Annotated in this window: 56 protein-coding genes and 1 tRNA gene (2 of these 57 cut by a window edge); 42 read left to right on the top strand and 15 right to left on the bottom strand. The window is 68.1% G+C overall.

What is annotated here, in order from left to right:
* From NV348_RS16430 to NV348_RS16395, 8 genes are all read left to right on the top strand, one after another.
* Positions 1-1,118 carry the 3' portion of an FHA domain-containing protein gene (locus NV348_RS16430; RefSeq protein WP_447147657.1) on the top strand. The gene continues 298 nt to the left of window position 1, outside the view, so the window shows 1,118 of its 1,416 coding nt (coding positions 299-1,416); the start codon falls outside the window, past its left edge; its stop codon occupies positions 1,116-1,118.
* 168 nt (positions 1,119-1,286) lie between these two features.
* A complete protein-coding gene (locus tag NV348_RS16425) occupies positions 1,287-1,763 on the top strand; it encodes an FHA domain-containing protein FhaB/FipA (RefSeq protein ID WP_218716014.1) in 477 nt (158 codons plus the stop codon).
* Entirely contained in the window at positions 1,760-3,208 is a 1,449-nt protein-coding gene (locus NV348_RS16420; protein WP_447147656.1) for a protein phosphatase 2C domain-containing protein, read from the top strand. Before NV348_RS16425 ends, NV348_RS16420 begins: the two co-directional genes overlap by 4 nt.
* Positions 3,208-4,680 carry an FtsW/RodA/SpoVE family cell cycle protein gene (locus NV348_RS16415; protein WP_447147655.1) on the top strand — a complete coding sequence of 491 codons (1,473 nt, stop codon included), beginning with the start codon at positions 3,208-3,210 and terminating at the stop codon, positions 4,678-4,680. Before NV348_RS16420 ends, NV348_RS16415 begins: the two co-directional genes overlap by 1 nt.
* Positions 4,677-6,143, top strand: coding sequence for a peptidoglycan D,D-transpeptidase FtsI family protein (locus NV348_RS16410; RefSeq protein ID WP_447147654.1), 1,467 nt, complete (start codon positions 4,677-4,679; stop codon positions 6,141-6,143). The genes NV348_RS16415 and NV348_RS16410 overlap by 4 nt, the downstream gene beginning before the upstream one ends.
* Positions 6,144-6,180: 37 nt before the next feature.
* Positions 6,181-7,719, top strand: coding sequence for a protein kinase domain-containing protein (locus NV348_RS16405; RefSeq protein WP_447147653.1), 1,539 nt, complete (start codon positions 6,181-6,183; stop codon positions 7,717-7,719).
* Positions 7,716-9,620: a Stk1 family PASTA domain-containing Ser/Thr kinase gene (gene pknB / locus NV348_RS16400; RefSeq protein ID WP_447147652.1), complete on the top strand. Its 1,905-nt coding sequence runs from the start codon at positions 7,716-7,718 to the stop codon at positions 9,618-9,620. Before NV348_RS16405 ends, pknB begins: the two co-directional genes overlap by 4 nt.
* A gap of 106 nt (positions 9,621-9,726) precedes the next feature.
* The gene (locus NV348_RS16395; RefSeq protein ID WP_447147651.1) at positions 9,727-10,146 is read left to right on the top strand and encodes a CBS domain-containing protein; all 420 of its coding nucleotides are present in this window, start codon (positions 9,727-9,729) and stop codon (positions 10,144-10,146) included.
* A gap of 3 nt (positions 10,147-10,149) precedes the next feature.
* On the opposite strand, the gene NV348_RS16390 is transcribed toward NV348_RS16395, so the two are convergent.
* The 3 genes from NV348_RS16390 to NV348_RS16380 all read right to left on the bottom strand — a co-directional run bounded on the left by NV348_RS16390 (position 10,150) and on the right by NV348_RS16380 (position 12,141).
* Positions 10,150-10,617 (bottom strand): deaminase, encoded by a 468-nt coding sequence (locus NV348_RS16390; RefSeq protein ID WP_447147650.1) that lies wholly within the window; start codon positions 10,615-10,617, stop codon positions 10,150-10,152.
* Between the two features lie 144 nt (positions 10,618-10,761).
* The gene (locus NV348_RS16385; protein ID WP_447147649.1) at positions 10,762-11,469 is read right to left on the bottom strand and encodes a RibD family protein; all 708 of its coding nucleotides are present in this window, start codon (positions 11,467-11,469) and stop codon (positions 10,762-10,764) included.
* Between the two features lie 9 nt (positions 11,470-11,478).
* Positions 11,479-12,141, bottom strand: coding sequence for an aminodeoxychorismate/anthranilate synthase component II (locus tag NV348_RS16380; protein ID WP_447147648.1), 663 nt, complete (start codon positions 12,139-12,141; stop codon positions 11,479-11,481).
* A 93-nt stretch (positions 12,142-12,234) separates the two neighbouring features.
* Between NV348_RS16380 and crgA the strand changes: the two genes are divergently transcribed.
* Complete coding sequence (gene crgA, locus NV348_RS16375; protein ID WP_447147647.1) at positions 12,235-12,498, top strand: cell division protein CrgA; 264 nt, start codon at positions 12,235-12,237, stop codon at positions 12,496-12,498.
* Positions 12,499-12,601: 103 nt separating this feature from the next.
* The gene (locus tag NV348_RS16370) at positions 12,602-13,048 is read left to right on the top strand and encodes a PH domain-containing protein (protein WP_447151059.1); all 447 of its coding nucleotides are present in this window, start codon (positions 12,602-12,604) and stop codon (positions 13,046-13,048) included.
* 77 nt (positions 13,049-13,125) lie between these two features.
* Here the strand turns inward: NV348_RS16370 and NV348_RS16365 are convergent, their stop codons facing one another.
* Complete coding sequence (locus tag NV348_RS16365; RefSeq protein WP_447147646.1) at positions 13,126-13,653, bottom strand: peptidylprolyl isomerase; 528 nt, start codon at positions 13,651-13,653, stop codon at positions 13,126-13,128.
* 58 nt (positions 13,654-13,711) lie between these two features.
* Between NV348_RS16365 and NV348_RS16360 the strand changes: the two genes are divergently transcribed.
* Positions 13,712-13,888 carry a hypothetical protein gene (locus tag NV348_RS16360; RefSeq protein WP_447147645.1) on the top strand — a complete coding sequence of 59 codons (177 nt, stop codon included), beginning with the start codon at positions 13,712-13,714 and terminating at the stop codon, positions 13,886-13,888.
* Between the two features lie 4 nt (positions 13,889-13,892).
* Here NV348_RS16360 and NV348_RS16355 read toward each other — a convergent pair whose 3' ends face one another.
* Both NV348_RS16355 and NV348_RS16350 read right to left on the bottom strand, forming a co-directional pair.
* A complete protein-coding gene (locus tag NV348_RS16355; protein WP_447151058.1) occupies positions 13,893-14,687 on the bottom strand; it encodes an ABC transporter permease in 795 nt (264 codons plus the stop codon).
* Between the two features lie 56 nt (positions 14,688-14,743).
* Positions 14,744-15,745 carry an ATP-binding cassette domain-containing protein gene (locus tag NV348_RS16350; protein ID WP_447147644.1) on the bottom strand — a complete coding sequence of 334 codons (1,002 nt, stop codon included), beginning with the start codon at positions 15,743-15,745 and terminating at the stop codon, positions 14,744-14,746.
* Positions 15,746-16,351: 606 nt separating this feature from the next.
* Here NV348_RS16350 and NV348_RS16345 point away from each other — a divergent pair.
* Positions 16,352-17,929: a serine hydrolase gene (locus tag NV348_RS16345; RefSeq protein ID WP_447147643.1), complete on the top strand. Its 1,578-nt coding sequence runs from the start codon at positions 16,352-16,354 to the stop codon at positions 17,927-17,929.
* A 3-nt stretch (positions 17,930-17,932) separates the two neighbouring features.
* On the opposite strand, the gene NV348_RS16340 is transcribed toward NV348_RS16345, so the two are convergent.
* The 3 genes from NV348_RS16340 to NV348_RS16330 all read right to left on the bottom strand — a co-directional run bounded on the left by NV348_RS16340 (position 17,933) and on the right by NV348_RS16330 (position 19,058).
* Positions 17,933-18,838, bottom strand: coding sequence for an acyl-CoA dehydrogenase family protein (locus NV348_RS16340; RefSeq protein ID WP_447147642.1), 906 nt, complete (start codon positions 18,836-18,838; stop codon positions 17,933-17,935).
* Positions 18,839-18,843: 5 nt separating this feature from the next.
* Positions 18,844-18,916: transfer RNA gene (locus NV348_RS16335), tRNA-Ala, on the bottom strand.
* A 34-nt stretch (positions 18,917-18,950) separates the two neighbouring features.
* Positions 18,951-19,058, bottom strand: coding sequence for a DLW-39 family protein (locus NV348_RS16330; RefSeq protein WP_211359241.1), 108 nt, complete (start codon positions 19,056-19,058; stop codon positions 18,951-18,953).
* 783 nt (positions 19,059-19,841) lie between these two features.
* Here NV348_RS16330 and NV348_RS16325 point away from each other — a divergent pair.
* A complete protein-coding gene (locus NV348_RS16325; protein WP_447147641.1) occupies positions 19,842-20,297 on the top strand; it encodes a hypothetical protein in 456 nt (151 codons plus the stop codon).
* 202 nt (positions 20,298-20,499) lie between these two features.
* Here NV348_RS16325 and NV348_RS16320 read toward each other — a convergent pair whose 3' ends face one another.
* Entirely contained in the window at positions 20,500-20,985 is a 486-nt protein-coding gene (locus NV348_RS16320; RefSeq protein ID WP_280366884.1) for a hypothetical protein, read from the bottom strand.
* Between the two features lie 324 nt (positions 20,986-21,309).
* Here NV348_RS16320 and NV348_RS16315 point away from each other — a divergent pair, with 324 nt between their 5' ends.
* From NV348_RS16315 to NV348_RS16295, 5 genes are all read left to right on the top strand, one after another.
* Positions 21,310-22,365: a DUF4192 domain-containing protein gene (locus tag NV348_RS16315; protein WP_280366881.1), complete on the top strand. Its 1,056-nt coding sequence runs from the start codon at positions 21,310-21,312 to the stop codon at positions 22,363-22,365.
* A gap of 200 nt (positions 22,366-22,565) precedes the next feature.
* Positions 22,566-23,675 (top strand): deazapurine DNA modification protein DpdA family protein, encoded by a 1,110-nt coding sequence (locus tag NV348_RS16310; RefSeq protein ID WP_280186191.1) that lies wholly within the window; start codon positions 22,566-22,568, stop codon positions 23,673-23,675.
* A gap of 92 nt (positions 23,676-23,767) precedes the next feature.
* Positions 23,768-24,190, top strand: a complete 423-nt coding sequence (locus NV348_RS16305; RefSeq protein ID WP_280366877.1) for a tRNA lysidine(34) synthetase — start codon at positions 23,768-23,770, stop codon at positions 24,188-24,190.
* Positions 24,191-24,361: 171 nt separating this feature from the next.
* Positions 24,362-25,426 carry a tyrosine-type recombinase/integrase gene (locus NV348_RS16300; protein WP_447147640.1) on the top strand — a complete coding sequence of 355 codons (1,065 nt, stop codon included), beginning with the start codon at positions 24,362-24,364 and terminating at the stop codon, positions 25,424-25,426.
* Complete coding sequence (locus tag NV348_RS16295) at positions 25,419-27,905, top strand: tyrosine-type recombinase/integrase (RefSeq protein WP_280186188.1); 2,487 nt, start codon at positions 25,419-25,421, stop codon at positions 27,903-27,905. Before NV348_RS16300 ends, NV348_RS16295 begins: the two co-directional genes overlap by 8 nt.
* Before the next feature lie 191 nt (positions 27,906-28,096).
* Here NV348_RS16295 and NV348_RS16290 read toward each other — a convergent pair whose 3' ends face one another.
* Positions 28,097-28,948 (bottom strand): hypothetical protein, encoded by an 852-nt coding sequence (locus NV348_RS16290; RefSeq protein WP_447147639.1) that lies wholly within the window; start codon positions 28,946-28,948, stop codon positions 28,097-28,099.
* Between the two features lie 105 nt (positions 28,949-29,053).
* Between NV348_RS16290 and istA the strand changes: the two genes are divergently transcribed.
* Together istA and istB are read left to right on the top strand one after the other, a co-directional pair.
* Positions 29,054-30,295 (top strand): IS21 family transposase, encoded by a 1,242-nt coding sequence (istA, locus tag NV348_RS16285; RefSeq protein ID WP_447147638.1) that lies wholly within the window; start codon positions 29,054-29,056, stop codon positions 30,293-30,295.
* On the top strand, positions 30,295-31,110 hold the full coding sequence (gene istB, locus NV348_RS16280; RefSeq protein WP_447147637.1) for an IS21-like element helper ATPase IstB: 816 nt from the start codon (positions 30,295-30,297) through the stop codon (positions 31,108-31,110). Before istA ends, istB begins: the two co-directional genes overlap by 1 nt.
* A 532-nt stretch (positions 31,111-31,642) precedes the next feature.
* Here istB and NV348_RS16275 read toward each other — a convergent pair.
* On the bottom strand, positions 31,643-31,867 hold the full coding sequence (locus tag NV348_RS16275; RefSeq protein WP_447147636.1) for a hypothetical protein: 225 nt from the start codon (positions 31,865-31,867) through the stop codon (positions 31,643-31,645).
* A gap of 275 nt (positions 31,868-32,142) precedes the next feature.
* On the opposite strand from NV348_RS16275, the gene NV348_RS16270 reads away from it, so the two are divergent.
* The 5 genes from NV348_RS16270 to NV348_RS16250 all read left to right on the top strand — a co-directional run bounded on the left by NV348_RS16270 (position 32,143) and on the right by NV348_RS16250 (position 35,971).
* On the top strand, positions 32,143-32,673 hold the full coding sequence (locus tag NV348_RS16270) for a hypothetical protein (protein WP_447147635.1): 531 nt from the start codon (positions 32,143-32,145) through the stop codon (positions 32,671-32,673).
* 116 nt (positions 32,674-32,789) lie between these two features.
* Positions 32,790-33,332: a hypothetical protein gene (locus NV348_RS16265; protein WP_280186184.1), complete on the top strand. Its 543-nt coding sequence runs from the start codon at positions 32,790-32,792 to the stop codon at positions 33,330-33,332.
* Complete coding sequence (locus NV348_RS16260) at positions 33,329-33,631, top strand: hypothetical protein (RefSeq protein WP_280186183.1); 303 nt, start codon at positions 33,329-33,331, stop codon at positions 33,629-33,631. The genes NV348_RS16265 and NV348_RS16260 overlap by 4 nt, the downstream gene beginning before the upstream one ends.
* Before the next feature lie 157 nt (positions 33,632-33,788).
* Entirely contained in the window at positions 33,789-34,598 is an 810-nt protein-coding gene (locus NV348_RS16255; RefSeq protein ID WP_447147634.1) for a hypothetical protein, read from the top strand.
* A 119-nt stretch (positions 34,599-34,717) separates the two neighbouring features.
* Complete coding sequence (locus tag NV348_RS16250; protein WP_280185096.1) at positions 34,718-35,971, top strand: hypothetical protein; 1,254 nt, start codon at positions 34,718-34,720, stop codon at positions 35,969-35,971.
* 207 nt (positions 35,972-36,178) lie between these two features.
* Here NV348_RS16250 and NV348_RS16245 read toward each other — a convergent pair whose 3' ends face one another.
* Genes NV348_RS16245 through NV348_RS16235 form a run of 3 tightly spaced genes read right to left on the bottom strand, consistent with a single transcriptional unit; the run spans position 36,179 to position 41,016 of the window.
* Positions 36,179-38,245, bottom strand: a complete 2,067-nt coding sequence (locus NV348_RS16245) for a hypothetical protein (protein WP_280185094.1) — start codon at positions 38,243-38,245, stop codon at positions 36,179-36,181.
* An 18-nt stretch (positions 38,246-38,263) separates the two neighbouring features.
* Positions 38,264-40,333 carry an ATP-binding protein gene (locus tag NV348_RS16240; RefSeq protein WP_447147633.1) on the bottom strand — a complete coding sequence of 690 codons (2,070 nt, stop codon included), beginning with the start codon at positions 40,331-40,333 and terminating at the stop codon, positions 38,264-38,266.
* Positions 40,330-41,016, bottom strand: a complete 687-nt coding sequence (locus tag NV348_RS16235; protein ID WP_447147632.1) for a hypothetical protein — start codon at positions 41,014-41,016, stop codon at positions 40,330-40,332. The genes NV348_RS16240 and NV348_RS16235 overlap by 4 nt, the downstream gene beginning before the upstream one ends.
* 506 nt (positions 41,017-41,522) lie before the next feature.
* Here NV348_RS16235 and NV348_RS16230 point away from each other — a divergent pair.
* From NV348_RS16230 to NV348_RS16150, 17 genes are all read left to right on the top strand, one after another.
* Positions 41,523-42,272, top strand: a complete 750-nt coding sequence (locus tag NV348_RS16230; RefSeq protein ID WP_280184983.1) for a hypothetical protein — start codon at positions 41,523-41,525, stop codon at positions 42,270-42,272.
* Positions 42,202-42,948 (top strand): hypothetical protein, encoded by a 747-nt coding sequence (locus NV348_RS16225; RefSeq protein WP_280184985.1) that lies wholly within the window; start codon positions 42,202-42,204, stop codon positions 42,946-42,948. The genes NV348_RS16230 and NV348_RS16225 overlap by 71 nt, the downstream gene beginning before the upstream one ends.
* 61 nt (positions 42,949-43,009) lie before the next feature.
* A complete protein-coding gene (locus NV348_RS16220) occupies positions 43,010-44,461 on the top strand; it encodes a DUF3560 domain-containing protein (RefSeq protein ID WP_447147631.1) in 1,452 nt (483 codons plus the stop codon).
* Between the two features lie 302 nt (positions 44,462-44,763).
* The gene (locus tag NV348_RS16215; protein WP_280184987.1) at positions 44,764-46,275 is read left to right on the top strand and encodes an ATP-binding protein; all 1,512 of its coding nucleotides are present in this window, start codon (positions 44,764-44,766) and stop codon (positions 46,273-46,275) included.
* Positions 46,276-46,438: 163 nt separating this feature from the next.
* Positions 46,439-46,969, top strand: coding sequence for a hypothetical protein (locus NV348_RS16210; protein ID WP_280184988.1), 531 nt, complete (start codon positions 46,439-46,441; stop codon positions 46,967-46,969).
* 368 nt (positions 46,970-47,337) lie between these two features.
* Positions 47,338-48,045 carry a DNA-processing protein DprA gene (locus NV348_RS16205; protein ID WP_280369357.1) on the top strand — a complete coding sequence of 236 codons (708 nt, stop codon included), beginning with the start codon at positions 47,338-47,340 and terminating at the stop codon, positions 48,043-48,045.
* Positions 48,046-48,304: 259 nt separating this feature from the next.
* On the top strand, positions 48,305-48,724 hold the full coding sequence (locus NV348_RS16200; protein ID WP_280186738.1) for a hypothetical protein: 420 nt from the start codon (positions 48,305-48,307) through the stop codon (positions 48,722-48,724).
* A 952-nt stretch (positions 48,725-49,676) separates the two neighbouring features.
* Positions 49,677-50,333, top strand: a complete 657-nt coding sequence (locus tag NV348_RS16195) for a hypothetical protein (RefSeq protein WP_280186172.1) — start codon at positions 49,677-49,679, stop codon at positions 50,331-50,333.
* 153 nt (positions 50,334-50,486) lie between these two features.
* On the top strand, positions 50,487-51,326 hold the full coding sequence (locus NV348_RS16190) for a class I SAM-dependent methyltransferase (protein ID WP_280186171.1): 840 nt from the start codon (positions 50,487-50,489) through the stop codon (positions 51,324-51,326).
* A 47-nt stretch (positions 51,327-51,373) separates the two neighbouring features.
* Positions 51,374-51,946, top strand: coding sequence for a hypothetical protein (locus tag NV348_RS16185; protein WP_280186170.1), 573 nt, complete (start codon positions 51,374-51,376; stop codon positions 51,944-51,946).
* 58 nt (positions 51,947-52,004) lie between these two features.
* Positions 52,005-52,451 (top strand): hypothetical protein, encoded by a 447-nt coding sequence (locus NV348_RS16180; protein ID WP_280186169.1) that lies wholly within the window; start codon positions 52,005-52,007, stop codon positions 52,449-52,451.
* 114 nt (positions 52,452-52,565) lie between these two features.
* A complete protein-coding gene (locus tag NV348_RS16175) occupies positions 52,566-53,804 on the top strand; it encodes a hypothetical protein (protein ID WP_447147630.1) in 1,239 nt (412 codons plus the stop codon).
* A gap of 70 nt (positions 53,805-53,874) precedes the next feature.
* The gene (locus NV348_RS16170) at positions 53,875-54,093 is read left to right on the top strand and encodes a hypothetical protein (RefSeq protein WP_280186830.1); all 219 of its coding nucleotides are present in this window, start codon (positions 53,875-53,877) and stop codon (positions 54,091-54,093) included.
* A gap of 10 nt (positions 54,094-54,103) precedes the next feature.
* Positions 54,104-54,415, top strand: coding sequence for a hypothetical protein (locus NV348_RS16165; RefSeq protein WP_280186829.1), 312 nt, complete (start codon positions 54,104-54,106; stop codon positions 54,413-54,415).
* A gap of 106 nt (positions 54,416-54,521) precedes the next feature.
* A complete protein-coding gene (locus tag NV348_RS16160) occupies positions 54,522-56,426 on the top strand; it encodes a ParB/RepB/Spo0J family partition protein (protein ID WP_280186828.1) in 1,905 nt (634 codons plus the stop codon).
* Positions 56,427-56,528: 102 nt separating this feature from the next.
* The gene (locus tag NV348_RS16155) at positions 56,529-56,861 is read left to right on the top strand and encodes a hypothetical protein (RefSeq protein WP_447147629.1); all 333 of its coding nucleotides are present in this window, start codon (positions 56,529-56,531) and stop codon (positions 56,859-56,861) included.
* Positions 56,858-57,504: the 5' portion of a bifunctional DNA primase/polymerase gene (locus NV348_RS16150; RefSeq protein WP_280184641.1), read on the top strand. Its footprint extends 211 nt past the window's final position; 647 of the gene's 858 nt are visible here — the first part of the coding sequence; the start codon lies at positions 56,858-56,860; the stop codon falls past the right edge of the window. The genes NV348_RS16155 and NV348_RS16150 overlap by 4 nt, the downstream gene beginning before the upstream one ends.

Here is a 57,504-nt window from a genome sequence, read left to right as displayed (position 1 = left end):
TACACGTGGCGTTCGAGGCATCACCTACGCTGCACACCGGAATGTTCAGAGCGAGCGGCCGCGTCGACCCCGACGCCGGTCGCGGGACCGCCCCACCTCGCCCCGAACCGCCACAACGACCCGCACACCCGCAACCAGGAGCTGGCCCCATGACGCACAACTCAGGCTACGAGCCGAGCCGAGAGCCCGCGGAGTCCGATCCACGCAATCGCGGGTACGCGCCGCCGCCCGCCGCCCGCGGTGCGGCTCCTGGCGGTGCCTACCCCGACGAGTACGGCCAGCAGGGCGGCTACGGCGCCCAGCCCGGCTACGGCGATGCCGCGTACGGCCAGCAGGGTGGCGAGTACCAGAACGGATACGACAACGCGGGCGGCCAGGCAGGCTACGGCCAGCAGGGCGGCTACGGCGCCCAGCCCGGTTACGGTGAGCCCGGTTACGACCAGCAGGGCGGTTACGGCCAGCAGGCCTACAGCCAGCAGGGTGGTTACGGCCAGCAGGGCTACGCCGAACCCGGTTACGACCAGCAGGGCGGCTACGGCCAGCAGGGTTACGCCGAACCGCAGCAGGGCTACGGCCAGCAGGCCGGTTACGGCCAGCAGGGCTACGCCGAGCCCGGCTACGACCAGCAGGGCGGCTACGGCCAGAACGGCTACGCCGACCAGGGTTACGGCCAGCAGGGCTATGCCGAACCGCAGCAGGGCTACGGCCAGCAGGCCGGCTACGGCCAGGAGGAGCAGGCGGGCTACGGCCAGCAGGCCGGCTACGCCGCCCAGCCGCAGGGCTACGGCCAGGCGCCCGCCGCCGGTGCCGGTTACGGCGCCGCCCAGTCCAGCTACTCGGCCACCCTCCAGCTCGACGACGGCAGCGGCCGCACGTACCAGCTCCGCGAGGGCAGCAACATCATCGGCCGCGGCCAGGACGCGCACTTCCGCCTGCCCGACACCGGTGTGTCGCGCCGCCACATCGAGGTGCGCTGGGACGGCCAGACCGCGATGCTCTCGGACCTGGGTTCCACCAACGGAACCCTGGTCAACGGCTCGCCCGTACAGGATTGGCAGCTCGCCGACGGCGACGTCATCCGGGCCGGACATTCGGAGATCCTGATCCGGATCGTCTGATCCCGTAAGCTGCGCGGTGCAGGTCACGAGTCGACGCCGTCGGCCCTATGATGCTGCCATCACACGCACGGCCCCGACCTCGGGGCCCGCAAGCCAGCACGCTGGTGGGGGTGGTTCGCCCCGCACCTGCCGTACCGACGTACCCGGGCGAACAGGAGGTGGAACGCCGTGCAGGGATTGATCCTGCAATTGACCCGCGCGGGGTTCCTGCTGCTGCTCTGGTTGTTCGTCTGGGCCGTATTGCGGACCTTGCGCAGCGATATCTACGCGGCATCCGGCATCCGGATTCAGCCGAGGGCCGCACGCGGTGCGCGCGGGTCCATCGGGCTGCCTTCCTTCAGCCGAGGCCAGAAGGGCGCCAAGTATCTAGTGGTGACTCATGGTTCACTGGCCGGCACTCGAATCACGCTCGGCACGCAGCCGGTTCTCATCGGCCGTGCCGACGATTCGACGCTGGTACTCACCGACGACTACGCCTCGACCAGGCACGCGCGACTGTCTCAGCGTGGTGACGACTGGTACGTGGAAGACCTCGGCTCCACCAACGGCACTTATCTCGACCGCGCGAAAGTCACCACCGCTGTCCGTGTTCCGCTCGGCACTCCGGTCCGGGTCGGCAAAACTGTGATCGAGCTGCGATCGTGACACTTGTTCTGCGCTACACCGCGCGAAGCGACCGCGGACTCGTCCGGGGCAACAACGAGGATTCGGTCTACGCGGGCGCACGCCTGCTGGCCCTCGCCGACGGCATGGGTGGCCACGCCGCCGGTGAAGTCGCCTCCCAGCTGATGATCGCCGCGCTGGCGCATCTGGACGACGACGAGCCAGGCCAGGACATCCTCGGCAAGCTCGACCGCGCAACGCGTTCCGGCAACGCGGCCATCGCCGACCACGTCGAGGCCGAACCCGAACTCGACGGCATGGGCACCACGCTCACCGCCATCCTGTTCGCGGGCGGCAAGCTCGGCATGGTCCATATCGGCGACTCGCGCGCGTACCTGTTGCGCGAGGGCGAACTCGCCCAGATCACCCGTGACGACACGTTCGTGCAATCGCTGGTCGACGAGGGCCGGATCACCGCCGAGCAGGCGCACACCCACCCGCAGCGTTCGCTGATCATGCGCGCCCTCACCGGCAACGAGATCGAGCCGACGCTGATCATGCGCGAAGCCCGCGCCGGTGACCGGTATCTGCTGTGCTCCGACGGACTTTCCGACGTGGTGAGCGACGAGACCATCGGCAACACCATGCGCGAGGGCAATACCGACGAGTGCGCCGACCGGCTCATCGAATTGGCTTTGCGCAGTGGTGGTCCCGACAACGTCACCGTCGTCGTGGCCGACGTGATCGATCTCGATTACGGCCAGAGCCATCCGATCGTCGCCGGCGCCGCCTCCACCGAGGAGGAGGAAGACACGCCGCCGCCGAACACCGCAGCGGGTCGTGCCGCCGCGATGCGCCCGCCGCGCGCCCAGCCCCGTCGGGCCGCCGCCGCGCCCCCGCCGCCGGAGCCGAAGTCGCACAAGTTGCGCTGGCTGCTCCTCTCGGTGGCGCTGATCGCCGCGGTCGCCGTCGGACTCGTGGTCGGCTACAAGATGATTCGCAGCAACTACTACGTGGGCGCCGACAACGATCAGGTGGTCGTGATGCGCGGACTGCCCGGCTCGATCCTCGGCTACTCGATCCACGATGTGGAGCTCACCGGCTGCGTCAACAGCAAGGGCGAGCTGACCCTCGTCGAGGCCGGTAAATCCGCACCGACCGGCTGCAAGAAGCTGACGGTCGGCGATCTCAAGCAGACCGGCCGCGATCAGGTCGAGAAGGGCCTGCCGCCGGACTCGCTGGACAAGGCGCGCGACAGCATGAAGGTGCTGGCGCAGAAGGAACTGCTGCCGCCCTGCCCGAAGAAGGAATCGGTGCCCCAGCCCGGCGTGCTGCCCACCGAGCAGCCGCCGGTGGTGCCCGGTGGCGCACCGACTCCCGGCCCCGATCAGCCCGCGACGCCGACCACCACGCCCGCCCCGGCCACGACGACCGTCCCCCCGACAACTCCGCAGATCTCAGGGGAGAACTGCCGGGTGACGGACTGATGTCCGCTCCGGCACCGCCGTCGGCTGGGGCTTTCCCCAGTCCCCCTGGCGGATTCGCGCCAGCACCACCCCCGTCGACGCGACGCAACCAGGAGTTGCTGCTGCTGGCGGGGGCGGCGGGGATCACGACGGTGTCGTTGTTCATCGTCGAGGCGAGCCAGGAACAGTCGATCACCTGGGATATCGCCAAGTACGGACTGGCTTTCCTCGCGCTGTTCGGGATCGCGCATCTGGCCGTGCGGCGGTTCGCGCCGTTCGCCGACCCACTGCTGCTACCGATCGTGGCGCTGCTCAACGGATTGGGGCTGGTGCTGATTCACCGGCTCGACCTCGCGGACGCGCAGAAGGCCGCGTACGACTCGAGTCCCATTCCCTCCCCCGACGCCAACCAGCAGATCATGTGGACCGGCCTGGGCATCGTGGTGTTCATCACCCTGCTCATCGTCTTGCGGGACTACCGCACGCTCGCGCGCTACACCTACACCCTAGGCCTGGTCGGGCTGCTCGCGCTGGCGATTCCCGCACTGCTGCCCAGCCGGTTCTCCGAAGTCAACGGCGCCAAGATCTGGATCCGGCTGCCCGGATTCAGCGTGCAGCCGGGCGAATTCGCGAAGATCCTGCTGATCGTGTTCTTCGCCGGCGTGCTCGTGGCCAAGCGCGATCTGTTCACCGCGGCGGGCAAGCACTTCCTCGGCATGGACTTCCCGCGCCCGCGCGATATGGGCCCGGTGCTGATCGTCTGGGTCGTCTGCATCGGCGTGCTCGTGCTGGAGAAGGACCTCGGCACCTCGCTGCTGATCTTCGGCACGGTGCTGGTGATGATCTACATCGCCACCGAGCGGGTGGGCTGGCTGATCATCGGCGGCGGCCTGCTCGTGCTCGGCTTCGTCTTCGCCTACCAGCTCTTCGGGCACGTGCGGGTGCGCGTGGACACCTGGCTGAACCCGTTCGACGACTACCACAACACCGGCTACCAGATCTCGCAGTCGCTGTTCGGTTTCGCGACCGGCGGGCTGGCGGGCACCGGACTCGGCAGCGGCCGGCCCAACCAGGTGCCGTTCGCCAAGACCGACTTCATCGTCACCACGATCGGTGAGGAGCTCGGCCTGGTCGGGCTCACCGCGGTGCTGATGCTGTTCCTGATCTTCATCGTGCGCGGGCTGCGCACCGCGCTGGCCGTGCGCGACAGCTTCGGCAAGCTGCTCGCGGCCGGGCTCTCGTTCACGATCGCGATCCAGATCTTCGTCGTCGTCGGCGGTGTCACCAAGCTGATCCCGCTGACCGGTCTGACCACGCCGTTCATCTCCTACGGCGGTTCGTCCCTGCTGGCGAACTACGCGCTACTCGGGCTGCTGATCAAGATCTCCGATGCCGCCCGCGCGCCCGCACCGGCGCGCAAGCGCGGCCCGGCGCCGATCGCCGAGGCGCCGACCGAGATGTTCCGCAGGTCGGAAGGCAGGGCGAGCGAATGAACACTCCACTACGTCGCGTCGCCGTCGCCGTGATGGTGATGGTGGTCGCGCTGCTGGTGAACGCCACCTACCTGCAGGTGGTCAAGGCCGACGATCTGCGCAGCGATCCGCGCAACTCGCGCGTGCTGCTCGACGAGTACTCGCGCCAGCGCGGGCAGATCTCCGCGGGCGGCACGGTGCTCGCGAGTTCGGTCGCCACCGACGACCGGTACAAGTACCTGCGCCAGTACCCGAGCACCCCGCCCGCGTACGCGCCGGTCACCGGCTTCTACTCGATGCAGTACGGCAAGACCGGGCTGGAGCTGGCCGAGGACCCGTTGCTGTCGGGCAACGACTCGAGCCTGTTCGGTCGCAGGCTCATCGACATGTTCTCCGGGCGTGACCCGCGCGGCGCCAACGTGCTCACCACGCTCAACCCGATGATGCAGCAGGTCGCCTACGACCAGATGATCTCGAAGGGCTACACCGGCGCCGTGGTCGCGATCGAGCCGAGCACCGGCAAGATCCTGACGATGGTGTCGACCCCCAGCTACGACCCCAACGAGCTGTCGGGCCACGACGGCGCGGCGGGTCGGGCGGCCTGGGAGCGGCTCAGCACCGACCCGAGCCAGCCGATGCTCAATCGCGCCGTCTCGCAGACCTACCCGCCGGGCTCGACCTTCAAGACCATCGTGACCGCGGCCGCGCTGTCCAACGGCGTCGCCGGTCCCGACGACCAGTTCACCGCGGCGCCCAACATCACCCTGCCCGGCACCAGCACCACGCTGGAGAACTACGGCGGCAGCACCTGTGGTGACGGGCCGACCGCGAGCCTCTACGACGCGTTCCGGCGCTCCTGCAACACCGCGTTCGTCGAGCTCGGCGTGAAGGTCGGCGCGACCGCGCTCAAGGACGAGGCCGCCGCGTTCGGCATCGGCCCGCATCGCGGGGTGCCGATCCCGGTGGCGGAGTCGACCGTCGGCCCGATCCCGGACAACGCCGCCCTCGGGCAGTCCAGCATCGGTCAGCGCGATGTCGCGGTCACCCCGCTCGACATCGCGGTGGTCGCCGCGACGATCGCCAACGGCGGGACCAGGATGCAGCCGTACCTGGTCGACCAGACCCAGGCGCCGGACCTGTCCGAGCTCAGCAAGACCAAGGCCGTCTCGGTCGGACAAGCCGTGAGTCCCCAGGTAGCGTCGACCCTGACGAATCTGATGGTCGCCTCGGAGGCCAACACCATGGGCGGCGGCCGGTCGCCGTACCAGATCGCCTCCAAGACCGGAACAGCCGAACATGGCAGCAATCCCCGTAACACCCCGCCCCACGCGTGGTATATGGCCTTCGCGCCTGCACAGAACCCGAAGATCGCCATCGCGGTGATCGTCGAGAACGGCGGCGACCGCGCGCTGTCGGCCACCGGTGGTTCGGTCGCCGCGCCGATCGCCCGGTCGGTGCTGGACGCGGGCCTGGCAGGGGGCTGAACGAAATGAGTGTGCGAGTGACAACACGGGGGCCCCGATGCTGAACAACGGCGCCATGATCGCCGACCGCTACCGCCTGCAACGGCTCATCGCCACGGGCGGCATGGGTCAGGTGTGGGAAGCGATGGACACCCGGCTCGACCGCCGGGTGGCGGTCAAGGTCCTCAAGACCGAGTTCTCCGCCGACCCGACCTTCCGTCAGCGGTTCCGGACCGAGGCGCGCACCACCGCGCAGCTCAACCACCCCGGTATCGCCGGCATCTACGACTACGGCGAGACCACCGACCCGTCGGGTGGCGAAACCGCCTACCTGGTCATGGAACTGGTGCAGGGCGAACCGCTCAACGCGGTGCTGAACCGGATGGGCAGGCTCTCGGTCGTCCAGGGTCTGGACATGCTCGAGCAGACCGGTCGCGCACTCGAGGTGGCGCACGCCGCCGGCGTGGTGCACCGCGACGTGAAGCCGGGCAACATCCTGGTGACGCCCACCGGCCAGGTGAAGATCACCGACTTCGGCATCGCCAAGGCGGTCGACGCCTCGCCGGTCACCAAGACCGGCATGGTGATGGGCACCGCCCAGTACATCGCGCCCGAGCAGGCCGTCGGCGAGGACGCCACCGCGGCCAGCGACGTCTACTCGCTCGGCATCGTCGGCTACGAGGCGCTGGCCGGCGCGCGCCCGTTCACCGGTGATGGCGCCATCACCGTCGCGATGAAGCATGTGCGCGACGCGCCGCCGCCGATGCCCGCCGATCTGCCCGCGAACGTGCACGAGCTGATCGCGATCACGATGGCCAAGGACCCGACCCAGCGCTACAGCAGCGGCGGCGAGTTCGCCGATGCCGTCGCCGCGGTGCGCGCGGGGCACATGCCGCCGCCGCCCGCCGGTGCCGCGCACCCGATGACCGGCGCGACCAGGGTGCTGCCGCCCGGCCCGACCATGGTGATCCCGGCGGCCGCCGGCGCCGAGTACGACGGCGCGACCATGCGTTTCGGCAGCCAGGCGCCGCAGCCGATCACCCCCGGTGGCGGCTACACCGGCCCGGCGACGCAGGCCGCCGCGCCCGCGGCCGTCGCGGCGACCAGCAATGCCAAGAACAACCAGAAGTGGCTGATCGCCCTGGGCGTCGGCGCGCTGTTGCTGGGCGGTGTCGTGCTCTGGGTGCTGTTCGGCGGTGAACCGAATCGCGGCTCCGGCATCACGACCACCACGACGCAGACCACCCAACCGCTGCCCCCGCCCGTGACCACGAAGTCGTTCCCGCCGCCGATCGTGCCGCCCAGCGAGGCGCCGACGACAACGACGGAACCGCCGCGCCCGACGACAACCACCGAGGCGCCGACGACAACGACGGAACCGCCCACCACGACGACGCAGCCGCCGACGACGACGACCAAGCCGACGACGACCACCAAGACCACCAAGCCGACGGCCACCACCACCCCGGCCGCCGGGACGACGACGGTCAACGGCAGGCCGCGACTGCCCACGCTGGACCTGCCGTTCCCGGACGCCCCGAACGCGCTCGGCCCGAACATCACCGTCGACAACACCGCGCCACAAGGACAACCATGACGACCCCGAAGAATCTCTCCTCGCGGTACGAGCTGGGCGAGATCATCGGGTTCGGGGGCATGTCGGAGGTGCACAGGGCTCGCGACGTGCGCCTCTCGCGCGATGTCGCGATCAAGGTGCTGCGGGCCGATCTGGCCCGCGATCCCACGTTCTACCTGCGGTTCAAGCGGGAGGCGCAGAACGCGGCCGCGCTGAATCATCCGGCCATCGTCGCGGTGTACGACACCGGCGAGGCCACCGTCGACGGCGGCCCGCTGCCCTACATCGTCATGGAGTACGTCGAGGGCGACACCCTGCGTGACATCGTCCGCGGCAAGGGCCCGCTGGCCCCGCGCAAGGCGATGGAAGTCGTGGCCGACGTGTGCGCCGCGCTCGATTTCAGCCACAAGGCCGGCATCGTGCACCGCGACATGAAGCCCGCCAACATCATGATCAACCGCGCGGGCGCGGTGAAGGTGATGGACTTCGGCATCGCGCGCGCGATCGCCGACAGCTCCAACCCGATGACCCAGACCGCCGCGGTGATCGGCACCGCGCAGTACCTCTCGCCGGAGCAGGCGCGCGGCGAGACCGTCGACGCCCGCTCCGATGTGTACTCGGTCGGCTGCGTACTGTTCGAGATCCTCACCGGCCAGCCGCCGTTCACCGGCGATTCCCCGGTCGCGGTCGCCTACCAGCACGTCAAGGAGGATCCGCCGCTGCCGTCGTCGGTGAATCCCGGCGTGCCGCGCGAACTCGACTCGGTGATCCTCAAGGCGATGGCCAAGAACCCGGCCAACCGGTACCAGACGGCCGCGGAGATGCGCGCCGACCTGATCCGGGTGCTCGGCGGGCAGAAGCCGAGCGCGCCGATGGTGATGAACGAGGAAGACCGCACCACCATCCTCGACTACGACGACGAGCCTGCCCCGCGTTCGTTCCGTGATCGCCGCGACGACACCTCCGAGCAGGCCGCGATCGCGCCGCCCGCCGAGGACCGCAATCGCACCGGACTGATCGCGCTCGGCGTCGCCGCCGCGCTGGCGGTGGCGTTCGGGCTGTTCTGGGTGCTGGTCGGACCGGGCAGCAAGGCCGACCAGATAGCCGTGCCCGATGTGTCGGGTCAGCCGTCCCAGCAGGCGCAGACCGCGTTGCAGCAGGCCGGATTCCACGTCGCCACGCAGCAGAAGGCGGACGGCAAGGTGGCCGTCGGCAATGTCATCGCGACCCAGCCGCTCGGCGGTTCGCGGATCGACGAGGGCAGCACGGTCACCATGCAGGTGTCGACCGGACCGACCCAGGTGCAGGTGCCGCGGCTGTCCGGGCTGACGCAGGCCGAGGCCGAGCAGAAGCTGAATTCGATCGGGCTGCAACTGAGTCCGAACCCGCCGCGCAAAGCGTCGAGCACCGCCGAGACCGACAAGGTGATCGCGCAGGAACCGAGCGCGGGCGTCCGGGTGGACATCGATCAGCCGATCGTGATCACCATCGGTTCGGGTCCGGAGCAGGTCAGGGTGCCGACCGTGGTCGGTCAGGACATCTCGATCGCCCAGCCGAACCTGGTCGACAGCGCCGGCTTCAAGGTCGACATCCAGGAAGTGAAGTCGTCCGCGCCGAAGGGGCAGGTGCTCTCCACCAACCCGACCGGCGGCAGCAACGCCGAGAAGGGGTCGACCATCACCGTGCAGGTCTCGGCCGGTGACCGGATCACCGTCCCCGACCTGACCGGACTCACCCCGACGCAGGCACAGGAACAGTTGCGCGCGCTCGGCTGGACGGGTCAGCTCAGCCAGACCACCGTGATCACGCTAGACGGCAGCGCCTCCGGCAAGATCGTCGGTCAGAGTCCGGCGGCGGGGTCCTCGGTGACCATCACCGGCAACGTCGTGCTGCAGGTGGGTGCTTCGCCGCTACCGCGCTGAGATCGCGAGGTCTCGATTGCGTGGAGAACCCACCTGCCGCGACGCGGCGGGCGCAGAATGATGCTGCTTCATCCCACCCAGCTCCGCTGAACGAGGAGGTAGCCCTATGACCACGGCCAAGGACATCATGAAGCCCGGCGCGCAGTGGATCACCCGCGGTGACACCGTGGCGACTGCGGCGACGGCGATGGCCGATCTCGGTGTCGGATCGCTCGTCGTCGCCGACGACGACGAGCGCATGTGCGGCATCATCACCGACCGCGACATCGTCGTGAAGTGCATCGCGCTCGGCCTGTCCCCCGAAACCACGACCGCGGCCGAGTTGTGCGAGTCGACCCCGCGATGGGTCAGCGCCGACGCCGACGTGGAGGACGTGCTCGACCAGATGGAAGCCCATCGGGTCAAGCGGATGCCGGTGATCGAGAACAAACGGCTCGTCGGCATGATCAGCGAGGCCGATCTGGCCCGCCACCTCGACGACAATCAGCTCGGCGAGTTCGTGACCGCCATCTACGGGCGGCCCTGAGCCTCAACTCAGATCGAGATGGGAGTTCATCGACATGGCCTCGCCGGCCAGGTCGGTCAGCTCCACCACCCGCACGCCGTGCCTGCGGAGTTTGTCCACACCCTCGCACGCGGCGACGAACAGGCTCGGCTCACGCCAGGCGATGACGACGGTCGGGATGCCGGCGGCCAGGATCCGGTCGGTGCACGGCAGCCGGCTCGTGGTGGCGCGGGTCGAGCACGGTTCGAGCGTGCTGTAGATCGTCGCCCTGGTCAGCCGCGGGTCGTCCGGGTCGAGCTTGTTCAGCGCCGACTCCTCGGCGTGCACCTTCTCGTCGGTCTCCCTGGAGTAGCCGGTCGAGATCTCCACACCGTCGGCGACGATCACCGCGCCCACCGAGTAGGCCGTCGGGCTGGGTGGGCAGTTCCTCGCGAGTTCGATCGCCCTGTGCATGAATCGGTGGTCGGTGCTCTCGGCGCTACCTGCGGTCATCGGATTCCCCTGCTGGTCGGGAGTTATCCACAACTGTCGCATGATGTGGATTCGGTCATGTTCAGGTGTGCAGCGATTCGCCGAACAAGCTGTGGACAGAGATATTTTCCCAGGTCGAGAACATGATTTCGAACACAGGGCCGGTTAGCGAAGCGGCTCGTCGCGGCGGCCGACCAGGTACTTCAGCACAGCGACATCCCCAAGTTGTTCCACACCCGCCAGCTGGAGCCGTCGTTGTGCACCGCCGGGGAACTGGGCCGGGCCGACGAACCGCGGGGCGGCCGGGTCGCCGACCAGGATCGGCGCGATCGCGAGCCGGATCTCGTCGACCAGATCGGCCGCGAGGAAGCCGGTGTGCATCCCGGTGCCGCCCTCGACCATCAAACGGCCGATCCCACGCGTGCCCAGATCGTCGAGCAGGGCGGCCGGCGACAGTTCCGGGCCGAGCGCGACCACCTCGGCCAGTCCGGTGAGCCGGTCGCCGAGCCGGGCCGCGCCGCTGTCGGTGGTGTAGACGAGTTTGTCGCCGCCGGTGTGCCAGAACCGCAGCGCGGGATCGAGGTCGCCGGACGCGGTGACGGTGATCTTCACCGGATACTCCGGCTTGCCCGCGGTCACCCGGTCGGCCCGGCGCACGGCGCTGTTGACCAGCAGCCGGGGGTTGTCGGTCCGCAGCGTCCGCGCGCCGATCAGGATCGCGTCGGATTCGGCGCGGACCTGGTCGACCCGGTCGAAGTCGGCGCTGTTGGACAGCAGTAGCCGCTGCGCGCTCGCGTCGTCGATGTAGCCGTCCAGGCTCGCGGCCACCGACAGCAGCACGAACGGCCGCACGGTGTCACTCCCCGGTGCCATCGCGGGCCGCTAGGACGTCACCAGCGCGGCGACTTCCGCTTCGAGCGCCGATACCAGGGCCTCGGCGGGGCGCTGCCCACACACCTCGAGCCAGTTGGCCAGCATCCGGTGCCCGCCCTGGGTGAGTACCGACTCGGGGTGGAACTGCACGCCGTGGATGGGCAGGGTGCGGTGGCGCATGGCCATCACGATCCCGCTCTCGGTATGACCGACGACTTCCAGTTCTTCCGGCATGGTCTCCGGGAGGACGGTCAGCGAGTGGTACCTGGTGGCGGTGAACGGGTCGGGCAGACCGGCCAGCACGCCTGCGCCGATGTGGAATACCTCGCTGATCTTGCCGTGCAGCAGTTCGGGCGCGCGGTCGACAGTTCCGCCGAAGGCCTCGCCGATCGCCTGGTGCCCGAGGCAGACGCCGAGCAGCGGCATGCGGTGCTTCGCGGCCGCGTGGACCAGCGGGATGCTCGCGCCCGCGCGGTCGGGGCTGCCGGGGCCGGGGCTGACGAGCACACCGTCGAAGGTCCCACCTTCGTCGCCGCGGGTGAGCAGGGTGTCCAGGTCGGCCAGGCGCTGGTCGTCGTTGCGCCAGACCACGGCCTCGGCACCAAGCTGGCCGAGGTACTGCACCAGGTTGAACACGAAGCTGTCGTAGTTGTCGACGACCAATACACGCATGCGTCGAGGGTACGTGGCGACCCCGTAGGTCGTCGCATCCATTACCTGGTGGGATAGCCTAGGAGTTACCTGTATCCCGAATTCGAGGACGTCATGCCCAAGTCCAAGGTCCGTAAGAAGGCCGACTACACCCCGAGCCCTGCCAGCCGCACCCCGGTGAAGGTCAAGGCGGGCCCGTCGCCGGCTTGGTACGTCGCGATCATGCTTGGCTTCATGCTGGCCGGTCTCGTGTGGCTGCTGGTGTACTACCTGGCCGCCGAGCACATCAGCTGGATGAACGATCTCAACGCCTGGAACTTCCTGATCGGATTCGGCCTGATGGTCGTCGGCCTGATCATGACCATGCGATGGCGCTGACCGATCGCCGCGCACCGGATTACACCGGTGTTATTCATGCACACCTGTGGATGAAGCTGTGGACAACTCGAGGAGCAACGGGGGACGAAGCCGCGTGAACGCTGTGGATTCCGCAGACAGCACGTCGTGGACAACTCCCACCGCCGGCCTCCTCGCGGTCGCCGGCGGCGGCCTGATCCTGGTCGCCGCCGCGGCGCTCGCCCAGGATGGGCCGAGCAGGCTGCTCGTCGGCCTGGCCGCACTCGCGGTCCTGGCCATGACGGTGCTCGGTTTCCGGCAGCGCCCCCGGCTGACCATGGTCTCCGGCCCGGCGCCGCGCCTGGTGGTCGGCACGCTGACCGGCCCCAAGACCTACCCGCTGGACCGGATCGACCGGATCCGGATGGTCTCCTACCGGCGCCTCGGCCGGAAGTCGGCGATGCTCGAGATCGATGTCCAGCACGAGGGCTCGGAGCGGCTGCTGATCTTCGGCCGCTGGGATCTCGGCACCAATCCCCACGATGTCTACGACGCCCTGGTCGTCAACGGCTTCGCCTCGGTGGCCGACTGACGCAACGTTTCACGTGAAGCAACGAACTCCCCGTCGCGCTCCAGCGCGGCGGGGAGTTCTGTTGGGTACAGCCGACGTCAGCCGATACTCACCGAGGAGATGACGACCGGCTCGGCCGGGCGATCGTTGCGATCGGTCTTCACCGAGGCGATCGCGTCGACGACCTTGCGCGAATCCGGATCGACCACCTCGCCGAAGATCGTGTGCTTGCGGTTGAGATGCGGCTGCGCGCCGACCGTGATGAAGAACTGCGAACCGTTGGTCGCGGGCCCGCCGTTGGCCATCGCCAGCAGATAGCCGCGATCGAAACGCAGTTCGGGATGGAACTCGTCACCGAATTCGTAGCCGGGCCCGCCGCGCCCGGTGCCGGTCGGGTCGCCGCCCTGGATCATGAACCCCGGGATCACCCGGTGGAAGACGGCGCCGTCGTAGAACGGGCCAGCGTCCGTCCCACCGGCGTTCGCGGTGGTGTAGGGCGCGCTGCCGTCGGCGAGACCGACGAAGTTGCGCACCGTCTTGGGCGCGTGGTTGCCGAAGAGCGCGATCTTGATATCGCCGTGGTTGGTGTGCAGAGTCGCCACGGCCGTCTGGTTGGGTGAGGTCACGGCAGTTATGGTGCCACGGGGGCGGCGGGAAGCCGGGAAGCTGTGCCACAGTGGTCGCATGAAGCTTCGTAACCCGATCATCGCCGCCATCGGGATCGCCGGGGCCGCGGCCCTGGCCCTCCTCGCTCGCAGCAAGCGACCCCAACTTCCCGAGCCCGCCGCCGAGCCGCCGCGCCTTGGCTACTCCCGCAACGGTGCCGCGCCGGTCTCCGGTGTGGAGACCGGCGCGCACTGAACCGTCAGCGGCTCACGGACTTCTTGTACTGCACCTGAGCCAGCGGCACGAAGACGACCAGGATCACCACGATCCACGCCAGCGTGGTGATCACCGGGTGCTGCATCGGCCAGGCATCGGAGGGCGGAGCCGCGGGATTGGTGTTGCCGAACAGTTCGCGCACGGCCTGCGTCAGCGCCGACACCGGGTTCCACTCGGCGAATACCTGCAGCGGACCCGGCATACCTTCCAGCGGCACGAACGCGTTCGACAGGAACGTCAGCGGGAAGATCACCATGAAGCTGGCGTTGTTGAACACCTCCGGTGTGCGCACCAGCAGTCCGACGACCGCCATCATCCAGGACAGCGCGTAGGCGAACAGCAGCATCAGCGCGTAGGCCATGACCGCGTCCAGGAACGACCCGCGAATCCGCCAGCCGACGACCAGGCCGGTCAGCGACATGACGACCAAGCTCACGACATTGATCACCACATCGCTGATCGTCCGGCCGACCAACACCGCCGACGGTGCCATCGGCAGCGAGCGGAACCGGTCGATGATGCCCTTCTGCATATCCTCGGCCAGGCCGGCACCGGTGAACGTGGCACCGAAGACCACGGTCTGGGCGAAGATGCCCGCGATCAGGAATTCGCGGTAGCCGCCCTCCACGCCCTCGACCGTGATCGCCGAGCCGAAGACGTAGGCGAACAGCAGCACGAACATGATCGGCGACAGCGTGGTGAAGATCAGCACGTCGGGTACGCGCTTGATCTTGATGACATTGCGCTTGGCGATGGTCAGGCTGTCGCTGACCACCATCGAGAGTCGGTCCCCGAGGGCGGGGCCCTGCACGTCCACCTTGTCGAGCGTGGTGCTCATCGGTTGTGTCCTTCCTCGGCGCCGACGGCCTGTTTCTCGGCATCGACATTGACGAGCTCCTCGGCCTCGTGCCCGGTGAGGGTGAGGAAGACGTCGTCGAGCGAGGGCCGTCGCAGCGCGACATCGTTGATCTGCACCCTGTGCTCGGTGAGCCTGCCGATCGCGGTGACCAGGTCCTGGGAGCCGTCGGCCACCGGGACGATGATCCGGCGCAGACCGGGTTCGAGATGGATCTCGCCGTCGGCCAGCCCGGCGAGCACCTGCTGCGCGGGCGCCAGCTGGTCGGGAGTGGCGACGGTGAGCTCGATCCGGTCGCCGCCGACGAGCGCCTTGAGTTCGTCGGCGGTGCCGCGTGCGATCACCTTGCCCTGATCGATGACGGCGATCGAGTCGGCCAGCCGGTCGGCCTCCTCCATGTACTGGGTGGTGAGCAGCAGGGTGGTGCCGCCCGCGACGAGTTCCTCGATGACGTCCCACAGGTCGAGCCGGGCGCGCGGATCGAGGCCGGTGGTCGGTTCGTCCAGGAACAGCACCGGCGGGTTGGCGACCAGCGCGCCGGCGAGGTCGAGCCGCCTGCGCATACCGCCGGAGTACCCCTTCACCGGACGATCCGCCGCGTCGGTGAGCCGGAAGCGCTCGAGCAGTTCCCGCGCGCGTTCCTTACTGCGCTGCACCCCGAGGTGGTACAGCCTGCCGACCATTTCGAGGTTCTCGAAGCCGGTGAGGTATTCGTCGACCGCCGCGTACTGCCCGGAGGTGCCGATCCGGGAGCGCAGGGCCTGTGGATTGTTGAGCACGTCGATCCCCGCGACCGTGGCACGGCCCTCGTCGGGGATCAGCAAGGTGGTGAGAACGCGGACAGTCGTGGTCTTTCCCGCGCCGTTGGGGCCGAGAAGTGCGGTGACGGTACCTTCGGGAACGGACAGATCGAGCCCGTCCAGGGCGGTGAGCTGCCCGTACCGTTTGACCAGACCCTCGGCGACGATTGCGTCGGGCATGATTCTCCTGAAGTCGAAGTTCAACGCTGTTGCCCCAGTATTGCGGGACCCACCGACAAGTCGCACCCTCTTTTTCGGGGTGCCTCCGTTCCCGATGTACAGATTTGTTCGACATGCCGATTTACGGCGACACGCGGCGAATCGGACCGATTTTCCGGCGGGCTCCCGGATCGCAAGCCCCTGGTCTTCGGGGCATCGATGGCGGCCCGACAAGAACATGTTCAGTGAATTTTTCGCGTAATTCGTTGTGCACCAGCATATTCCGGCCGAAGTAAGGCAACCGTCAGGTGATCTGCCGACCGATTCGCCGTTCACTACACCGGCCGCCAGCCACGGCCCAGGCCCAGAACGCCGAAAAATCTCGGAAACTGGTTCGTTGCGCGTACACGATTTCCGCTCGCATCGCGTAGGATCGTTCACGTCGGCCCCTCCCCCCCGGGCCGACCCTACGCGGGCCTCGGCTAACTCCCCCCCTTCGCCGAGGCCCGCTCCCCATTTTCCGGCAAGGTGCAGCTCCGGCTACCGGTGAGTACGCCCGGTCCGCGAGACCGTCACAGTCCAGCCACGTTCCCGCGATCACCGCGCAACCGGGTCTATCGTCAGCGCATGGTGCCCGGCAAAGGTGCGATCGCCGCGCTGGTCGTGTCGATGGCTGTCGTGGTCGGCTGTAGCGGTTCCGCCGACGACGAACAGGCCACCGCGACCAGCACCGAACAACTGCCACCGAACCAGGTCGCCGCGGTCGCGCTCCCCACCGACGCGGTCGACAAAGCCGTCGCGAAACTCGACGACCTGGCCACCTCGCTGATGGACAGCAGCCGTATCCCGGGCATGGCCGTCGCCGTCGTGCACGGCGGGAAGACCGTCTACGCCAAGGGCTTCGGCGTCAAGCAGGCGGGCGGCCAGGACGAGGTCGACGCCGACACCGTCTTCCAGCTGGCCTCGGTGTCGAAGTCGGTATCGGCGTCCGTGGTCGCGCACCAGGTCGGCGCGGGCACGGTCGAATGGACGACGCCGGTGGTCTCGAAGCTGCCCTCGTTCGCGCTCGCCGATCCGGCCACCACCGCCGAGCTCACCATCGGCGACCTGTTCGCGCATCGCAGCGGCCTGCCCGACCACGCGGGCGACCGGCTGGAGGACCTCGGGTACGACCAGGCCGCGATCCTGGACAAGCTCCGGCTCGAGCCCCTCGACCCGTTCCGGATCACCTACCAGTACACCAACTTCGGGCTGACCGCGGGCGCCGAGGCGGTCGCCGCCGCGGCCGGCGTCCCGTGGGACCGGCTCTGCGCCGACACCGTGTACGGCCCACTCGGCATGTCGTCCACCAGTTCCCGCTTCGCCGACTTCGAGGCCAGGCCGAACCGCGCGGTCGGGCACGTCGACGTCGACGGTGAATGGGTCGCGAAGTTCGTCCGCGATCCCGACCCGCAGTCCCCCGCGGGCGGGGTCAGCTCCTCGGTGAACGACATGGGGCGCTGGCTGGCGATGATGCTCGGCCACGGCACGGCGAACGGGACGACCGTCGCCCCGGCAGAGGCGCTGCTGCCCGCGATCACCCCGCAGGTGATCTCCTCGCCCGCCTCCTCCCCCGAGTCGCGGGCCGGGTTCTACGGCTACGGGTTCAACGCGTCGACCAGCTCGACGGGCCGCACCGCCTACAGCCACTCCGGGGCGTTCGCGCTCGGCGCCGCGACGAACTTCCTGGCGATCCCGTCCGCCGACGTCGCGATCGTGGCGCTCACCAACGCCGCGCCGATCGGCGTGCCGGAGGCGCTGACCGCCGAGTTCGGCGATCTCGTCCAGTTCGGCGAGATCCGCGAGGACTGGCGGGGCATCTACCAGGCCGCGCTCGCCCCCCTCGACGATCCCGAGGGCGACCTGTCCGGCAAGGCGGCGCCGACGACGCCCGCACCCGCCCAGCCACTGCCGACCTATGTCGGCACCTACGCCAACGAGTACTGGGGCCCGGCGACGATCTCCGAGGCCGAGAGCGGCCTGGTCCTGACGATGGGCCCGGCGCAACGCCGATACCCGCTGCGGCACTGGGACGGCGACATCTTCGCCTTCGAGCCGAGCGGCGAGAACGCACCGCCCGGCAGCGTCTCGTCGGCGATCTTCGACAACGGGACGCTCACCCTCGACTACTTCGACGAGAACGGTCTCGGGAAGTTCACCCGCTGACCCTCACGCCTCGGTCACGGCCCGCCAGGCCGCCGCCAGCCGCAGCGTCCTGACCTTGCCCGCCACCCCGAGCAGCGGCTCGTCGCGGTCCCAGCGGCTCCGGATCGCGGGGTCGACCCGGTCCCACAGCGGCGCGAGTTCGGCCCGCAGGCGGGTCAGCCGCTCGAAGACCCCGCCCAGCGCGATGTGCACGCCCACCGAACCCGGGTCCTCGGTGCTCACCCCACGCACGGCCGCAAACAGGGCCAGCAGCTGCTCTACGGCCTCGGCGGGCCATTCCGCTTGCCGGGACACCCGAACGAGCTGTCCGAGCACAGCGGCGACCACATGCAGATCTTCGACGGTGCGGAACGGCTTGAGGAAGTCGGCGTAGCCGTCGCCGGGCAGCAGTTCACCGGGCGCGGCGTCGAAAGTGACGGTGGCGTGCGGGATCTCCGGGGCGAACGGCAACGCGGGCAGCGGCGTCACCACGACGCCGGGACCGGCGGGCACCAGCACCGCTCGCAACGCGGCGCGACCGTCGGCCTGTTCGCCCGCCCGCGCGATCACGAGGAAGCGGGTGGCGAACTCGCCGAGCGTGGCGAAGGACTTGGTCCCGGTGACGACGCCCTCGGCGGTCACCGTGGTCGTCATCGACGACGGCTTGGCCCCGTTCGCCTCGGTCGCGCACATGGAGGTCAACCCGGGAGAATCGAGCGCGGGCACCAGCGCGCCCAGCGCTTCCTGATATCCGCCGAGAAACGCCGTACCTGTTCCGGCACTGTCGAATCCGGCGACAACAGCGCGGTCGATCGAACTGGCGAAGGGGGCGCTACGCGCGCGATGCTGTGCCGCGATCGCGGCGATATCGGTCGAGGAAGACTCGGCCGGAGCCGCGCTGAGCAGAAAATCGAAAACCGAGGAATTCACAGAAGTGGAGCCTAGGGGAATCGAACCCCTAACCCCTGCCTTGCAAAGGCAGTGCTCTGCCAATTGAGCTAAGGCCCCTGGCTGGCTTGGTCAAACCAGTTGGCAACCCGAATCAGCGGGTGGTGACCTCGCGCCAGAGGTCTGCGTCATCGCGCTTGCGGAATTTGGTGATACCGATGAGAACCGCGATCACAACACCGACCGTGAGGACAATCTTCATGATTCCCACCCTACTGTGATGTTCGGGAGTGGGCCTAGGAGGACTTGAACCTCCGAAGCCTTTCCTCTGTTTTGCCTGGTCAACGTCCCGATCTCAGCAGCTCACGCCCCGTTTCATGACCGTTCGTGCCCTTTCATGACCCAAACTAGCGGTTTTGTGGCGACCGCGTCAACGCCGCAGGTCACCACTGCGTGGCGACCGCAGGTGGCGACTCGGTCGCCACCCCTTCGACGACGTCTTCCAGGCCATGCGACCGAGCCGGTTGAACGGCCCCGAATGGGCTTGGGGGATGCACCTATCAGAGCAGCGATGGTGTGAGTTGCCACACAGATCCCCTCCGAGGACGGCTCTGGATCGACATGGCAGCGGTTGTGGTCCGCCAGATCCCCCGGCGGAGAACCCACCGGTATTTACCAGCTATTTGCTGGTACGCGCCCGATGCCGGAATAACCGACAGGAGCCCCTCCCTCACGCGACCATGAGAGGAAACAGACCATGCGTTACGTAGATTCGGATTATCGACACACCGGTTCCGGCGGTGTTCAATACGATTTGCCAGAGGTTTCATCGCAGGCAGCACCACCGCGCCGCCGTGACGACACGGCGGCCCGACCGGGAGATCGGCGGATGGATATCGACATCACCTGCCCGAGCTGTGGGCGGCTCGATTGGGTGCAGAGTGTGCCCGCGTTGTGCTCGGACGGGACGTCGGTCTCGATGGGGAGCGGATCGTATTCGGGTTTCGGAGTGTCGAGTAGTGGGCTCGTGCCGGTGTTCGGCACGATGACCGTCGATCGAACCCATATCACCGCGCTGGCCAACAGCTTCGCCCGCGAGCCCGACTGGAAGCCGACGCGGCGTTTGACCCGGGTGGGCTGGATGTTGCTGGTTCCCGCGTTCTTGATGTTCATCGTTCTGGCCATCGGCACTGTCGGCGAAGAACCGGGACGCGCCCAGATGTCGATGGCTGTGTCCGGGGTGTTCATGGTCGGGGTCTACGCCTCGCCGGGCCTGTTGACGCTCGCGGCTGCGCGGGGCCGACGCCGTCACAACAACCGGATCCTGCGCGGACGCCCGCACGCGCACGCGCTGTGGGGCGCCGGGTTCTATTGCCATCGCTGCGGGACCGCGTTCTGGCCGTACTCACCCGTGGCGGGTATACCGGTGCGACAGTCGTTGTCGCCGCAGCAGTTCCGATGGCATGTCTGGAAGGTCGGCCGCTACAACGACACCCGATAGTCGCCGAGCGATAGCGACCACCGCGCCACCGGTCGACTCCCGCTCCGGGCCCGGCACGGTCGTCGTCGAGTCGGCAGGTTGTCGAACCGGTCGGCAAATCATTCTGCGTGTTGCAGCGCTGGCTGGTGCTTGTCGACAGTTGGACGCCGCCGATCAGGTTCTCGTGCGCAGCCGACCTCGGTGGTCGGCGGCGATGCCGGTGTCATCTCGATTGTTCGGTCTGCGCTGGGACACCGGTGGCACCCGGTGATTCCGTGCCGTCGGTGTAGGTCTGTTTCTCCTGCGTCCGCTGCGTCTGCTCGCGCGTGAGGTCGGCCGTTTCGGCGTCCTCCGGCGGGGCGGGCGGGTCGCTGGCCTGTGTTCGGGCGAGTGTGATGAGTTGGCGGACTTGCTTCGGGGTGATCTCCAGCAAATCGGCGACGTCATCGTCGGTGTGGCCGGGCTGGTCTCGAATGGTCATCGCCGCGCTGCCCTGGTCGGCGCGCAGACTCGCGATCTGGGCGGCGGCTTCGTCTTCGACGACGCTGATCTGTCGGCGCAGTTCGGCGATCTCGGCGTCGCGTTTGGTCTCGCACGCGGTGATCGCCTGCCAGTCGGACAGATAGCGGCGCACCGCCGCGGCGATCGCGCGGTCGCGTTCGCGGGCGAGTTCTCGGCGACGGCGCACACGCTCGCGTGAACGTTGCACCCGTTGCGTCATTTCCGGTGACCGAGCCGTTCGCGGTGAGCGCGGCGGTCGACGTGCAGCCATGAGCTGACCTCCAACAATATCGGCCAGCCTGCTGATCCTCCGGCAACGATCCTACTCCCCGCCCACCCATCGTGATCATCCGCTCGTCGTTCACGTTCGTGGAAGACCAATGCCACGCCGATTCCGCCCGTCCGGTGCTGCGGTGCCCGACTAGCCCCACTGCGGTCTGCGCCAGGCCTCCTCATTCCCATTCCGATGTCATACCGGCACCAGCAATGAGGTGTTCGGAGGTTGTTCTATTCCCTACCAAGGAGATTAGTGATGTCCATACCTCAGCCACTGCCGTCTCCGGGCCGGTTGATCGCCTCGATCCCCGGCATGATCGGTTTCATCCCGCAGCGGTCGCTGATCCTGGTCCTGATCCCGGCAGGATCGACAGATCCCGAGCCGGCGGCGCTGCCTCGCTTCGACCTCACCGACAGTGCCGCTTCGATCATCGACCGCCTGCGGCCCTTGCTCGCGAAAATGGGCTCTGCCACGGGTTTCGTGATCGTCGTCGATGACCGGCTGTCCGCGCCAGGCGTCGACGGACGGGCCACATCCGGGCGAGACCATCGTCTTGTCGAGCAGGTGGTCCGCGGCCTCGCCGACAGTCCCGCCCGCGTGTCCGGTACCTTCGCGACGGCCGCGATCGTGGCCGGTGGGTCGTGGTGGTCGCTGTCGGGCACCACCGAATCCGGGACACTACCCGATCCCGCTCGCACACCCGCCGCGCGGCAGCGCGCAGCGCTGGGAATGCCTGTCCTGGAGTCGCGGGCAGCGTTGGCCGACTCGCTGAGGACCGATCCCGCGCTCGCCGTCCCGGTGTCAGCGGCGCTGGGCGGGGCTGTCGCCGAGGTCCGTGGCCGCCGCCAGGCCGTCGAGCACGAGCTGGAGATGACCGTCCGCGACCGCCACGACCTCGAGCAGGTGCTGTACGCGATCGCCGATCTCGCCGACGGCCTCACCCTCACCCCGAGCGACCTCGCACGCTTGGGGGCCGTGCTGAGCATCGCGACGGTGTCGCAGTGCCTGCCCGCGATCGCCATCGGCGAGCACGCCGTCGCCGCGGAGAGGTTGTGGATCTTGTTGACCCGCAGCCTTACCGGCCGCTACCGCGCCGAGGCCGCGGTCCTGCTCGCCTACAGCGCACACCTGCGCGGCGACGGCACCCTGGCCAGGCTCGCGATCACGATCGCACTGGAGGCCGATCCCTCGCACATCTTCGCCCGGCTGCTCAACGCCGCGCTCGAACGTGCCCTCCCACCAGGCGTAGTGCACCGGTTCGCGCGGTTCGCCATCGCAGCCGCCGCCGACCTCGGCATCACCATCCCGTAGCGACACCCAACCCGGGCCGGGCCGAACACGGCGCGGCACAGCGCGACAGCACCGTTCGCTGGGCTGCCGCCTCATCGGTGTGTGCCGCCCGAATCGAATCGGAGGGTCATCGGCCCCCCGAATGCGGCGAATACGCCTGCGGTGTCCGAGGACGGTCGGGGCCGCCGTTGCTTCGTCGTCCCGGTGTGGAAGGAGTTCGCATGATGGCCTCACCATTCGATGACCCGGCACCCGAGCGCGTGTCCAAGGACAGTGGCGATCGGCGGTGGGACACGCCGTGGGGACCGATCACGCCGTGGACCGTCACCGCTGACCATCCTGATCCGGCGCGGCGGATGCAGTTCTATCTGGGTGTCGGTCAACCCAGCCTGCTCAACACCACACCGGTGCCGGTGTTCCTGTCCGCGCCGCGGCTGGCGCGCTACCGAACCAGGGGGGAGCGGTTCCCGGTCCGGATCAACCACGCCCCTTACAGCGGCGACTCGGGGGCTTACTCGGCTCTCGTGCTCACCGCCGATCCACATCATCACCCCTGGTGGGCCGTGCCGGACGAGTACGGGGCGTTGTGGTCGCGGCTCATCGACGACATCGGGCCACCCGGGTTCGTCGGCATCCAGGACCTGCCGTGCGAACCCGGATGCCTGCGACGCACCGGCCTGAGCGTCGCCGATCATCAGCAACTCACCCTCGACAACTACCGGTACCTGGCACAGAATTTCGATCACGTCCCGTGGCTGCCGACCCTTCAAGGGTGGCATCCCAGCCAATATGTCGAGCATTTCCGGTTGTATCGCTCGGCGGGGATCGATCTGGCCGGCCGCTGGGTCGGGATCGGCAGTATCTGCCGACGTAGCGGCGCCGACCACGATGTCGCCCGCGTCCTGACCGCGCTCGCGGGATTCGGGATGAGGATGCACGGCTACGGAGTCTCGCTGCGCACCCTGGTCCTGGCCGGGCATCTTCTGCACAGCGCTGACAGCCAATCCTGGTCACTGGCAGCGCGGCGCGCCCGGACACCGATGCCCGGCTGCGTGCACCTCTCACGCCCGAATGGCGACAGCGGGCGCCGGCGGTTGACCGATTGCCGCAATTGCCTGCGCTACGCGGTGGCCTTCCGCGAAAAGGCCATGAACGCCCTGCGCCTCAACCACCACCTGCGCGTCACCACCGACCCGCAACTGTGGGAGCAACCGGCACCCACTCAACCCGCACCACGCCCGCGGCCCCGCGTCGCGCCCCGCACCGAAGTCACTGGCAGCGAACAGATCCCGCTGTTCGACGCCGGATTACGAACGGTGTCGGCGGCCTGACCGGATCCGACACCACGCACGCGCCCCACCGGTGCGCGCCCCTTGCCTCCCGCTGCCCGCGGCGGCACCGACACAGAAAGGCGGTCCTGGCCGTGACCACGCCCATTGCCACGACGCGAAGGCCCGCTCGGCGTGGCCCCGCCCAGCGGTTACTGCGGCGCGGGCGCGGTGGGATCGATTTCTCGGTGGCTGCGGGGCCTGACCTGGGTGGATACGACCACTACCTTCTGAGCCTGAGTGGCGGCAAGGACAGCCAGGCGATGGTGGATGTTCTGGTCGAGGAGTTCCACCACCTCGGCGTGCTGGACCGGGTCACCACCGTCCATGCCGCCATGGGCCGCTCCGACTGGCCGGAAACCTCGGCTCTCGCACGAGAACACGCCTACCATTACGGGCTGCGCCACGAGGTGGTGTCGCGCACCGGCGGCGACCTCCTCGACCGTGTCACCGAACGCGGAAAATGGCCATCTCATCGAAATCGTTGGTGCTCAGTTATCTGCACCAGCATTTACTGAGTGATCATGGCGCTTCACGCCGTAACCAAGGAGAAGGCAATGGATCTTCGTCGTCAGCTCATGGAAGGGCGTGCGTCCGTGCCCCGAGTCGGATCCGTCGTCAAGGTTGAGCGAGTCCATCCGCCGTTCGTGGTGCTCGATCCGTCGGGCGCCGAAACCTGCGCTATCACAGTGTATTTGCGTGATCTGGCCGTGGGAGACGGCAGCCCTCTGACCATCCGCAGCTACGCGTATGGGCTTCTGCGCTGGTTCCGGCTGTTGTGGCTGCTGGGCGTGGTGTGGGAGAAAGCGACCGAGGCCGAGGTCGTCGTTCTGGTCGGGTGGCTGCGCACCGCACCGAACCCGCAGCGTCGAAGACGCACATCAGAAGCCAGCAAGCCGGGTGCGATCAATCCGCGAACCGGCAAGGCGATGCCGGCGGCAGGCTACGCCCGCACCACGATCAACCATGCCCTGTCGTCGGTGAGCGGGTTTTACGAGTACCACGGTCACCACTCCCGCGGACCGGTGATCAACCCGGTGCCGTCCTCGCCGCAGCGCCGCCGCGCACTGGCCCACCTGAGCCCACTGGAGCCCAAACCTGTAGTCGGCCGAGCCCGGCTGCGGCAACGAGTGCCCCAGCGGCCACCACGCGCGATTCCGGACCGTCTGTGGGATGAGCTGTTCGACGCCATGGTCTGCGAACGCGACCGCGCCCTGATGGAGTTCTTCGTCTCCAGCGGCGCCCGCGCGGCCGAACTGCTCGGCGTGACGCCGGAAGACCTGGACTGGGCCGGCCGCCGGATCTACGTCGTGTCGAAGGGCACCCGCGACCGGCAGGCGATCCCCGCGTCCCCGCAGGCGTTCGTCCGTTTGGCGCTCTACTTCGACCAGATCGGCACACCGGCGCCGGGTGAGTCGATCTGGCGAACTCGCCGTGGTAAGGACCGGCCACTCACCTACTGGGCACTGCGGCGAATATTGCAGCGCGCCAACACGGTTCTGGGAACGAACTGGACCTGGCACGACGCCCGCCACACCGCCGCGACTCGAATGGCCAACAGCGGCAAGCTGACCTTGCCCGAAGTTCAGGCGATCCTGCGGCACGCCAACATCCAGACCACCAGCCGATACCTGTCGGTCGGTGTCGAGGAGCTGTTCGACAAGCTCACCGAGCACTACGCCCGCCCGAAACCGCAGGCCCATTTCCCGACCGGCTACGCCGCTGACGACATCGCGGCGGTGTTCGGTGCCTGAGTCCTCCACCGGCACAACCACCGGTCACATCCGCCGTCACCGCCACGGCCCGGTGCTGGACGAACTGGGCTTCGCCAGCCGGTTCGTCTCCGGTCGAATCGAACCGCGACCGGCGACCACCACGACCCCTCCCCGCCCGGTCGGGGAGCTGAGTACCGCGCCGATCGACCGCATCGCCGAGCTGGTGACGATCACCTGGGACGGCGCGAAGCCGACCCGGCAGCAGCGCGGCCAGGCCACCAAGATCGTCCTGAGCTACCTGTCGGAGTTCGGAGGCGATACCTGGCAAACCCGATGGGATGCGAGCCCGCTGGGCCGTGGAGAGACCACGGTCAGCGAGGTATTGGGCTCGCGGCGCGGGACTGGCCTGGCGATCGGGCAGGGCGTGCGGTCGCTGTTCTGCCTGCGCGTGATCCAGCCGTCCCTGCTGGCATTCCGAGCGAACTCGTTTCACGAGTACTGGCAGTTCTTCGTCGCGGCCCAAGGTGACCCGCTGCTGGAGAAGTTCGCAGAACAGACCACCGCATCCGACTTATCGTGGCCGCACCGGCGTGACGCCCTGTTCGACGTGTGCTGCCTGCTCACCGTCCAGGGCGTCAGCCTCTCCGATCTCACCCCGGCCGCGCTGCTGCACTACGGGCACGAGACTCGCCGAGTCCGCACGATCCTGCAACCCGAGACCAAGATGGGCAACCGGTTCGCTGGCCCGTCGGCATGGAACGTCCTGCACCAGGTGGGCCACTTTCCACCCGGAACACCATCGACCATGCGGGAGGCGCTCAGCCGCGGTCAGCTCACCATCGAACAGCTCGTCGACCGCTATCCGATCCGCAACCGGTCGGTCCGGCAGCTGCTCATCGACTACTTCACCCGCCGGGCCGCCGACTCCGACTACGCCTCCATTAGCCACATGGTTCTCGAAGTCGCGCACCACTTCTGGGAGAAGATCGAGCGAATCAACCCCGACCAGGCCGACCTGCGGGTCTCGCCGGAGGTCTATGCGACCTGGCGACACATGATCAGCACCCGCGAGGACGGCAAGAACGCCGGCAAACCCCGCGCCGGTGTCGACGGCATCGTGATCTGCGTCCGCAGCTTCTACTTCGACCTGCACACCTGGGCTACCGACGAACCCGAACGCTGGGCCCAATGGGTCGCCCCCTGCCCGGTCCCACCCAGCGAAATCCGCGGCCTCGGCAAACGCCGACGCCGCATCAACGAACGATCCGCCGACCGAACCCGCCTCCGGCAACCACTGCTGCCTCTACTGGTCCAACACGTCGAAAGCCGCTACGACACAGCACGAACCCTGCTCGAGCACGCCCGTCGAGCCCAGCCCGGTGAGAGATTCCGGCTGGACGGGCGCTCCTATCAGCGAGTGCTCACCAACAGCGACGTCCATACGCGGGTTCGGTCGGGCGGCAAGAGCCCTGTCCGAATCCTCGACGAGGACACCGCCGCGATCGTGCACATCGAAAACGACGAGGAAGCCGCCTTCTGGGACTGGGCCTGCGTCGAGACGTTGCGCCACTCCGGCGTCCGCATCGAAGAACTCTGCGAGCTGACCCACCTCAGCATCCGGCAATACCAGCGATCCAACAGTGAGGTGATCGCCCTGCTGGTGATCGCACCCTCGAAAACCGACCGCGAACGCGTCATCCCGATGAGCGCGGAACTGTTCCACGTCATCGCCTCGGTCATCCGCCGCCACACCCAGGACGGGCGCAGCATCCCGTTGGCCAGTCGGTTCGACCACCACGACAAGGTCTGGAGCGCCCAGTTGCCGTTCCTGTTCCAGCGCCGAATAGGGTCCACCGACCGGGTCATCGCCAGCGGCACAGTCCTGAACATGCTCAAACGACGATGCGTCGAGCTGGCCGAGCAGCATCCCGGCTTCCGCACGACGCGGTTCACACCCCACGACTTCCGTCGCATCTTCGCCACCGACCTGGTCAACAGTGGACTTCCCATCCACATCGGCGCGGCCCTGCTCGGGCACCTCGACATCCAGACCACCCGCGGCTACGTCGCGGTCTTCGACGAGGACATCGTTCGCCACTACGTCGCCTTTCTCGATCATCGCCGCGAGCTGCGGCCGGTCGAGGAGTATCGCGACGCCACCACCGAGGAATGGGCTGAATTCGACGAGCACTTCGACAAACGCAAGGTCGAACTCGGCTCCTGTGGACGCCCCTACGGCACCCCCTGCCAGCACGAACACGCCTGTATCCGCTGTCCGGTGCTGCACATCAACCCCCAGATGCTCGCCCGGCTCGACGAACTTGAAACTGATCTACTTGCCCGCCGCGCTCGCGCTGAAACCGAGAACTGGGCCGGCGAAGTCGAGGGAATCGACATGACCTTGACCTTCCTGCGCGCCAAGCGGGACGACACCCAACGCCGACTCCGACGACCAACCGTCGCTCTCGGCCTTCCCACCCCCGCACGGAGCCGCGAACAGCCGGGAAACACGACATGACGACCGCTTGGAGCACCGCGACCGCACGAGACTAACCCCTCCGGCACCGGCTGCGCCGCTCGCGGCTTCGCGACGCATGGAGCGCGGCCCGGAGGGACGGAGATCGTTTGTTCTCGCCCGCCCGCGGGCGGGCGGGCGATGGTGTTCAGTCGGCGACGGGCAATAGTTCGGCGAGTGACAGCTTGCCCAATCTAAAGGCTTCTGTATTCCTCCATCACGCACATCACTCGTTGAGTGAGGGTTTGCTCCAAGTCCCACGCCCGCCACGACTCCTTTTCCCAGAGATGGTCGCGAGCGTACTGATCTGGCCGATGGTCTAGCAGTACCGGCCGGCCATCCTCGAAAACGCCGAGTTGTACGCCTACTGGACAATCGACGGGGCGGATCGTCGGATCCTGGGATGTAAAGACGTAGAAGCAGGCACTCGTACGCTCGCGTTCACGCTGACTTTGGCGCACCTTCTCACTGAAGCACGCAAAAGAATCCTCGCCTTGCGTCTCTAATTCCTGACGCACTTCCCACCCCTCATACGTGAGCGGAACAATCTGTTTCGGATCGGACGCATACAGCCATTTCGAATCCCATCCGACGTGAAAATATCGCTCACCTACGTCCAGCCCGGTCCTGCTAAATTCCTGCCAAGAAAGCTGTCTCTTCTTGAATTCGGTAGCGAGTCGGTCATTATCGCTTCTGTTTCGCGCCCGCGTCATGCCCTTCACATTACGTACCGACCAATAGCTGGTCGGACGAAAAGGGTCGGGCGGTTCACGATGTGTACACAAGGCCGCCTTTGTCAGGGTGCCGTCCTCAACGACCACAAGGCGAGTAAATGATCGTGCACCTCCGAGACACCACGCTCGCCCGAGATTTTCTGCCCTTATGCGAGCACTACCATCGGTCCATTCGAGCACACGGATTGCCGGCACATTCCAATGCGCAGCCCCCTTTTCGGTCGAATCGTGCCAGCTGTACTGCTTCAGCACTCCAAGCGTCTCGTCGATCAGAGCCGCAGCCTTGGCTGCCGCTGCGGACGCGGCCCTCATGGCCGCCGTGTCGACGGCACGTGAATACTGACCCTTGCGTGGCAACCGAAATCTGACCCCCTTGGTCGGGACCCTGGCTCTATCCGAGTCAGGGAGGACGAAGGGATGCTTGCCGTGGAGGATTGGGCTGAGATTCGTCGTTTGCACCGGTCAGAGGGTGTTCCGATCAAGGCGATCGCCCGGCTGATGGGTGTGTCCCGCAATACCGTGCGGGCGGCGCTGGCCTCGGACAGACCGCCGAAATACGAGCGGCCGGCGAAGGGGTCGATCGTGGATGCGGTGGAACCGCAGATCCGCGAGTTGTTGAAGGTGTATCCGACGATGCCCTCGACGGTGATCGCCGAGCGGATCGGCTGGACTCACTCGGTCCGGACGTTGTCGGGGCGGGTCGCGGAGCTGCGGCCGGCGTATCTGCCGCCGGATCCGGCGTCGCGGACGGCGTATGTCGCTGGTGAGGTCGCCCAGTGTGATTTCTGGTTCCCGCCGATCAATCTGCCGGTGGGGTTCGGGCAGGTCCGTGGGCCGAAACAATTACCGGTCCTGACCATGGTGTCGGGGTATTCACGCTGGTTGATGGCGGTGTTGATCCCGACTCGGCATGCCGAAGACCTGTTCGCCGGTTGGTGGACCCATATTCACCGGCTCGGGTCGGTGCCGAAGGTTCTGGTTTGGGACGGCGAAGGCGCGATCGGTCGTTGGCGCGGCGGTCGCAGCGAACTCACGACCGAATGCCAGGCGTTCCGAGGGACTCTCGGCGCGAAAGTGATCGTCTGCAAACCCGCCGATCCGGAGGCCAAGGGCATGATCGAACGGGCCCATGACTATCTGGAACGGTCTTTCCTGCCCGGACGGTCGTTCAGCGGCCCCGCCGATTTCAACACCCAGCTCGAGGACTGGCTGGATCGGGTGAACCGCCGGCCACGGCGGGTGCTGGGTTGCGCGCCGACCGATCGGATCACCGCCGACAGGCAGGCGATGCTGGCGTTGCCGCCGATCGCGCCGGAAACCGGGTGGCGGCGATCGGCCCGGTTGCCGCGTGATCACTACATTCGCTTCGATTCCAACGACTACTCGGTGCATCCAGCGGTGATCGGTCGCCGGATCGAGATCGTCGCCGATCTGGACAGGGTCCGGGTTCATTGCGGCGGCCGGGTCGTCGCCGATCACGAACGGATCTGGGCGGTGCATCAAACCATCTCCGATCCCGATCACGTCGAGGCAGCGAAAGTGTTGCGGCGCGGCCGGATCGGTGTCCTGCGCCCGGCTCCCGAACCCGAGGTCGAGCAACGCGATCTGACCGATTACGACACCGCCCTGGGCATCGACACCGAAGGCGGGGTGGCCTGATGCCTGCCAGGACACGAACCCCGGCGAAGACATCCACCACGGTCCGGGACTTCGCCGCCGAACTGGCCTTCCTCACCCGGGTGTTGAAGGCGCCGTCGCTGCGCGAAGCCGCCCAACGCCTGCCCGAACGCGCCCGCGCAGAGAACTGGACCCACGAAGAATTCCTGGTCGCCTGCCTGCAACGTGAGGTCTCCGCCCGCGAGTCCCACGGCGGTGAAGGACGGATCCGCTCGGCCCGCTTTCCTCACCGCAAATCCTTGGAGGAGTTCGACTTCGGTCATGCCCGCGGCCTGAAGCGAGACACGATTGCGCATCTGGGCACCCTGGATTTCGTCACTGCGAAAGAGAACGTGGTGTTCCTGGGGCCACCCGGAACCGGCAAAACCCATCTCGCTATCGGGCTGGCCATCCGCGCCTGCCAAGCCGGACACCGGGTCGCGTTCGCGACCGCCGCCGAATGGGTTTCCCGCCTGGCCGAAGCCCACCACACCGGCCGCTTGCAGGCCGAGCTGACCAAGCTCGGCCGCTACCCGCTGCTCGTCATCGACGAGGTCGGCTACATCCCCTTCGAGAATGAAGCCGCGAACCTGTTCTTCCAGCTCGTCTCGTCCCGCTATGAACGCGCCTCGCTGATCGTGACCAGCAACAAAGTCTTCGGCCGCTGGGGCGAGGTCTTCGGCGACGACGTCGTCGCCGCGGCCATGATCGACCGCCTCGTTCACCACGCCGAGGTCATCGCGTTGAAAGGCGACAGCTACCGGCTCAAAGACCGCGACCTCGGCCGCGTCCCCACCGCCGGCACAACTGAAGACTGAAACCACCCACCAACCCGCCCAGAGGGGTCAGAATTCGGATGCCGAAAAGTGGTCAGGATTCGCCTGCCGTTGACACGCTGCGAGGCGTTCAGCTATCTCTTCTCCGCGAGCATCGAGTGAGCGTTCATACTCCCCGAGGTTGTCCTTGATCCCCAATTCATGTCCTTAAATTGCGGCGTGAAGTCCAGAAACGTCGCCAAGAGTACCCCAAATCCGTTTGATCTGTGCATATTTCGGTCCGATCGGACCCGTCGGCGCAGTTGCCGCGCAATCGCGCGGTCGGATGAGAGATCATCGTCGCTGTTCGAACGAATGCTGCCGCTGTGCCCTGTTGTGCCGCACGATGTCGGAGCGTCGACATCGGTCAGCCAGCTCAAGTAGTTCGCTCCTCCGCGCGAGCGCGATGAACGGTGGCTCCTGCTCGGTCGTGGTCGGTGGGTCGGGTTTCCGCTTGTGCAGGAAGGGACGAGGCTGTCTACGCTTTCAGCGTCGCGGATGGGGCCGCCGACCGCGCGGATGGCCCACCACGGTGTCAGGTCGCGGTCGAGTTCTGCGTGAAGGCGGCGACGGTGACCCGTCCGCCCAGGATCGTGGTGTCGGTGATTTGCTCCCCGGGCCGCAACTCGCCGACCTCGATTTCACGCCCCCGGACCATCACCGGGTGGCCCAGGACGGAGCCAACGTGGTGAGGTCGAGAGTGAGTGTTCCGGTGCCGGGATCTGGTGAATCCGGCACCGACGGGGTCGCCGATGAGCATGGCCCGCAGGGACAGGTGCTGCCAGGTTCTGGGTGCCGATCTGGACGAAGAGAGCGGTGTCTACCCCCATCGGTGGTAGTTCGGTCCCGCTCCGGGGCGCGCATGACCGGTTGAGGACGAGACGGCCGATCCAGGCCAGCGCGATCGCTGTCAGGGAGACGAGGCCGGTGCGGAGAAGCATGGGCAGGGGGCCGCCGCGGTACACCCCTAGATTTGCCAACCAGCAAGTAGTGCAGATAAGCACCAGCGATTTCAAGCGATCTCCGGCGCGGCGGGTGATCACGATGCTGGTCGCGGAATCCCGCGCCGCCGGGATCGTCGATCGCCCGATCAGGGTGCTGAACATCATGGGCCATCGCGGTCAAGAGTCCGCGGAGAGAGCGAACCGGCACGCCTTCGTGCATGAGCCCGGCAGGACGTGTCTGTGCCCGCGATGCGCTGCCGCCCGCAGCGCCGGGAATCCTCCGAAGGCCAGTGTCTCGAATTCGCGGCGGATCGTGGATACGTGGCTGCCGATTCACGGCTGGGACCTCGAGACGGTGTGGGCGCGGATCGCGTCGGCGGGTACCCGGCCTCATTTTTCTTACAGTGCAGGATTTCCGCGCGCGTCGTGTGTGTTCTGCATCTATTCATCGAAATCAGGTCTGGTGCAGGCCGCGCGCCTGCACCCCGAGCTGGCTGCGCAGTACGCAGCGGTTGAGGCCGATATCGGGCACCGCTTCCGTGTGGACGTGTCCATGGCCGAGGTCGTCGCCGAAGCCGCCACCGACACCGGGACCGGGCCGGTCGCCGACTGGATCGACTGAACCCGCCCCCTTCCCGGTACGTCCGGCTCTCCCCGTCTTCGGTTGGTGTCCCGGCACGGCCGGTCCCGATCCGAGATCCGCACGTCCGCATCCGAACTCGCAGAAAGGGATACATCGTGAGTGACAACGAGATCGACGCCTATCACCCCGATTTCGATCTGTACATGCCCGATGAGCATCGGATCGAGGACGCGGTGAAGGTGTACATGGTGTTCGAGGACGGCCGATGGTGTCTGGACGGGTTGATCCAGCAGAGCGATCCGCTCGACGAGCTGACCGGGACCCGGTGCAGCTACGAGCAGCCGCGCGAGGATTGCGTGGTCTGCTCGACCCCGCACGGCTTGGCCGTGGTGGAGGCCGCCGACCGGGCCAGCATGCCTAACGGGCGGGAACTGCTGGCCATGCTGGCCGAGGAGTTCGGTTACGTGCTCGTCCCGGCCGCGATGGCAGGACCCGGACCACAGATCACCCGGCTCAGCGAGCAGGTCCAGCAACTGCTGGACAAGCGCAGCGAGGTCGACGAACTCGGCGACAAGCTCGCCGACGCCTTCGTCGGCGCGGTCGAACTGTCGACCTATCTCAACACGGCGACCCGCCGCGGACGGCTGCGCGCCATGCGGACCCTGATCGCCCACCTCACCGGCAAACCCGCCACATGACCGGCCACGGCGACCACGCGCAGGATGCGCACCCGACCCCGGCCGACGGCCACGACACCACGGCCGCGGACCCGTGCGGGTGCCCCGCGTCCGCGCGTTCGGTCCCCGGTGGTGTGCAGGTCCGCCATCACCCACGGTGCCTGCACGGTGAACCCCGCCGCTACCTCTGGTGCTACGCCGGTGCCCTGCCTACCGGCAGTCTCGCCGACTGCAGCGAGCACTTCGGATCCCTGGACCCCGACGCCCGGCGCCGGCTCGCCGCCGCCGGGGACGAACTGCGCACCTGGACCGACCATTAGCGGCTCCACATCACCACCACCAGACCCGAGTCCGCCCGCGTCCACTTCCACCTGACCGTCGCCGACGAATGGGTGGACCTGGTCCTCGACCCGTCCTGGTAACCGGTTCCACACCGGCGCGACGCCGGTATCCGTTCTCTGTGAAAGGTGATCATCGATGGCTGTCAGAACCTCGGTGCCGGTGCCCGAGTTCGCTCGCGAGATCCTGGCCGAGTCCCGAATCGAGGGCCACAACCTTGTGCTGCCCCAGCAGTTGAGCCAAGCCGACTACCGGAAAATCAACAGGGTCATCGAATCCATGGGCGGACGATGGAACCGCCGCGCACGCGCCCACGTCTTCCCCGACGACCCCACCGAGACTATCGCCGCGGCCGTAGCCCGCGGCACGACCCCCAACACCGATCGGAAGATACTCACCGCCTACTTCGCGACCCCCGAGCCGCTGGCCCGCCACCTCGTCGCCGGACCCCACTCCGGGATCGCGGCACTCGCGCCCGGCGCGCACGTGCTCGAGCCCTCCGCCGGTGACGGCGCGCTCGTACGAGCGATCCTGGCCACCAACCCGGGCGTGGAAGTCACCGCCGTCGAGCCCGACCGCGCGCGTGCCGCCGCGATCGACTACGACCCGCGGGTCACCATCGTGATCGCCGGTTTCGAGGAATTCGCCGCGACCCTGACCTCCCGGTACGCGGCCGTGGTGATGAACCCGCCCTTCGCGCTGCCCGGTCAGCCGACGGTGTGGATGGACCACCTCTACACCGCCTGGGACCTGCTCGAGGGCGGCGGGCAGTTGCTGGCGCTCGCGCCCAACGGCTACACCTACCGCGCCGACCGCGACCACGCGGCGATGCGCGACTTCATCACCGCCCACGGCGGGCACGAACCACTGCCCGCCGCGGCGTTCACCACCTCCGGTACCGACACCGACACCGTGCTCCTGCACGCACGCCGCCCCCTCCATCGCTGACACGGGCGCTCACCCGAACCACCGGTCTTCACCGACGCCGGGTCTCAGCTCTCGATTCCGGCTCCGGTCACGGTCCCCGCGCGCCGGACCGCGTCATCTTGCTGAAAGGAACGGCTCCCATGGGCGAGGACATCGAGGGACTATTCCCGCTCACAACACTTTTCGACGACGCGGCGATGCCGGTATGCTGGTCGTTCGGATTAGGTGTCGACAGTGCCGCGGGCATTACCCGCACTTTGCTCGATCCCGGATTCCGGCCCCCGCAGTTGCTCGATGATCTGTCGAACCTGCTGGTATTGGTGGCACAGACAGGTGATAAGTGGCGGTCGACCAATAATCTTGTCGCGCAACATATCCTGCCGTTGATCGCCGCTCGCCGGGTGCGTTTCGTCGAGGTCGCGCGTGCCGGTCCCAGTGTCGCCGACGGGATCGTCGTCCTGCAAGATACCCGGTCCCCGACCCGGCTGCATCCCGATCCCGACGAGCACGGCTTCTGCCCGCTCTCGGCCGAGCATCGCGGCAACGGGGTCATGCCCACCCTGAACGGACGTGCTTGCTCAGCCAAGGCAAAAGGCCAGCCTTTAGATGCTTGGCGCGCAACATATTTGGGGCCGCGCCCCTACATCCACGCCATCGGCTATTCGGCGGAGGAGTCCGGGAGAATCTCCCGCGACACCTCGGTCACGATGGGCGGGCGCCGCCACCCGATCTACCCGCTGCACGCGGCCGGGATGACCCGCGCGATGAGCCAGGGCTACCTGTACGGGCTGTTCGGGGTGTGGTGGCCGAAAAGTTGCTGTCGTCAATGTGGTTTCGTCAGCGTGCCCAGTTGGCCCGACCAGCTCGCCCGCTACCGCGCTTTTCCCGAGGAGGCGTTCAAACATCTCGTCGACGAGTACTGCGCGCTCGCGCTCAACCACCGCAGCGGCCTGTTCGGGCCGGGTAAATCGTTACGCGACAGGCTCCGCGCCGACGGCGCGTCCGAGGTCCATGCCCTGGCCGACGCTGCGATGGATGCGTGCGAGTGGGCGGTGTATCGGGTGCGGCGCTGCTACAGCGCCCGCGCCCAAGCATGGCGCGCGGTCGAGATCATCCACCGCGGCGACCGCGGCGAGGCCGCGCGGTTCGTCGGCGACCTCGCCGATAGCCTCCAGATAGCTGTCCGGATCGACGGTGAGCACACCCGGCTCTGGCTGACCGTCGAGACCGAGGACTATCCACGCCTGGAAGAGTTCTTCGTCGCGGCCCCGAACACGATAAACCCGAAAAAACGTGCAGGTTTCGAAACCCGGTGGGGCGGACACGCCGACGAACGGCTGCTGGCACTCGAACACATGTGCCTTGCAGGGGTAATTGACCACTCTCATCGATAGCTGGCCAGTACACGTGTTTCACCGTTCAACTGGGGCTCTCGGTGGCCGTTTTCCGGATTTGTCTGCGGCGCCGGTGATGTCGAGTGTCGTACGTTCCATGCGGAGCGCCGACTCGTGTGGTTCGCACCACCTCTCGATGAGTTGGCGTGGATAGGGGCTAGAGCGGCGCGGAACTCGTTGGCCTCGGGCTTGCGGCCTCATGAGCCATCACTTTGAGTAATCCGAGGGTGGCAATCGATTGCCAGGCAAAATACCTACGACGACCTTCCGATCAACTGTGGCTCCTGCCGGACGGTGGGTCGCGACCCAGATGAGCTCATCGAGTCTGAGGGTGCCGCTGCTGGAGGTCTTCGGCGTCAGGTCGAGTACGAGGAGCAGGCCGAAAGGGACGTTGGTATTGCTGTATTCCGTCGTTTGCGCCAGGTAAGTGGATTCGATGTGCTGGCGGCTATTGTCGCCATCGTCCTTCTTGATCTCGGCCAAGTAGTGCAGCGCGCCGAAGCGCACGATGATGTCGCCGCGTCCCAGAGCCAGGTCGATTGGTTCGGCGCTCACCGCGTGGTGGAGGGCACCCGAGTCCAGCCAGCCGCGGAAATCGAGTTGTAGGTCCTCCTCAACTGGTTGGCGTTGGTCCTTTTCTGGGCGCAGGCGGTAGTCGTAGATCGGTTCGCCGTTACGGCGCCGCTTCCCCAGAAGGCTGGACTTATTGAGGTTTAAGCGTGATTTGAGGAATAGGACGGTCTGGTGCACCAATGCGGAGAAAGTTGGGGGTACTCGCCCGGCGTAGTCGGGGTGTCCGGCCAGCTGGTCGAGGATGTGATGCGCGATCGGAAGTACCACTGGGTCGCTGGCGTCGAAGCGGTTCTGGTCTGCCTGCTCGGCCATTCCACCGAGAAGGGCCACCATATCGTCGGCCAAGTCTGCCGTGAAGTCTATTGCCGCCTTCTCACCCAGGGTGCGGACCAGAAATGGTGCTAGGCGGTAAAGCCGTTGCGTAGCTTGCGGGTCTTCGTCTTCGGGGTTGCCCGCGCCGTCGGGCACGCTGGATCTGCGGGTGCGGGGTTGTCGGGCGCGGATCCTGCCCAGGAGGATTTCGGCTGTTGGGTGGTCGAACTGGGGGTGGCCGGTGTGCTGTTCGGGTTGCTCGACAGCGCGTTCGAGGATTTGCAGGAAGTTCTGTTCGCGTAGGAAGGTGTCTTCGATTGCGGGTTTGACGAGTAGGGCGACGCCCGTGTCGGTGTCGGAGCCCAACGGTTGGACGGTGCGGATGGAGTTGTAGGCGGAGAGGACGGCGTCGAGAGCGTTCCACGGGGTCATCCAGACCGTGTCGGCGAGAGTGTTCGAGGCTGTGTCGAGTAGCAGTAGGAGTTGGTGCCATCCGAGAAGGGCCGAGTGGCGGGGGCGGGTCCAGGTGGGCTGGTGGGTACGCAACTGCCACGCGGTGAGTTGTTCGAGTGACTGGGTGAGGCGTGCGGCGGCGTTGGCGACGGCAACGGTGTCGTGGCGGCTGAAAGCGAGAACCGCGTCGCAGGCCGCGATCAAGCAGTCAGCGTCGGTTCGTGCCTCGTCGGTGGTGCTGGCGGCGAGATCTCGCCGGGCATCGATCAGGTGTTGGGTGACCTGGGTCAGGTCGGTGCTCGATAATGCGTTGCGGAGTCGGTCGCAGCCTAGTTCGTAGACCGCGTCCGAGTCGGAAGCTTCCAGTTGGGCCAGCTCACCGAGTAGGCGGCGCAGCGTGGTGGCTGCTTCCGTCTCCTCCGCCCAGCTGTCGAGTGCCGCGCCGAGGGTGCGCGGCAGCAGTTCGACGAAGTCTTCCGGGGCGTCCTGCACAGAGAGCCGTTCGAGGAAATCCCACACCCGAAAGGGCTTCACCGCCTTGCCGACGGCCAACCGCACTGCGGCGTCCAGTCGGGTACCGGCGAGGACTGGGGCGTCCTGGACCGTCTGTGCGAGTTGGTCGAGAAGTGCGTCGAGCAGCGCTGGTCCGTGAGAACCGAGCACCGCTGGACGGGCCAAAAGTACTTCCAAGGCGCTGGACAGGGCCAGCACGCTTCTCTGCGCCGCCAGACCGTCGACGAACAGTCCGGTGACATCCGCCCATCGCTCGTCGGCGTCGTCCGCGGTAATGGCCTCGGCCAACAATGGTGCCAATGGACCTGCGGCGATCTCGCGGGCTTTGTCGAGGATCTCCGCCACGGGAATCGCGATCGTTGTGAAGGACGCCCGCTGCCCGGCTGCGGCAAGGTCGTTCAAGCGATCGGCCAAGTCAGCCACGTCGTGTTCCTGGCCTGGTCACCACAGCGGCTCGTTCTCGTCAGCTTCGATGGTGTGCTTGGCGTCGAGGACAGTGTGGACAAGATCGTAGTCGCGGGTTGTGATCACGACCTGAATGCCCTGTTCTTCGGCTACCGCCGCGAGTTCGCGGAACAGGACAGTTGCGTCGAGGTCTTGAACCTCCTCGGCTTTTGGGCTGTCGATCATGACCAGTCCCGGGTGGGTCGAGACGCCATAGGCAGCCCCGACGCGCAGCAGAGCGATTACCAACGCGATGCGCAGGCGCAGGCGCGCACCGGAATCGCAATCGCTGAACCAGTCCTCGCCGCCCCCGTCCTTGGTGACCTTCATCCGAGCACCGCGGTCGATGCGCACGTTCTCGAGCGAGAGCATGCCGAACCGACGGGACAGGTCGACGACCTCTCGCCCCAAGTCGTTGAACAGCGCGACCGCGGCGTTCTTGTTGTCGGCGTCGAGGATCTTCACCGCCGTGTCCAGCACCCGCAGAGTCACCGTCTCGTTGTCGGCTTCGTCCCCGCCCGGCGGGGACGAAGCCGGCAGGACTTCCAAAGCGCCTTCGAGGCGCCAGACTGCCTGCTGGGCATGCATCACCTCGGGCAGCGCGGTGGCCGACCGCGCAGCTCGGAGAAGTTCGTCTGCGGTAGCCAACTCCGCGGTGAGGGCCCTGAGCCGAGTACGCGTGGACTCCGCGTGGGCTCTCACCTGGTCTTCGGCTTCCACAGCCGCGTTCAAGCGGACCTCTGCCTCTGCGATGATCTCCATCGCCTCGGCATCGTCGGTGGCGACCGGGCGGTCGCACACGGCGCAGGCGTGGGAGTGGTGCTCCCTGTGCCTGCGGTCGGTCGTAATGGCCTGATCGCACCGCGGGCAGGCGTCGGGGTCCAGTCCCTGGAACAGCGCTCTGGCGACCTTGCTCTCGCGGACGTCGGCCAGGCGCTTGGCTGCCCGCTGACGGTCGGTTTTCGTGCTCTGCTCGGCGCGCCGGGCGTCGTCGTCGACCGCTCGGGCGTCGGCGACCTGCCCGGCCAGGTGCGCGGCTTTTCGGGCGAGTTCGGTGAGGGATCCGCTGTGCCCGGCGGCGGCGGTGAGCTCGGCCAGTCGCGCGCGTGCGGTCACCAGTTCGGCCTCGATGCGCGTGCGCTCTTCTAGGCGCTGGGCCGCTTCGCGTTCCCACTCGGCTTGGCGGGCTTGTACCTCGTTACGGCGAACATCGCGAGCGGTCCTGACCCGGGTGAGCGCTGCGGCTGCGGGGAGGTCCAAGAAGACCTGAAGCAGCCTGCCCGCCAAGCCCGACATCGGATGGTCTCCCAGCAGGATCTTCGTGCTGGCTGAGCCCAGGTACATCGCGGCAAAATAGGCTGGCCATCCGTGGGTCTGCGTGCCGGTCTCGTTTAGCGTGCTGACAATCTGAGACAGATCGAGCCGGTCCAACATCAGGTTAGCCACCTGCTCGGCATAGCTCTGTTCGCCGGTCGCCTGCAGCAGGACAGTCACTTTCTGTGCAGGATCCGATTCCCGGGCATGAGCAAGGAAGGACGCGCTGGGTGCGGTGAGGACGGTCGCGGACAAGATCGCCCCGTCGGTGATGTCCAAGCGGAAACCCATCGACTGTCCGGCGACGGTGATGTCCAGGTCGAGGTGATTCAGCCAGCCCCGGACGCCGCTCTGCAATTCCCGCCGCGGTGTCCCGCGCAGGCACCATGTGATCAGCTCCAGCACACTGGTCTTACCCCGGAAGTTGGACGCGACCAGAGCCGTCAAGCCCGTGGTGAAATCAAATGTCGTGTCGAAGGCACCGGGTGCGACCTTGCCCGCGCGGACTCCCGCCATCCGCAGGCGTACCAGGCGCAGGGCCCGCGGGCGTGCCGGGGTGAACACCAGAGGCCACCCGTAGGTGGCGAATACATCCCGTACCTGTTCCGCGGTGACCTTGGCCCGGTCTGCGATTCGCGTATCCAGCAACGCTTCACCGGACACCGGCGGCTCCTGCGCGCCCCCATCTGCCACGGTGCTCGCATCTTTACCGGTGAACAGGGCGTGCTGGTCGTCGCCCACAAGCCCGGTCATCGTCGTTCTCCTTGCGTAGTGTCCACAGCCTCACGCGAATCGGCCAAGTCGGCTTGCAGCGCCGCCAAGCGGGCACGTGCACGCGGTGCCACCGTCGAGATGTGCTCGTGCAGCGGCGTATCGGCGTACTCGCGCTGCAAGTACTGGCGGTTCTTCAACTGCGTTCCGCCGAGACCGTCCGCGAGTCTCACCACCAAGTCGACCCGGTCGACGTAGTACTGGAAGACCGGCTCGTCGGCGACGATCTCGCGGGCCACCCGCCTGCCTTCGTCGAGGAGGTAGAAATCGCTCTGACGCACCCGCTCGATCGTGCCGCTGCGTTTGCGGGCGGCAAGGCCCGCACCGCGTAGAACCGCCATCGCGTTGTCGATGTTCTCCCACGCGCCGAACTTGTTGCGCAGCATGGGGTATCGACGCACCTCGGGTTCCTCGGAGTCCAAGATCGACGCGGCCATGGCGAGCAGCGGCTCTTCGCGACTGCTCTCGTAGTCGTTGAGCAGCTCGTCCGCAAGGTAGTCGGGGTTGCGCACCCAGAAGTCGAGCTTCAGCAACCGCACCGTCGTGCGGACGACACACACCGCGGTGCTCAGACCAGGAACCCTCCGCTCGGTGTCGTCCACCGGTTCGCCCGCACTGTCGAGCAACAACAGGATCCGAACAGCATCCTGCTCCCGGCTGGTCACCGGATCCTCTGCGCTCAGTGGATCGGCCCTTTGGTCCACGCGCTCAACGTATCAGCCGATCTGACTGCTGCGTCGAGAACTCGACGAAGGAAACTCCTGAACCGCAGTCGCGCGACAACGGCGTCGGATGTCCGCGACCCGCTGGCCCACAAACCAATCGATAACCGGGCCAGCCCGCAGCCCACGTCCCTGGATGGCCAACTATCACTGCGCGGCCCGGCCAAGAATGGTTGTCCGCAACGCGCCTGCCAGCGTCACCAAGCGCGGGCATGGCCATGCATGGATGCGAGTCACAACACACCGCCCTCCACAGCGCGGACTCTCCGGTCGCCGCCTGAGCGCCAGTTCCCGGTTCCCCACGCCGACTGCCAGTTTCGCACTCCCCGCCTCCGTGCCGCATCCGGTGCACCACGCCGAGATCTGTTCACTTCCAGCTCCCGATGTTGTCCTGGCCTCTCACGGCCTGGCGCGAGCTGCCCTGCCTCCCTACAGAAAGGACGACGATCGTGTCCCCGATTCAGCACGAGTTCACCGCCTCGGAGGCCGAAACCCTGATCTGCACGGCCGCGGAGCTGTGGGCCAGTACCGGTGACCCCCACGACATCCTCGGCAAGCGCCAGAAGCAGCTGCTGGCCCGCGCACACGAGCTGCTCACCGAAGACGACCCCGACGACGGCGAAGACCCCGTCGCCGGTCCGGCCAGCGAGAAACCGGCGACCGCCTTCGTCATCGCCCACCACGATCCGGTCCCGTTCGCCATCGACGAAGCCGCCTTCGAACTCTGGCTGGTGGTGCACGCCGACCGGGTCGAGGGCCTGCTCCCGGGCCGCCACGACCGTATGCCCGCCAGTGACCTGGTGGCGTTCTTCAACGCCGCACGCGAAGCCGATGTCCTCACCGAGGACCCGCGCCTGGAATTGTGCCTCGATCACGACAACACCGCCGGACTGCCCGGGTTCACCCTCGTGCTGCGCAACCAGCACGGCAACCAGGACGGACTCGGGTTGACCACCGGGTTCACCGAACTGCTGTTCCCCGACACCGACACCTCCACCGCCCAGGCGGCGCGGTTTCACCTCGAACACATCATCGAGGTCGCCAACGGCGTCTTACACCTGATCACCGGCCTCGGACCGGGGCTCAGCGCGAACGTTCCTCTCCGACAACAGCGAAAGCAGGACAGCCATGATCACCGTCCGGGAACTACGCACGTGGGCCTCCGGCCTGGACCTGTCCCACCACGTCGGGATCGATGAGGGCGGGCTGACCCTGGTAGAGATCCCCGAACACGACCGCCTGGCCGGCGCCTACCTCGAGGTCGGCGGCTGCGACGAAGATCCCGACCCGACCGACCCGACGCCGAACTCGCCGGTGACCGACCCGACGACGGTCAGCGCTGCGCCGGGTGAGGTGGTGGTGTCGGTGGCCGATCTGCTGGCCCTGGTCGGCGGCAGCCTCACCCGCGCCGAATTGCCCCGCGTGCGTGCGGCGCTCCGGAAGTCGAGCGTCGGTGACACCTTCAGCGAGGTCGTGTTCGCGGTCATCACCGCACGCAGACACGAACTCATCACCGGGTTGCGGACGTTCTTCAATCCCGGCGCGTTCACCGGCCGACTCGGCAGCGGACCACTGGCGCAGTTGCCCGGTGATCACATCGGTCGGCTTTTCGGTCAGATCGAGATCGCGTCCGGGCTGTCGCTGATGCGGGTGTGCTGCGGTGACGCGGCCCGGATCTGTGTTCTCGACCGCGAGACGGACAGGTTGTTCGACCTCGGCGAGATCTTCGAGGCGTGGCTGCACGGCGACGCGCCCCTGCCCGGGGCCCTCACGCGGTGGATTGGTGACCCCGTCGACGACTTCACCTACGACGAGCTCACCCGCCTCGGCCCCCACGACTACCGGCTGCCCGAACCCGCCCCCGGCAGCGACTGACCCGTCCCGGACCACGAACACCGTAACCGCACAGACCTGCCAAAACCATGCGTTCATGCGCATGTCGACAACTATCAGAGAGGAGGTGGTGCTCGTGTCGGCGCCGCTCACGATCTCCCACACCGCCGAGGAAGGCACCCTGCTAGAAGGGACCGTCCGCGACGATGGCACCTACGAGGTGATGCTCGGAGTGCGCAAGGCGATCGGGCATTGGCGGTGGGCCAGAAGCCTTCAGTGCTGGATCGTGGTGTCCTCGCGTGACCGCCAGCCCAAGCAGTACCACATCGACTACGCCGCCGAAAAGCTGCGCGAGGCCGGGTACACCGTCGAGGTCGACATCGACCATACCGCGCGCGCGACCGAGGACGCCGAGGCCGACCGCGCCGACCGTCAGGCTGATAGGGTCGATGCCTTGCGGGACAAGGCATCCCGCAAGGACGCGAAAGCCGCCACAGCGGAAGCGGCGCATCAGCGAGCCCACGACCAGTTGCCTCCGTTCGGAGAACCGATCAAGATCGGGCACCATTCCGAACGCCGGCACCGCAACGCGATCGACAAGGCGTGGACAGCATTCGGGCGTTCGGTCGAGGCCGGGCGCGACGCCACCCGCGCGCACAATCGTGCCGAGTCCGCCGCTCACACCACCGAGCAGCGGTATTCCCCGCGCACGGTCGCCAACCGGATCGAGGGCCTCGAGGCCGAGCAGCGCGGTGACCAGCGTGTCCTGGACGGTCACACCCGCCGGTTCCTCGACGGCCGCGGCGAGGTCTACCAGACCGAAACCACGACCCCGGCGACCGGAGACTACCGGGAGCGGGTGCTGGCCCGGATGACCCAGCGCGAGAAGGACATCGCCTACTGGAAACAAGTCCGGCAAACCCAGATCGACCAAGGGCAGACTCCCGGCTGGGGCCGCGACGATTTCACGGTCGGGGACTTCGTGCGCGCTCACGGCTCGACGTGGCGTCAGATCACGCGAGTGAACGCGAAATCGGTGTCGATGGTGAACTTTTCACTCTCGCCACTGCTGCTGCACACGATCGTGGCGAAGATGACCGGGCACCGGTGGATCACCACCGATGACACGGTGCGCTTCCACGACGTCACCGCCGTCATGAGCGAGGCCCAGGCCCGCGAACGGTTCCCCGACATCTTCGCCGACCTCGACGCCAGCGATCTCCCGCCGCGCCCGAAACGCAAGACCGGGACAACGAAACTCGACTACCGCCAGGGCCTTCAGGCCGAGTACTGGTCCTGGACGGTCGAGGGCATCGACTACGACGCGGTGTGGCCGCACCCGCCGTATTGGTACGCCAGCCCGCCCGAGCCCATCACCGAGCCGGGTGTGCTGCGTCTGCGCGCGCGGCGCCGCCCGGACAGCCGCGTGCTCGGTGACCCGGTCGAGCTCCCGGTGACCGAGTTCGCGATCACCGGGCCGGTGCGCTGGCCCGAAGAGGTCCACAACCAGGTCCGTGCCCTGGTCGAGGCCCGCACCTACCTGCCCGCAGCCTGACCCTGGCGACACCCTAGCGGGCGGCAGCGAGCAGACGGCCGCCGCGTAGTCGCGTCCGGCGTCCTTCTGAATCCGCTGTCACACAACAGCATCCGAAGTTCTTCGGCAGCGCCAGCGCGCCCCGTTCGGCCGCCATTCGACCGATTCTCGCCTCAGCGTGCCCTGCTGCGGCTTCCCGTCCATGTTCCGCACCGAGATCGAGATCGGAGCCCCGTCATGTCCTCCAGTCCTGTCCGTCACACCGCGGGTTCGCCCCGTGGCCTGCCCCTGTCCGTCGGCCGCTTCCTTCGAGGTGGCCGGTGATGGGCGCGGTGGCCTGTTCGGTGATCGTGCGCGGGCTGACCGGGCACCTGCGCGAGGTCGCCGCCGAGATCACCCCCGGACTGCCCTCGCTCACCGTGACCGGCCGGTCCGAGGACCCGCCACACGACGCCATCGACCGAGTCCGCGCCGCGGTCGCCGCGTGCGGCTGGGACTGGCCGCAGGCCCGGGTGAGCCTGGCGATCGCACCGCCGATCGACGCGGGCATCGACGGCCTCCACGACCTCGCCCTGGCGGTGGCGATACTGACCGCCACCACCCAGGCCACGGTCCCCGCGCCGCGCCTGGCCGGGGTCGTACTGCTCGGCCAACTCGCCCATGACGGCGGATTGCGGCCCGTGCGCGGGGTCCTGCCCGCGGTCCTGGCCGCCCGCGACCACGGACGCACCGTCGTGATCGTCCCGCACGACAACCTGGCCGAAGCCGCTCTCGTACCGGGGGTCACCGTGCTGGGTGCCCTCCACCTGCGCGCGGTGCTGGCCTGGCTCGGCGGCAACGACCACGCGGTGACCGGCCCCGCCGCCGCGGTGCCACCAGAATCGGCCGGTGTGGACCTGGGCGAGGTTCGCGGTCACTACCGGGCACGGTGGGCCCTCGAGGTCGCCGCCGCCGGGGGCCATCACCTGCGTATGATCGGACCACCCGCGGCCGGCCTCGGCGCACTGGCCCGACGCCTGCCCGGACTCCTACCACGGCTGACCGAATCCGAGTCGCTCGAGGTCCGGGCGATCGCGTCGCTGACCGGCACTCTGCCCGAGGGACCGCTGCCGGCGATCACCGCCCGCCCCTATATCGAGGTCCACCACTCGGTGAGTGCCCGCGCGCTGCTGGGCAGTGCCACCTTCGCGCGTCCCGGCGCGCTCGCACGCGCTCACCACGGGATCCTGCACCTGGGGTCCTATCCCGACCTGCACGAGCGCGCACTCGACGCGCTGCGGACGTCACTGGAGGCCGGGGAGGTCGTCGTCGCCAACCGAGACAACCTGCTGCGACTGCCGTGTGACACCCTCGCGGTCCTGACATCGCCCGAATGCCTGTGCCCCGCAACCCATCAGAGTGCGTGTGCCTGCCCGGCGGCGGCCAAACGGGGCCACCAGGAGCGGCTGCGCCGGGTGCTCGCCGAACGGGTCGACATCACCGTCCGCGAGGACCCCGACGAGCGTGGCGGTTTCGGGGACGACTCGCGCGAGACCAGCGCCGAGGTCCGCCACCGGGTTACCGCCGCCCGCACCGCGGCAACCCGACGCTGGCGCGAGTACGGCTACACCACCAACGCCCGTGTGCCCGCATCGCTGCTGCGCCAGCAGTTTCCGTTGTCACCGGCGCAGGCCGCGCCGCTCGAGGCGGCACTGCGGGAGGGCCGGATCACCCGCCGCGGCGGCGACCGTGTCCTCGCGGTCGCGGTCACCATCGCCGACCTGCGCGGCGCGGATCATCCCAGCACCCACGACATCGTCGAAGCCCTGCACCTGCACGGATTCGGCAGACCATAGCCCCGCGCCCACATACCCACCGCGACCGAAGGCGGAGCCGGTCCGCGCTCACCACTCCGGTGCGCCGGAGTCGGGAATTCCATTGTCGGACCGGCCGATACGCCGCCCTGCCCCTGCATCCGCAACGACATCGGTCGACCATGTCGAAGGAGTCATTCATCTCATGTCCACACCCGCGCCCACCAACCCGCACACCACCGAGATCGGCATCGCCGTCGAGAATGCCCGCGCACGGGCCGAGGGCTTCGTCTGGGGCGTGCTCCACATCCAGCACCCCGGCACCCGCGAGGCGAAGATCGCCACCGCGTTCGCCACCGCCTACGCCGATCGCGTCACCGAATCCCTGACCGGTGACGGTGTTTCCGTGCCCGGTTTGGCGGATGCGTGGGTCGCGTGGCGGGTCAGCGGTGACCTCACCGCGCACCTGGCGCCCGTCCGGTCGCCGGTCGAGCGGGTGCCCGGGTTCGCGGAGTATGACGCGGCGCTGCGCGATCGGACGGCGTATTGGCTGTGCGCGGAAGCCCTCGGGTACGTGCGCGGCTGGTGTGATGCCGCCGGGGTCGGCTCCGGTGACGCGGTCGATTTCGCGCACGCCTACGCCGTGCTCGTGGCCGCGGGCGGATCCCGCCTCAACATCGCCGACTCCTGGATCAACTGGCGCGCGGGCCGCCCCCTCACCGCCTTCGGCGACTGAAAACCTCGGCCCGACTCTGCCAGGTCCGGTGTAGGTCGCGCGCCGAATTGGACACACCGATTCCACCAACCAGCAGAGAGGGATTCACTCATGAACGGCACTGATATCTGCCCGTACGCCGCAGTGCGTGAGCTCCGGCGGCTGGCGTGGGCGCTGCTGTCGCGGGCTGCTCGCGGACCGTCGAAAGCGGTGTGGCAGCTCGTCGACCGGGTCGGTGTCGAGGACGCCGCGACCGCGCTGGCCACCGGCATCGCCACCGACGAGGTGGATCCGGGTGTGCTCGCTCGCGCGAATCCCGAGCGCGCCGCCGCCGAGTTGGTCGTGCACTGCGCGGGCGGGGGCCGCCTGATCACCCCTGATGACCCTGAATGGCCGTCCGCGCATCTGTCTGCGCTGCACGCACCCGATTGGGTCCCGGCCATTTCGTCGGGCCCCTGGCCTTATGGGTGTCGGGGACACCGCGACTGTCGGAGATCGCCGAGGACGCTGTCGCGGTCGCGGGGACACCGCGCCCGAGCGACTACGGGATCGAGGTCACCGCCGCCATCGTCGCCGACGTCACTGCCCGTGGGATGGCCGTCGCCGCGATCGGCGGTCCCGGCATCGGAGCCCACGCCCTGTCCACTGCCCACCGGATCCCGGCACCGACGGTGGCGGTCCTGGCGTGTAGTACCGACCTGGCCCACCGCCATCACAACCATCACCTCCGGTCTCCACGGCCCGGCACCGGCTTGCTGGTCAGCGAGTACCCGCCGGGCAGTCCGACGCGACCGCGGCGTGTCGCGGCGGCCCACCGGTTGCTGGCCGCTCTCACCCGCGCCACGGTCCTGGTCGAGTCCGACCGGTGCTGGAGCGAGGTGTCGATCATCTGGGCGCAGCGGCTGGGCCGCAACGCCTACGCGGTTCCCGGGCCGATCACCTCCCCGACCTCCCACAGCAGCAATTGCCTCATCGCCGACCACGACGTCACCGCGGTCGTTTCACCGCGCAACATCTTCCTCGTCTCCGGTGAGCTGCCTGCCGAACCGCTTCCCGGCCACGACGCCGGGAACCGATCGAACGGAGAACCCACGTGATCGATACCTTCGCCTGGACCAGCAACCTCACCCGCCACGGCGGCACCGAACTGGCCCTGCTCGCCGCCGGCCCCACCGCCGAGGTGGACCCCGTCGCGGCGTCGGTGGCCGCGCACCCGGTCGCGCGCGAGACCCGCGATCGGGTTCGTGCCGCCTTGATCAACAGCGACGCCGCACATACCCGTGCGAGCCCTACCGGCTTTACCGACTCGGGGGCTCCGGCCACCACACCCACCACGATCTGGCCGCCGCGCTCACCGTGCACCAACTCGCCACCGACCCGCCCTGGTGCGGACTGCTCGATCACATCGTGTTCCTCGCCGAACTCGGCCTGGACGGCAGCCTGCGCCCCCGCCTCCCGCAGCAAGCGGTCGCCGCCGTGGTCGCGGCGGCGGCTCGCGCCGAATTCCGCTATGCCGTCACCGCACGCCCCACCGAGGGTGCCGATCTCGACCAGGTCGAAGGCATCACCGTCGTCACACCGACCGATCTACGGGCCGTGCTGACCTGGCTCGAATCCGTGTCGGGCGAGGATCCCGGATCGGCCGCGGCCTGCGCGGAGTCGCCGGGGATGCGCATCGCCCGCCACCTCGGTCCCGCCCGGGTCCGGCAACTACGGGTCGTCCTCGACCGCGGCGAGGTCGACGAGGACGCCCCGCACCCCGGCGAGAACAGCTGAGGCGATGCCATCGCGCACGAACGGTCATCCCGAACTCCCGACCCCGCGCGCGCCACGGTGACCCGGACCGGTCGCCTTCGCGCAGGTGGGCCACGGATTTCGACCGCGTCGGTCCGGTCTCCGGCCACCGCGTTTCCCGCTTTCGTTGTTGTCGGGCCCGCCGGTCCGGCCCGATCGAATGGAGAACCACGCGTGATCACTCCCTACGCCTGGACGATGGCGGTGACCGAGGACGGTCTCACCTTCCTGACCGCCATCACCGCCGTCCCCGCCAAGGCATCGGACCCGATCGCCTACACCCCAGGGTCCCACCTGATCGACCCCGACATCAGTGAGCGTGCCCGCGCGGCCCTGATCGACGGTGTCGATCGCCCTCGCGCCGACCCGGTGCGGCTCTACCGGATCGGCGGCGCGCACAGCGCCACACTGCACGATCTCGCGATCGCGGTCGCCCTCGACGCATGGGCCACCGCCCCGCCCTGGCGGATCCTGCTCGAGCAGATCGTGTTCGTCGCCGAACTCGGCCGCGACGGTAGCCTGCGCCCCGCCCGGCCCGCGACGATCACCGCCGCGGTCGCCGCGGCGGCGCGGCTGGGTTTCCGCTACGTGGTCCTCGCGGCCCGCGACAACGACAGCTACCTCGACACGGTCGAGGGCATCACGATCATCACCGGCACGCATCTGCGCCAGATCCTCAACTGGATGACACACCTGGCCGCCAGCGAATCCGCACTCGCACCGCGCTCACCCACACCGGCCGCGCGCCCGTCATCGCCCGGCTCCACCCCGACCACACCCGCGAACTACGGGCCATCCTCGCCGAGTTCGAGAGCATCGACCCGCTGGTCACCGACCTCGTCGACGCCGCCGAGGAACGGCTCAACGACTTCATCCGAGACCACCGCTGACCACCCGCGCGCCCACCCGGCGCCCGCTCGCTCGAGGAGTTCGCATGGGTTCGACCGGATACCAAGTGCCCACCGATACCGACACCCACCGCTTCGTCCTGGACAACCTGCGCGAACTCCTGCCCGACGGGCACCACATCGTGGCCCACTGCCGGACCGCGCTGGGCACCGGCCGCCAGGGCGGCTGGTCCTATGCCCTCTACGCCGCGGTCGCCGACACCACCACCACACCGGAGACGGTGACGGTGTCGGCCTACGTGGTGCTCTACCTGCGCCATCACCACGCGGGGATGTCGGAGATCGTCGTCAAACACCTGCACGAGACCGAAGGACCCGTCGATCACCAAGGCGTCACCCGCCGCGTCCTGCAAGCACTCACCCCCACCGAGCACCCCCACGCCTGCGGGTGGCGCACCGAAGCGCTGCGCCACCACCGCGCCCTCGCCGACGCCCGCCGCCGCGCAGCCGCCGCGGTCGGGGCGGTCATCCGGCTCGAACGCGCCTACACCTACGGCCAAGGCATCGGTGCCGTCCGGCAAGTCCTGGTCGTGTCCCCGACCCGCTGGCGGCGCGCCGAGATCACCGACTCCGGAACCGTCACCACCAGTCCCCCGCTGCGCCCCGCCCCGGGGTGGGCGCTGGGTGAATTCGAGATCCTGCGCGCACCCGAGCGATCCGCGCCACACACCCCACGATCCTGAACCCCGCGCTGGTCGGCGCCGCCGTCGGCGACCGCACAGCCACACCGGTACCTCACCGCGGCGCGGGCACGGATCCGTCCTCACATCCATCCCCTTTACGCCGACCCCCTTGCCCGGGGTGCGGCGTCTTCCTGTGTTCGGAGGTCGATCGTTATGGGCAGACTCACTCGTTCCGAAGCCGCCGCCCACCGCGAAGCCCTCGGGCTGGCCGGTCTGCGCCGCGACCTGGACGAGGACGAGAAACGCTTCGTCCTCACCCATTTCAAGGAATCGGCCGGTCAAGCCCGCCCGGTCGAGGGCACGTTCTTCACCCCGACGGGTCTGGCGGACTGCATGTCGCTCGATGTCATCGGCAATCGGGTGATCGACCTGTGCGCCGGGATCGGCGCGCTCGCCTTCGCCTGCCGCAACCCCCACGAGCAGGGCCGCGGGCTGCCCGCACGCGAAATCGTGTGTGTGGAAGCGGATCCGGAGTTCGTGGCGGTGGGGATGAAGCTGGTTCCCGAGGCGACCTGGGTCTGCGCTGATGTGTTCGAGGTGGGGCGGCAGCGGTGGCGGTTATTCGACACCGCGATCGCCAACCCGCCCTTCGGCAACCGTCCCCGCACCGGCAACGCCCCCGGCTATCGCGGCCACCGGTTCGAGTACCACGTCATCGCTCTGGCTTCCCACCTGGCCCGTCACGGCGTGTTCCTGGTGCCGCAGACCTCAGCGCCTTTCATCTACAGCGGATGCCACGAGATCCGCGAGGAGCAGGGCGACGCCGAGTACAAGCGTTTCTCCTCCGGCACCGGCATCGCGCTGGAACCGGGGTGCAGTGTCGACACCGCCTTCTACGACCCGTGCTGGCATCAGCGCCCGGTCCGGACCGAGATCGTCACCACCGAGTTCGCCGACACCGTCCTCGCCCGCCGCCGCCGCGACCGCCACCAGACACGCGCCGGGGCCGGGGCTCCGGCGAGTCCGTGGGAGCGGCCCGCCCGCGCCAGCTGAGCACACCACCCTCGCACCCTCCGATCGGACAGGAGCCCGGATTCCTCATGCCCACACCAGGTTTCAGCCTCAGCACCGACACCAACACCGCCGACTACGGGGCCTCCTACACCCTGTTCCGCACCGACGACGCCCCGTTGACCGGGACGGTGTTCACCGACATGGGCGAACACATCATCTCCGTCGACGGCGTGCCCGAACGCCGGTCGATGGTGATCGTGCGGTTCTTCGGCCTGCACACCGGAGGCGAGCCCCTGGGCAACCCGCGGGTGCTGGCCCGGTTCGTCCCCGGAGAGTCCGGGCGTGGGGCCGCGGCCGCGGTATGCCTGGGCGAGCCCGGACGCCTGCACCTGGACCTCGGTCACCCCCTGACCACCGTCGACGCGGACCTGCGGGAGCTGGTGTGCGACACCGTCATCGAGATCACCGCCGAGTTCCTCACCGACGAGCGCGCCGCGCGGCATCGCCACTTCTGCGCCGACGCGCGCCGCCAGGACATCGCCAACGAGCTGGGGACCATCGACGTGCTCCAGCAGCGTGGCTACCGGCGTCTGGCCGCCGCCCGCGCCGACGCCGATGCCGCCTGGGCACTCGTGCAGGCCCTGCGCCAACAGAACTGACCCGCGCTGCCCCTGATCCGTACCCGCCGCGATCGCACCCCTGCGAGGAGCTTCCACGATGCCCGACACCGACCTGCCCCTCACCCCGGCCGTGTTGTCCGACCTGCGCGCGGTGCTGGCCTACGCCGAGATCGGCGAAGACCGCGACTACGCCGAATGCGACCCGCACGCCCGCACCCATCACATCCTGCACCCGATCCGGCGGCTGTCGGCGTGGCTCGACGGTGCGGCGGCACCGAAGGCATCCTTCGTCTACATCCAGCAGGGCGGCGCGAGCAGCGAGTACTACCTGCACGCCTTCGACACCGCCGACGACGCGCACGCCGGACGCGTGGACTGCGCCGGAGCCGACGGGGGTTGTTTCGCCACCACCGCGATCGTGGCGATTCCCGCGCTCACCGGTGAACAGCTCGACGCCGTCGAAGAACTCATCCAGCAGATCGCCCACCTCGCCCACGCCGCGACCGGGGGCGAGAGCGAGGGCGAGCTCGACTCCGCCGCCTGATCACACGCTCGCGAGCCCCGCACCGGCTCCATGTCCCGACCCCGAACACGCACACCTCGCCACACACCGGACGGATGTCGCGTGTCGTATCCGACTGTCCAAGAAGGGAACCTGATGTCGATCGCTTCGACCGTGCGTCACGCCGAACTGGGAGACCTGGTCGGTCTGCTCAACGATCAGCAGGCCGCCAAACTCGATGTCCTGGCCCCCGCCTCCGCGTTGCGGGCCTGCGATGGCATGTTGCAGCTCTCAGGGGTGGAGCCGGTCTTCGACGAGCGCGGTGTCACAGCCGTGGATGGCCTGTATCGGCCGACCGGCGCGGCGGACTCGCACCTGGGGTCGAAGTTGAAGATCCCCGCCGGTTACCTGCGCTCGTTGCGGGAGATCGAGCGCACCGATCTCTACGACGCCAACGTCAACGGGCTGCTCCACGGCCCGGCCGATCCGCGTCTGCCCGGCGGCCCGGACGAGCGCTCGTTCCTGCTGCGGTTGTTCACCTCCGGCCACCCGGATCAGCCGGGGGTGTTGCGGGCGGTGCTGTCGGATCGCTACGGGATCATCGACAACCTCGACGTGCTCACCGCCGTCCTGGACGGCATCCGCCTGGCCGACACCGACGTCACCGTCCGCTCCTGTGACCTGTCGGAGTCCTCGATGCACTGCAAGGTGTATTCGCCGAAGATCCGCGCGCTCGCCCCGACGCTGCTGGAGAACTATCGGACCCCGTTCGCCAATCCGGAACTGGAAGCCGAACGCCGCCGCGCGGCCGGGCAGATCGAGACCGGCCGTCGCCTGGCGGCGCGGGAGGGTCGCGGCTACCGGCCGGGAGCGGAGCCGGTGGTGTTCGCCGGGCTGCGGTTCTCCAATTCCGAGATCGGCCATCACGCGGTCACGTTGAAGCCGGAGTTGATGGTGCAGATCTGCGGCAACGGGCTCACGTTGCCGTTGTTCGCGTTCACCAAACGCCACGTCGGGGACCGCCTCGAAATCGGTGGCACCCGCGCGTGGTCGCAGGACACCCAGCGCAAACGGCTCGCGGTGATCACCGCCGAGACCCGCGACAAAGTCTCGGAGTGGATGTCACCGGAGTTCCTGACCGCGCGGGTGGCCGAGTTGGAACGCCACGCCGGGACCCCGGTCACCCAGCCCGAACGCACCCTCGAGGTGATGGGCAAGAAACTCGGCTTCACCGAGGACGAACGCACCGGGATTCTGTCGCATTTCATCGCCGGCGGGCAGCTCACCGCGGCCGGGATCGCCAACGCGGTCACCAGCTACTCCCAGACCATTCCCGACCCCGACCGCGCCGACGATCTCGACGACCTCGCCCTGACCGCGATGACCCTCGTCTGATCCACCCCAGCCTCCCGCCTCTCGTATCCCGCTCTCCCCTGTCCCCCGTTCTCTCGAAGGAGTTGTGTCCATGGCCGAGACCACCACCCTGACCCGTGCCGAGTTCGACACCGCCGAGCATTTCGGTGCCGCCGGTGCGGTGACCGCGCTGGGCGCCGACACCGTGGCGCGCTGGCGTGAGCAGTTCCCGGACTGGAAGGCCAAGTACTGGGGCTACACCGATCCCGAAGCCCCGCACGGCGCCCGGCACCTGCGCCCGATCAACGTCGCCCCCCGCACCAAGAAGTAGGCGGGCCCGCGTGCCGCAGAATAAGCGCGAACTGCGCCTGCCCGCGGGCTTCGACGCCGTCGCCGACATCCTCGGCCTCGACGCGCAAGGATGCGTCGTCATCAGGTTCGGCACCGAGCACACGATGGTGCTGACACCGTGCTGCCACGCCAGCGGCAAAGGCAGCCTCGACTCGATCTCCGGGGTCGTGTGCCGCGCCTGTCATCGCGACGTGCACGACAAGCACGGCGGCATCGACAGCGAGATCGCCATCCCCGTCGCCGATCTCGACATCGTCCTCGACGGCGAACCCCCGGACCCGCGCGAGCCCGCGGGCGGGTAGTCGCCGCGTCACCTCCCACCCCATCGAAGTCCCGTCCCCCGAGGCAGGGACCAGCCAGTCCAAAGCTGGCCGGTCCCTGCCTCTTTCACGATAGGAGCCCCTCTCGATGCCCACCGACACCGACACGCCCACCACCGACCCCGAGATCGGCGACGCGGGCACCGCGACCGATTTCACACCCGATCCCGACACCGACCGCGCCGACACCGACACCGACAGTGTCGCCAACGCGCAGGGCGGCGACGACGCCGATTTTCTCGACGCGTTGTGCACGGGATCGACGGTCGATCCCGCACTGCTCGAGATCGATGAGAACGTGCGCAAGACGTTCCAGCTCCAGGACCACCCCGAGGTCACCGACTCCATCCGCGAACACGGTGTGCGGGACCCGATCCTGGTGATCCGGACCCCCGACGGCCGACTGGTCGTGCGCGATGGGCAGGTCCGCACCCTGACCGCGCTCGCCTACGAACTGCCCGAGGTCCCGGTCTACATCCGCGATTTCGACCCCAGCGTGGACACCACCGAGGCCGAGATCGAGCGCATCACCGAACAGATTACCCTCAACGACCGCCGCATCCCGCTCACCAACGGCGACCGCGCCGCCGGGATCGCGCTGATGCTCGACCTCGGTGCGTCGCCCACCCGCGTCGCCAAGGCGTTGCAGACCAAACGCGAGGAGGTCAAACTCGTCGGCAAGGTCGGGTCCTCGCCCACCGCGCGGGGGCTCATCGATGACGACGATCAGTACGACCTGGCCCACGCCGCGGTCATCGCCGAATACGAGAACGTCGGTGACACCGACGCCGTCCGGCGGCTGCTCAACGTGCGTAGCGGGGTGTTCGACTACGAGGCCAATCGGATCGCCGCCGACCGGGCCGAACGCCGCGCCTACCTCGCCGACGCCCTCCCGTATGCCGAGGTCGGGATCGGGATCCTCACCGACTACCCCGACCTCGATGACACCGACATGGGGCTGTTGTGCGCGGGTGAGCTCGTCGACGCCGAGGGCAACGCCGTCGAATTCGAGCACATCCGAGCCCACCCCGAGGCGTGGCTGGCGTGGTTCGAGATCGCCGAGGACCAGGTGTGGGTCGAGGTCGAGTCCGGCCATCTCGTCGACCCCGACACCGTGGACTGGGAAACCCGCGACCAGCCCGACGCCGAACCCGCCGAGGGATTGCGTCACGCGCGCGAAGTCGAACAGCGCGACCAGCTGCTGTGCGAGTACTTCCTGCCCCGCGACCTCCTCGACACGACCGGGCTGCGCGAATACGTCGAACCCGAACCCGAACCCGCGGACACCGCCACCGAGACCGGTGATGTCGAGGACGCCGGTCAGGGCGAGGACCCCGGGCAGGGCGGTACCCGTTTCGGGCACGTCGACCCGGAGCAGGCCGGCGAGGAGCGGCGCGCCGCCATCGAAGCGGCAGCCGAGGCCGCGGCGCAGGCGGCCGAGATCGAGCGGGCCGCGCGCCGGCGCGTCCGTGAACTCAACAAGCTCGGCCTGGCCGCCAAGGCGACCCGTATCGAGTTCGTCACCCGGCTGCTGGCCCGCAAGACCCCGCCCGCCCAGGCCGCGTTGTTCATGACCCGGTCCCTGCTGGCCGATCCGGGCCTGCCCGGGGAGTACCACGCCTTCGACTCCGCGCTGAAACTGCTCGGCATCGAGGGTTACCGGTCGCGCCTGGACATGCTCGCCACCCTCGACACCACCAAACCCGCCCGCGCCCAGGTCATCGCGCTCGCGCTGGTGCTCGGTGGCTACGAGCACCGCGCCGACAAGGACCTGTGGCGCTACACCGAATCCGCCGTCCGCCGCTACCTGAACTTCCTGCGCGAACTCGGCTACCCCCTGGTCCCGGTCGAACTCGCTGCCCTCGGCGAGGTCAAAGCCGCCGACATCGATATCGACAACCCCACCGGCGACCCCGTCGCCGAGGGCGTCGCCGATCTCGACGCGGCCGAACAGACCGAGGACGACGAGCAGGACCTGCCCGAGGCGGCCTGACCCCTCTCGGCGTCTCCGCGATCCCGGTGCGCCCGAGAAAGTTTCGGGCGCACCGGGGCCACGTACCGGCCATCTCTCCGGCCTTCTTCGAAGGAGTCAGTTGTGCGCACCCCCGACGAACCCGTCATCGATGCCCTGGTCCCCGCCGAGACCGGATATCACGCTCGCAGCCTGTGCCTGGTCGACGATCAGCCCGCCGACATCACCGTGGCCGTCGAAGCCGACGGCCGCTTCCGCGCCACGGTGCGCGTGTTCGACCAGATGAGCCTGTCGTGGCATGTTCTGCTGCGCGCCGACCACCGCGACTACCCACGCCTGCCCACCGACCCCGCCCGGCGCGCCACCCTCGAGCAGGTCCGTGCCCGCGTGCGCGAGCTTCACGCCACCGCGGTGTGGATCGCCCGCACCGCCCGCTCTGTGGGACCACGGTGGTGACCGCCACGTCAACGCAGACCGGCGTCGTGGACCTGCGGGCATACGCCCTCGACATCGCCGGGCGCGGGTGGCCGGTGTTCCCGATCCGACCGGGTGCGAAGAAGCCGCCGGTGTTCAAGCGCTGGCCCGAGCACGCCAGCACCGACCCGGCCCGCATCCAACGGTGGTGGGATCAGGAGCCCGCCAGAAATATCGCGATCGCGACGGGTCCGGCCGGGTTGTGTGTGATCGACCTCGACCCGCGCCACATGAACCCGCCCGCCACCGGATTCACCGACGCCCTCACCCGGCTGCCCCACCCGGTCCCGGTGACCTGGACGGTCGGCACACCACACGGCTGGCACCTCTACTACACCGCACCCGCCACCCCACGGCTGTCGTGCAGCGTCGGACGCCTCGCCGACGGGATCGACACCCGCGCCCACGGCGGCTACGTCCTCGCCGCGGGTTCACGCACCCGCAACGGCGACTACACCCTCGTGAGCGATCACCGAATCGCCGACCTCCCGCCCGAACTCGTCGCCCTGCTGACCCCGCCGCCCCCGCCACCGGTCACGTCTTCGGCGGTCGCCTCGCACCCCGACGCCTACCTCGCGGCGATCCTGGCCGGGGAAGCCCACCGCGTGACGACTGCCCAGGTGCA

This window comes from Nocardia fodinahabitans (assembly GCF_052983615.1).
Note: the sequence above shows the minus strand (reverse complement) of the source record. Positions and strands in the feature narration are given on the sequence as shown.

What these genes read in the sequence shown, in the direction of transcription:
- NV348_RS16315 (WP_280366881.1), top strand. Translation starts at nt 21,310, where the DNA reads ATGTCCATACCTCAGCCACTGCCGTCTCCGGGCCGGTTGATCGCCTCG.
- NV348_RS16380 (WP_447147648.1), bottom strand. Translation starts at nt 12,141, where the DNA reads ATGCGTGTATTGGTCGTCGACAACTACGACAGCTTCGTGTTCAACCTG.
- NV348_RS16190 (WP_280186171.1), top strand. Translation starts at nt 50,487, where the DNA reads ATGGGCAGACTCACTCGTTCCGAAGCCGCCGCCCACCGCGAAGCCCTC.
- NV348_RS16215 (WP_280184987.1), top strand. Translation starts at nt 44,764, where the DNA reads ATGGGCGCGGTGGCCTGTTCGGTGATCGTGCGCGGGCTGACCGGGCAC.
- NV348_RS16345 (WP_447147643.1), top strand. Translation starts at nt 16,352, where the DNA reads ATGGTGCCCGGCAAAGGTGCGATCGCCGCGCTGGTCGTGTCGATGGCT.
- NV348_RS16225 (WP_280184985.1), top strand. Translation starts at nt 42,202, where the DNA reads ATGATCACCGTCCGGGAACTACGCACGTGGGCCTCCGGCCTGGACCTG.
- NV348_RS16205 (WP_280369357.1), top strand. Translation starts at nt 47,338, where the DNA reads ATGGCCGTCCGCGCATCTGTCTGCGCTGCACGCACCCGATTGGGTCCC.
- NV348_RS16275 (WP_447147636.1), bottom strand. Translation starts at nt 31,867, where the DNA reads ATGCTCATCGGCGACCCCGTCGGTGCCGGATTCACCAGATCCCGGCAC.
- NV348_RS16195 (WP_280186172.1), top strand. Translation starts at nt 49,677, where the DNA reads ATGGGTTCGACCGGATACCAAGTGCCCACCGATACCGACACCCACCGC.
- NV348_RS16290 (WP_447147639.1), bottom strand. Translation starts at nt 28,948, where the DNA reads ATGAGGGCCGCGTCCGCAGCGGCAGCCAAGGCTGCGGCTCTGATCGAC.
- NV348_RS16310 (WP_280186191.1), top strand. Translation starts at nt 22,566, where the DNA reads ATGATGGCCTCACCATTCGATGACCCGGCACCCGAGCGCGTGTCCAAG.
- NV348_RS16240 (WP_447147633.1), bottom strand. Translation starts at nt 40,333, where the DNA reads ATGACCGGGCTTGTGGGCGACGACCAGCACGCCCTGTTCACCGGTAAA.
- NV348_RS16185 (WP_280186170.1), top strand. Translation starts at nt 51,374, where the DNA reads ATGCCCACACCAGGTTTCAGCCTCAGCACCGACACCAACACCGCCGAC.
- NV348_RS16260 (WP_280186183.1), top strand. Translation starts at nt 33,329, where the DNA reads ATGACCGGCCACGGCGACCACGCGCAGGATGCGCACCCGACCCCGGCC.
- pknB (WP_447147652.1), top strand. Translation starts at nt 7,716, where the DNA reads ATGACGACCCCGAAGAATCTCTCCTCGCGGTACGAGCTGGGCGAGATC.
- NV348_RS16160 (WP_280186828.1), top strand. Translation starts at nt 54,522, where the DNA reads ATGCCCACCGACACCGACACGCCCACCACCGACCCCGAGATCGGCGAC.
- crgA (WP_447147647.1), top strand. Translation starts at nt 12,235, where the DNA reads ATGCCCAAGTCCAAGGTCCGTAAGAAGGCCGACTACACCCCGAGCCCT.
- NV348_RS16175 (WP_447147630.1), top strand. Translation starts at nt 52,566, where the DNA reads ATGTCGATCGCTTCGACCGTGCGTCACGCCGAACTGGGAGACCTGGTC.
- NV348_RS16355 (WP_447151058.1), bottom strand. Translation starts at nt 14,687, where the DNA reads ATGGTGGTCAGCGACAGCCTGACCATCGCCAAGCGCAATGTCATCAAG.
- NV348_RS16410 (WP_447147654.1), top strand. Translation starts at nt 4,677, where the DNA reads ATGAACACTCCACTACGTCGCGTCGCCGTCGCCGTGATGGTGATGGTG.
- NV348_RS16385 (WP_447147649.1), bottom strand. Translation starts at nt 11,469, where the DNA reads ATGGCACCGGGGAGTGACACCGTGCGGCCGTTCGTGCTGCTGTCGGTG.
- istA (WP_447147638.1), top strand. Translation starts at nt 29,054, where the DNA reads ATGCTTGCCGTGGAGGATTGGGCTGAGATTCGTCGTTTGCACCGGTCA.
- NV348_RS16210 (WP_280184988.1), top strand. Translation starts at nt 46,439, where the DNA reads ATGTCCACACCCGCGCCCACCAACCCGCACACCACCGAGATCGGCATC.
- NV348_RS16220 (WP_447147631.1), top strand. Translation starts at nt 43,010, where the DNA reads ATGTCGACAACTATCAGAGAGGAGGTGGTGCTCGTGTCGGCGCCGCTC.
- NV348_RS16250 (WP_280185096.1), top strand. Translation starts at nt 34,718, where the DNA reads ATGGGCGAGGACATCGAGGGACTATTCCCGCTCACAACACTTTTCGAC.
- NV348_RS16170 (WP_280186830.1), top strand. Translation starts at nt 53,875, where the DNA reads ATGGCCGAGACCACCACCCTGACCCGTGCCGAGTTCGACACCGCCGAG.
- NV348_RS16255 (WP_447147634.1), top strand. Translation starts at nt 33,789, where the DNA reads ATGGCTGTCAGAACCTCGGTGCCGGTGCCCGAGTTCGCTCGCGAGATC.
- NV348_RS16415 (WP_447147655.1), top strand. Translation starts at nt 3,208, where the DNA reads ATGTCCGCTCCGGCACCGCCGTCGGCTGGGGCTTTCCCCAGTCCCCCT.
- NV348_RS16395 (WP_447147651.1), top strand. Translation starts at nt 9,727, where the DNA reads ATGACCACGGCCAAGGACATCATGAAGCCCGGCGCGCAGTGGATCACC.
- NV348_RS16180 (WP_280186169.1), top strand. Translation starts at nt 52,005, where the DNA reads ATGCCCGACACCGACCTGCCCCTCACCCCGGCCGTGTTGTCCGACCTG.
- istB (WP_447147637.1), top strand. Translation starts at nt 30,295, where the DNA reads ATGCCTGCCAGGACACGAACCCCGGCGAAGACATCCACCACGGTCCGG.
- NV348_RS16390 (WP_447147650.1), bottom strand. Translation starts at nt 10,617, where the DNA reads ATGACCGCAGGTAGCGCCGAGAGCACCGACCACCGATTCATGCACAGG.
- NV348_RS16330 (WP_211359241.1), bottom strand. Translation starts at nt 19,058, where the DNA reads ATGAAGATTGTCCTCACGGTCGGTGTTGTGATCGCGGTTCTCATCGGT.
- NV348_RS16360 (WP_447147645.1), top strand. Translation starts at nt 13,712, where the DNA reads ATGAAGCTTCGTAACCCGATCATCGCCGCCATCGGGATCGCCGGGGCC.
- NV348_RS16325 (WP_447147641.1), top strand. Translation starts at nt 19,842, where the DNA reads ATGACCGTCGATCGAACCCATATCACCGCGCTGGCCAACAGCTTCGCC.
- NV348_RS16350 (WP_447147644.1), bottom strand. Translation starts at nt 15,745, where the DNA reads ATGCCCGACGCAATCGTCGCCGAGGGTCTGGTCAAACGGTACGGGCAG.
- NV348_RS16405 (WP_447147653.1), top strand. Translation starts at nt 6,181, where the DNA reads ATGCTGAACAACGGCGCCATGATCGCCGACCGCTACCGCCTGCAACGG.